Genomic DNA, 57,671 nt, shown 5'->3' with positions numbered 1-57,671 from the left:
TCCGCGAGAACGGGGTCCGGTCCCAGCGCCCGCGTCACGGCCACGGAGGGATGGCCGCTGTCGGCGACCTCCCGCGGAACGTCGGTGTGCACGTGGTAGCCCGACGCGAGGAACGCCGGCACCACGACGGCGGGCCCGGTGATGTCGCGGAGCACCTCGGCGGGTGACGGCCCGAGTACGTCCACGAAGGACACCCGGGTCGGTCCGACCTGCTCGGCGACGGCGTCGGCGAGCGCGGCGATCATTTCCACGCCCCGGGGACTCCGCGTTCCGTGTGCCACCAGTACCAGTGCTGTCTCGTTCACTGCTGTCCCTCCTCACGTGAATCGGCGCAGTCGACGGGATCGAGCGCGAGGCGATATCCCCGCTTGACCACCGTCTGGACTGCCTTCGGTGCGCCCAGGGACGCGCGCAGTCTGGCCACCGCCGTCTCCACGGCGTGGGTGTCGCCGCCGCCTCCGGGCAGTGCCGCGAGCAGTTCGTCCCGGGGGACGACCCGGCCGGGCCGGGCGCCGAGCGTGCGCATCAGCGACATCGCGGCGGGCGGCAGCTGGCGCACCTCGCCGTCGACGACGACGCATCCGCCGCGGATGCTCAACTCGTGTCCGGCGGTGTGGATCTTGTTCGCCCGCCGCGGCAACTCGTCGGCGATGTGCCGGGCGAGCGCACCCAGTCGCGAGCGTGCCGGCATCGTCGTCGGGACCTCGAGTTCGCGGAGCGGTCCGGCGGTGACCGGTCCGACGCAGGCGGCGAGAACCCGGTGCCGGAACGAGTGCAGCACCATCTCGATCATTCCGGTCTCCTTGGCGCGGGTCAGCAGCGAGGCCACCGCCGGTGCGCTGGTGAAGCTGACCGCGTCGAGACCGCCGGAGGCGATCAGTTCGATCATCCGGTCCATCGGGGCCTGGTCCTCGAGCGGCGTCCACCGGTAGACGGGGACGGCGATCACGTCGGCGCCCGCGCAGCGCAGCACCTCGCAGAAGTCCGCGACCGGCTCCCATTCCGTGGTGGCGCCGTGCAACTGGACCGCGATGCGCTTGCCTTCGACGCCCTCGCCGAGCAGGTGATCGAGCACTTCGGCCGACGACTCCGACGCGGGCGACCACTCCTCCCGCAGGTCCGCCGCCCGGATCGCGCCCTTCGCCTTGGGTCCGCGGGCCAACAGGCGGCTCGCGGCCAGGGCCCGGCCCAGCTCCTCCGCTTCACCCCAGCCGTCCGCCGCCTCCATCCAGCCGCGGAAACCGATCCCGGTGGTCGCGACGACGATCTCCGGCGGGTTGTCGATGATCTGGCGCGTGACGCGCTCGAGTTCCGTGTCGTCGGCCAACGGGATGATGCGGATGGCCGGAGCGTGCACCACGGTGGCACCGCGCCGCGTCAGCAGCGTGGCGAACTCTTCCGCACGCCGGGACGCCGTGATCCCGATCGTGAACCCGCACAGGGGCGCCGCGTCGTTCACGCGTGCGTGCTGTGGACCTGGACGACGCCGGCCCACACCCGCACGTCGTACACGGGCAGCCGCACCGACTCGTCGTCGAGGCAGCGGCCGTCGACCAGCGAGAACACCTGCTTGAGCAGGGGCGACGCCACGGTGGGCTCCCCGGCCCGGTCACCCACGAGGCCGCGGGACATCACGGCCGCGCGCCCGAACGGGTCGATGTTGCCGACGGCGTGCAGGGATCCGTCCTCGAGAAGGAACAGTGCCACCTGCTCTCCGCCCCGCAGCAGCACCGCCACCCCGAGACCGGGGATCAGCTGGCTGAGCGGACACGCGGACGTCCATTCGAGACGGCCTGACTTGACGCTTTCGAACCTGGTTCCACTGGCACTGTGGACGTTCATGTCGACGACGGTCATCACAGTCCTCCTTCGGGCTGGTGTGTATCCGTGCTTGGATACATAGTTCGTGGTGGGTGTTTCCGCAGCGTTAAGCGGGGATTACTCCGATGTAGAAGCTGCGAATTTCGGCATTCCCATCAGCACCGGGACCTTCCGGACACCCGTGTCGTCGAACGCGACGGTCGGATCGGCCTCGTCGGGCGCGTTGACGAACGAGACGAACCGCGACAGCTTCTCCGGGTCCTCGAGCACACCCGCCCACTCGTCCTTGTATCCCTGAACGTGCTTGGCCATGGCCGCCTCGAGATCGGCGGCGATGCCCAGGCTGTCCTCGCACACCACGGCCTTGAGGTGGTCGAGTCCGCCTTCGAGGGACTCGACCCACGGCGCGGTGCGCTGGAGCCGGTCCGCGGTGCGGATGTAGAACATCAGGTACCTGTCGATGTACCGGATGAGGGTCTCGTCGTCGAGCCCGCCGGCGAGCAGCTGGGCGTGCTTCGGCGACTGGCCGCCGTTGCCGCCGACGTACAGGTTCCAGCCGTTCTCGGTGGCGATGACGCCGACATCCTTGCCGCGCGCCTCGGCGCATTCGCGGGCACAGCCCGACACACCGAACTTGATCTTGTGCGGGGACCGCAGGCCGCGGTACCGGTTCTCCAGGTCGACCGCCATACCCACGGAGTCCTGCACGCCGTACCGGCACCAGGTGGATCCGACGCAGCTCTTCACGGTGCGCAGCGACTTGCCGTACGCCTGGCCCGACTCCATGCCGGCGTCGACGAGGCGCTTCCAGATCGCGGGCAGCTGCTCGACGCGGGCGCCGAACAGGTCGATGCGCTGACCGCCGGTGACCTTCGTGTAGAGGCCGAAGTCGCGGGCCACCTCGCCGATGACGATGAGCTGTTCGGGCGTGCATTCGCCGCCGGGCATCCGCGGCACCACCGAGTAGGTGCCGTTCTTCTGGATGTTGGCCAGGAAGTGGTCGTTCGTGTCCTGCAGTCCCGCCTGGTTGCGGTGCAGAATGTGGTCCGAGTCGGTGGACGCCAGGATGGACGCGACGACGGGCTTGCAGATGTCGCAGCCCGAGCCCGTTCCGTACTTCGAGATCAGTGCGGAGAACGTGCGAGTGTCGGTGGCCTGCACGATCTCGAACAGCTCGGCACGGGACTGCTCGAAGTGCTCGCACAGCGCCTTCGACATCACCACTCCGGACGACGCGAGCAGCTGCTTGATGGTCGGCAGGCAGCCACCGCACGTGGTGCCGGCGTTGGTGCAGCTCTTGACCTGCGCGATGTCGCAGGCGCCGTCGGCGATGGCCCCGCAGATCGCGCCCTTGGTGACACCGTTGCAGGAGCACACCTCGGCGTCGTCGGGCAGGGATCCGGCGCCGGGCTTCTCCCCCGCGGGCGAGATGAGCGAGGCCGGATCGCCGGGCAGTTCGCGGCCGACGAGGGGACGCAGCGACGCGTACGCGGAGGCGTCACCGACGAGGATGCCGCCGAGCAGCGTCTTCGCGTCGTCGGACACGACGAGCTTGGCGTAGGTGCCCTTGGCGGCGTCGCTGAGGACCACCTCCAGCGCGCCGGGGGTCTGAGCGTGGGCGTCGCCGAAGCTGGCGACGTCCACACCCATCAGCTTGAGCTTGGTGGACAGATCGGCTCCGGGGAACTCCGCCGCCCCGCCGAGCAACCGGTCCGCGACGATCTCCGCGGTGGTGTACCCGGGAGCGACGAGGCCGTAGCACCTGCCCTCCACCGCGGCGCACTCGCCGACCGCGTAGATGTTCTCGTCCGACGTGCGGCACCCGAGGTCGGTGATGATCCCACCGCGCTCCCCGACCTCGAGTCCCGCGTCGCGGGCCAGCTGGTCCTGCGGCCGCACACCCGCGGAGAACACCAGCAGCGCGGCCTCGATCACCGAGCCGTCGGACAGTTCGACGCTGATCCCGTCCGGGCCCTCGGTGATGCCTGCGGTGCCGACACCCGTGTGGACGGTGAGACCCAGGTCGGTGACGAGGTTGGCGAGCAGCGCGCCGCCGCCCTCGTCGACCTGCAGCGGCATCAGCCGGGGAGCGAACTCGACCACGTGCGGGGTCATGCCCATCAACTTGAGGGCGTTCGCAGCCTCGAGTCCGAGCAGACCACCGCCGACCACGACACCGACGGCGCCGGGCCCGGCCGCGTCGGCACGCTTCCGGATGCCGTCCAGGTCGGCGAGCGTGCGGTAGACGAAGCACTCCGGCCGGTCGTGGCCGGGGATCGGCGGCACGAACGGATACGAACCGGTGGCCATCACGAGAGCGTCGTACCCGACGACCTCACCCGAATCGGTGGTGACCTTGCGGGCCTCCCGATCGATGGTCGCGGCGCGGCGGCCGATTCGGAGGTCGACGAGCGCGTCGTCCGGGTAGTCGTTGCCCGCGAGCGCAAGCTCCTTGGGGTCCCACGCCCCCACGTAGGAGGACAGTCCCACCCGGTCGTACGCGGGGAGGGGCTCCTCGCAGAGCACCGTCACCGACCAGTCGTCCGACTCGTCGCGTGCACGCAACGCCTCGACGAATCGATGTCCGACCATTCCGTGTCCGATGACCACTGCTGACTTGCGGCTCATGCCGTCGCTCCTTCTAGCTGAATTACTCGAGTTCATGCGGTACTGCGGGAGGTCACGCCGAGACCGACACCTTTTCGTCGTCGCCGTCGGTGACGGTGAGCGCACGAGTGACGGACGGGCGGCGCAGGAAGACGAACCAGGTGACGAGGATGCAGGCGAGGTAGAAGGCGAGGAACACCCAGAACGCCATGGTCGCCGACTTCGCGGTGCCGCCGTAGGACGCGCGGAGCACCAGGTTGATTCCGACGCCGCCGAGGCCGCCGATGGCGCCGGCGAAGCCGATGAGGGCCCCGGACATCGCCCGCGACCACGCCGCCTTGGCGTCGCGGCTCAGCCCTTCGAGCCCCTGGGCCTTGGCCTCGAAGATCGACGGGATCATCTTGTAGACCGAGCCGTTGCCGATGCCGGCCAGCAGGATCAGGGTGATGAAGCCGAACACGAACGCCACCAGCACTCCGGCCGTGGCCGCGCCGGGCGTGCCGTCGTCGACGGTGCCCGCGGTCACCAGCACCGCGGCGGCGAGCGCCATGGCGACGAAGGTGTACAGCGTGATCTTGCCGCCGCCGATGCGGTCGGCGAGCTTGCCGCCCATCGGGCGGGCGATGGAGCCGAGCAGCGGTCCGATGAAGGCGATCTGCGCGGCGTGCAGGGCGGCCGCCGCGGGGGTGGCGCCACCGGCGAGGAAGTTGATCTGCAGCACCTGGCCGAACGCGAAGCTGAATCCGATGAACGATCCGAACGTGCCGATGTAGAGGAAGCTGACGACCCACGAGTCGGAGAACTTCAGCGCCTTGGCCATCGCCCGGAGATCGGACTTCTGGTTGCCGAGGTTGTCCATGAACAGGGAGGCTCCGACCGCGGCGACGGCGATGAAGACCAGGTAGACGGCGCACACGATCCAGGGATCCGTGTTGCCCACGGTGGCGATCACGAGCAGACCGACGACCTGGATCACCGGGACACCGATGTTGCCGCCGCCCGCGTTGAGACCGAGTGCCCAGCCCTTGAGCCGCTGCGGGTAGAACGCGTTGATGTTGGTCATCGACGACGCGAAGTTTCCACCGCCGACGCCGGCGAGTGCCGCGACGAGGATGAACGTCGTGTACGAGGCCCCCGGGTTCATCATCAGGTAGAGGGTGAACAGCGTCGGGACGAACAGGACGAGGGCGCTGAAGACGGTCCAGTTGCGGCCACCGAAGCGGGCCGTCGCGACCGTGTACGGGATCCGCAGGATCGAGCCGACGAGAGTGGGGACGGCGACGAGGAAGAACTTGCCCGCCGCGTCGATCCCGTAGATGTCGGTCGGCATGAACAGCACCATGACGGACCAGATCGACCAGACGGAGAAGCCGACGTGCTCAGCGACTACCGACCAGATCAGGTTCCGCTTGGCGATGTCCTTGCCGCCCGCCTCCCAGGCGTCGACGTCTTCCGCGTCCCAGTGCTCGATGTAGTGCTTCTTCACCCGGGCCTCCTCGTTGTGTGGGAGACCCAAAGGTAGAAAACCGGTGTTGCGGCGGTGCTGCCGTCGGTGACCGGGGCGTCAACTGATCCTCACTTTTCAACTGGGGCGATGTGAGGTTTCCTGCATGTTTCCTAGACGTGTCGAAGAGCGTCCACGGGCTCCTTTTCGACGTGCCAGCTGTCCTCGAGCATGCGCGGCTTGCACGCCTGGAACGCCGCTATGAGGAGGATCACCACGCCGAACGTCAGGAATCCGAACGACACCGTCCATCCGCCGGAGGCGTCGTGGAACACCCCGAACAGCAGCGGTCCGAGGCACGCGACGGCGTAGCCCACGCCCTGGGTGAAACCGGACAGCGTCGCCGAGCCGAGGTGGCTGCGCGTGCGCAGATTGATGAGCGTCAGCGACATGGGGAACGTGCTCGGCCCGAGCCCGAGCAGCACGATCCACAGGATCGGTGCGCTCATCGGGGCGAACAGCAGTCCACTGAAGGCCACCAGGTAGCAGACCGCGCATCCGATCACGATCGGGAACGGGTTGCGCATGCGGGCGCACAGCGTGGGGGCGCCGAACGCGGCGACGAGACCCATGAACGAGAACAGTCCCACCATGGCACCTCCGAACGCTTCGCTCGCCCCGGCGTCGGAGAGGATGTCGGGAATCCAGGTGAACATCGAGTACGTGATCATCGACGTCATTCCGAACATGCCGGCCATCCCCCAGCCGACGGGCGAACGCCAGGCCTTCCCGTGCGGGCGGTCGGCCTGCACGCCCGCCGGCGGTTCCGCCGCGACGACCACGGTGCGACGCCGTTCGCGGGTGAGCAGGAGGATCCACGGGAGCGCCGCGGCGAAGCCGAGCAGCGCCCAGACTCCGATGGAGAACCGCCAGCCGAACGCCTCGGCGAGCGGAACGGCCACGAAGGCGGGCGCGATGGTGCCGATCTGCACCCCGACGATATACACGGAACTCATCACGGCCAACCGGTCGGAGAAGTAGCGCTTGACCAGCGGCGGAATCACCACGTTTCCGATTCCCATGCCGGCCAGCGCGAGCGCCGACAGCGCCAGCAACGACCAGGTGTCGCTCATCAGCGCTCTCGTGAGCATGCCGACTCCGGCCATCACCATCGCCACGAGCGCGGTCCGTTCCAGGCCCCACCGCGTGGCGATGAGCGGCGTTCCCAGGCCGAACAGCGCGAACATCGCCGTCGGCACCATCCCGAACACTCCGACCACGGTGGGCGAGAATCCGATGTCCTCCCGAATCTGCGAGGCCAGCGGGGTGAACGAGGTGACCGCGAGCCTCAGGACGAGAGCCGACATGGCGATCGCGCAGAAGACGAGGAGGCGGCCGCGTAGAAGAGTCACGAGAGAAATCATAGGATGACAGGATGACCTTTGGAAAACCCGTACGCCGCTCGAGTCTCATCTCACAGGTGACCGAGCAGCTACGCGACGAGATCTGCAGTGGCCGGTGGGCGGTAGGTGCGAAGATCCCCACCGAGACGGCGCTGTCCGAACTCACCGGAACGGGACGCAACACCGTCCGTGAGGCAGTGCAGGCCCTCGTCCACACCGGGCTGCTGGAACGGCGGCAGGGATCGGGCACGTACGTCGTCGCCACCTCCGACGTCGGCGGCACGCTCGGCAAATACTTCGCAGGCGCGCACGAGCGCGACGTCACGGAACTGCGGCAGGCGCTCGACGTCACCGCCGCCGCGCTCGCCGCCCGGCGACGCACTCCGGACGACATCACACGACTGCAGAGCCTGCTCGACGAGCGGTTCCGATGCTGGGCCGAGTCCGACACCGAGGCCGCCGTCGCGGCCGACGTCACCCTGCACCGCGCGATCGTCGAGGCGAGCCACAACGCCGTGTACCTCGAGTTCTACGACTCGCTGCTGCCGTCGATCGCCCAGACCGTCGACCGGCACGTGCACGCGACGGGGGCGGGATTCCACGACGAGCACCGGCACCTGATCCAGGCGATCGTCGACGGCGACGAGACCGCGGCGACCACCGCCGCCCGCGACCTGTTCGCCGAGCTGCTCACCACCTAGAGCAGGAGTCGCACCACGTCGGCGGTGCGGGCGAGTCCGGGGAACGCCTCCGCGGTCGACCGCGGGTGCAGCACGTGGACGGCGAGCCGGAACAGCACCGCCCGCAGCAGCATCTGCGGCCACTCGGGCAGGTCTTCCCACCGCCCGATGAGGGCCTCGTCGGCCCCGCCCCAGGAGATGGCGTCCACCACCGCCACGGCCGCCGCCCAGGACGCGGGACGCCAGTACGGCGTGATGTCGGTGATCCCCGGCGCGAGCGCACCGGCGAACAGGACGGTGCCGAACAGGTCGCCGTGGACGAGCTGATCCGGGCACGTGACGGGCTTGCGCAATGTCGCCAGCCCCGCGATCAGCTCGAGACTCTTGCGACCGTCCGGCGACGGGGTCTCGAGCTGTTCGGCGCCCTTCGCGCTGCGCAACGGGATCTTCTCCCAAGCCGCCCGGTCCGCCGCGACGAACACGTCGACCTCCGCCCACGGCGCGACCGGGGGCTGCACCAGGAACCGGGGACGGTCGAGTTGCGAGGTGGCGGCGTGCAGTCGCCCCGACATCGACACGACCTCGTCGTGACGCGGTTCGGGGGTGCCCTCGATGAACGTGTCGGCGCGCCACCCGGACACCACGTACCTGCCGTCGGTGGACCGCACGGGACGGGCGAGCCGCACGCCTTCCACCTCGAGCGTCTCGCGGACCTTGGCGGACCATGCGGCGCGCGCGTGGTCCGCGACGGCTGACAGGACTACGTCTCCACAAAGCCATCCGCCGTCCCAGTCCGCACCGAGTGGGATGGGCTCGACTTCCCGGAGGCCGAACGTGGAGCACACGTGCTGAGGGGGTTGGCCGGTGCTCACGTACTCAACGCTACCGCCGGGTGGGCCGGTGACAGCGCAAGGCGCGCTGGCCCGGAGACGTCAATCACGCCGCGATCGGGCCGGCAGACAGGCACGGGTCAGTAGACGGGCAGGCTCGTGTCCACCTGTTTCGCCCACGCGATCACGCCGCCCTGCAGATGGGTTGCGTCGGAGAACCCGGCCTTCTTCAGCGCGGCCAGCGCCTCCGCCGACCGGACGCCGGTCTTGCAGTGCAGCACGATCGGCTTGTTCTGGGGAAGCTCCGACAGCGCCTCCCCCGACAGGATGCGGTCCTTGGGGATCAGCACCGCACCGGGCAGGTGGACGATGTCCCATTCGACGGGCTCGCGCACGTCGACGAGTTCGATCTCCTTGCCGGAGTCGAGGAGGTCGCGCAGCTCCGTGGCCGTGATCGTCGAACCGGCCGCCGCGGCCTGCCCCTCGTCGGACACCACGCCGCAGAACGCGTCGTAGTCGATCAGTTCGGTGACCGGCGTCCGCGCCGGATCCCGGCGCAACGCGATGGTGCGGTACGTCATGTCGAGCGCGTCGTAGACCATCAGCCGTCCGAGCAGCGATTCGCCGATGCCGGTGATCAGCTTGACCGCCTCGGTGGCCATGATCGAGCCGATCGACGCGCAGAGCACACCGAGCACGCCGCCCTCGGCGCAGGACGGCACCATGCCCGGCGGCGGCGCCTCCGGGTACAGATCCCGGTAGTTGAGTCCGCGACCGTTCGGCGCGTCCTCCCAGAACACGGACGCCTGACCTTCGAAGCGGTAGATCGAGCCCCACACGTACGGCTTGTGCGCGAGGACGGCGGCGTCGTTGACGAGGTACCGGGTGGCGAAGTTGTCGGTGCCGTCGAGGATCAGGTCGTACTGCTCGAACAGTTCGACGGCGTTGTCGGGCTCGAGCCGGAACTCGTGCAGCCGGACGTCGACGTTGTCGTTGATCTCGCGGATCGAGTCGCGCGCGCTCTCGCCCTTGGGACGGCCCACGTCGGAGCGTCCGTGGATCACCTGGCGTTGCAGGTTCGACATGTCGACCTCGTCGAACTCGACGATGCCGAGGGTCCCGACCCCCGCGGCCGCGAGGTACAGCAGGGCCGGTGAGCCGAGGCCCCCCGCGCCGATGACGAGGACCTTCGCGTTCTTCAGGCGCTTCTGGCCGGCCATGCCGACGTCGGGGATGATCAGGTGCCTGCTGTACCGCGCCACCTCGTCGCGGGAAAGTTCGGCGTCCGGTTCCACCAGCGGCGGCAGCGCCTCGGTGGTCTTCACAGAACGGTCAAGCGACACGGCCCACTCCTGACGATTGCGCGACGGCTTCCGATGTGTCGGACAGCATTGACTTCAACGCCCCGACAGGGTCCATTCTTCCCCTCCTGCCCGCAGTCGCGCGGGACCGGTCCAGACTCATGCCCGCGGGAAGGGCCAGGGATTGAAGTGGCAGGTCAGCCCGTTCATCGGCACGATGCCCTCGGGGTCGAGCTGGGCGATGTCGTTGTTGGCCGTCCCGAACGTCTGCTGCATCATCACCGGCGCGAGGCCGCCTTCGGTCTCGCACGGCTGATGGTCCTGGTAGCCGATGGCGTGCCCGACCTCGTGGTTGATCTGGTACTGCCGGTACGACCCGATGTCGCCCTGGAACGCGATGGCGCCGCGCACCCAGCGCGGCTCGTTGAGGACGACGCGGTCGATGCCCGGGTTGTAACAGGACACCTCCAACTGGATGTCGTAGCCACACGCCTCGCGAATGGTCATCTGCGACGTCAGCGACACCCGGAAGTCGGGATCCCCCTGGTCGACGCGGCGGAAGGCGAACCGCGGGTCCTTCGTCCAGCTCTTCGGATTCGACAGCGTCTGGTCGACCATCCGGCCGAACGACTCGTCGCCGCCGAATCCGGACGTGTCGACGCCGTCCTCGATCTCGACGCTGTACGTGAATTCGCGTTCGGTGCCCTGCCCGACCTTGGCCCCGTTGCCGGGAACCACGTGCCAGGTGCCGGCTCCCACCGCCGTGAACGGACCACCCTCGGGCAACGCGCCCGAGGGAAGTTCGGCGGCGAAGTTTCCGTCGGCCTCCGGCGGGACCCCGATGACGCCGGAACCGTCGGTGTCGCGGGACAGAGTGCCGAATCCGGGGGAATCGGTCTCCGCCGTCGTCTCGCCGCCGCCGGTGTCCCGGACCGCGTCGACCACGACGAGCACGGTGACCACCAGGAGGATCGGGATCGCGTACGCCCGCCAGCCGTAGGTGGAGACGAACCGGCCGATGCGGCTCTGCTTCCGGGCCTGCCGCTCGGGGCGCGGGTTGCGGGGACGGCCCACGTCGCGGCTCGTCGGGTCCCATTGCGCGCGGAGCGGTTGATGCGACTGCGACTGCGGTGCCGACTGCGAGGCGCGGGGACCGACGTCACGCTGGTCGATGCTTCGCGATCGTCGCTCTCCGTCCTCGGAACTCTGGGGAGCCCGGCCGCGAACACGCGGTCCTCCTCGGTCAGTCACGCAGCCCAGAATCTCACAGTCCGGCACCGCCTCGTCCCAGTGCATCGTCCGCAGGTCATTCGGCGTGTCACGTGGATGCGGCCCGCAACGTCGCGGCTACCCGGGTCACCAGGTGCCCCGAACCCCTGCTGTACCCCAGTTACCGGACAGACAATATCCTTGACCGGGCGAGTCCTGCGAGTCCACCATGAACGGTTCACTACGCGCGGGTATCGTTCACACAGTTACACAGAATGTGACGCGGAATACTTGTGCAGATTGGAAGCGCTATGACTGAACTCGCGGATCGGACGAACTCCGATCGCGATGCCAACACCGGAAAGGGCACCGGGGCCCGTCGCAGCACGCGACTCCCCCGCGACGCCCGGCGACTGCAGCTACTCGCCGCAGCCAGCGAGGTCTTCGTCACACGCGGATACCACGCTGCCGGTATGGACGAGATCGCCGAGTGCGCCGGTGTGAGCAAGCCCGTCCTCTACCAGCACTTCCCCGGCAAGCTCGAGCTGTACGTGGCCGTGCTGCAGAGCTATGTCGACAGCCTGATCTCGGGTGTCCGGCAGGCGCTGCGCTCGACCACCGACAACAAGCAGCGTGTCCGCGCCGCGGTGCAGGCGTTCTTCGACTTCGTCGACAACGACTCGCAGGGCTTCCGGCTCGTGTTCGAGTCCGACCTCATGGGTGAGCCGCAGGTGCAGAGCCGCGTCGAGCAGGCCACCGAGGCGTGCGTCGACGCCGTGTTCGACCTCGTCAGCCACGACTCCGGTCTCGACCCCTACCGGGCCCGGATCCTCGCCGTCGGCCTCGTCGGCGCCAGCCAGTTCACCGCGCGGTACTGGCTCGAGGCTGCGCGCCCGATCCCGAAGGAAGAAGCGGTCGACACGACGGTCACGCTCGCATGGGGCGGTCTGTCCCGCGTGCCGCTGCATCCCGAACAGCGCTGACACCGACGAGAAAGGGCCCGACAGTCGATTCGACTGCGGGCCCTTTCTCGTGTGTTCACGTGGTCGGAGCGAATCCGACTGCGTTCACTTCGCCGGTGCGAATCCGACCTTGCGGATATCGGACGGGCCGATCTCCACGTAGGCGATCTTGCTGGACTGAATGAGGTACTTACGCCCCTTGTCGTCCTCCAGGGACAAGATCCCGTCGCCACCGGTGAGGGCGCCCGAGACCAATGTCTCGACCTCGTCCGGGGTCTGCTCGCTGCTGACGATGAGCTCACGCGGGCTGTCGATTACACCGATCTTGACCTCCACGGTCAACCTCCGAACTCTCCGAGAAACATCAGCTGTCCTGGCCAGGCTAATGCAGTGGCCGCCGCCGGTGCGCGTCTGTGGGCTGTGCCCTGAGCGAACACCGGCAAATCGGTGCCGCCTAGACCAGGCCCAGCACGGCCATGCGCTCGGCGTGCATCTCCTGCATGCGGTCGAACAGTGCGACGACGCCGTTGAGGTCGCCGGACGCGGAGATGACGAGTTCGGTCAGCGCCTCCCGCTGCGCCAGGACGAACTGCGCCTGGGTGATGGCCTCGCCGAGCAGTCGTCTGCCCCACAGCATGAGGCGGTCCTTGTCGCGGTTGCTGGCCTTGATCGCCTGCTGCACCTCGTGGACGACGAACTCGGAGTGGCCGGTCTGTGAGAGCACCTCCTCGACGGTCCGCGACACCTCGGCGGGCAGCGAGTGCCCGATCTCGCGGTAGAAGTCCGCGGCGATCCCGTCACCGACGTACGCCTTCACCAGCGCCTCGAGCCACGTCGAGGGGGCGGTGGACGCGTGGTAGTTGTCGAGGGCGCGGACGAACGGATCCATTGCCTCGAAGATGTCGAAGCCGCGCGCGGTCAGCGCCTTCTCGAGCATCTCGAAGTGGCCCATCTCGGCGGCCGCCATGCTCGCGAGCGCCACTTTGCCCTGCAGGGTCCGCGCCATCTGCGCGTCCTCGGACAGCCGGTAGAACGCGGAGATCTCGCCGTATGCGAGGACCGCGAAGAGTTCACCGACGCCGGGGTGATCAGCGGGAATCGTGGAATCAGTGGATGCAGGGGTGTTGGGCTCCATGGCGCCACAGCCTAGTGCGTCGCGCAGTGATGTTTGCCATGCGTAACCAGTTGTGGAGCGTTCTCCGGCTACAATGATCGTGGGCAACCGCTCGTCACCACGTTCGTCTCCGCAGAGAACGCGGTTCGAGTGATGATCGATCACGATCCGATCGGCGGTTCCCACCGATAATGTGCGCGCACCTGATCGACGGTCCCAGCCGCGCCTCGCCGAAATCTTCGATTTCTGCGCTGAGGCAGAGGCAGGATCGACTCGGAAGAGGACATCGACGAGCGTCGACTGGGAAATCGGGCCGACCAGCGGCCTGGCCCTTACCTCGTGCGTGCGTGCAGCTACGAGGAAGGCCAGACCCCTGAGCAAGATCACCGTCGACCATGAAGACGACGCCACCGAGACCACGCTGTCGGCGCAACTCGACTCCACACACGTCGCCCCCACTTTCGCCGAACTCGGAGTGCGTGACGAAATCGTCCGCGCTCTCGACGAGATCGGCATCGAGCGCACGTTCGCCATCCAGGAGCTGACGCTCCCCCTCGCCCTCGCCGGCGACGACCTGATCGGTCAGGCCCGCACGGGCATGGGCAAGACGTTCGGTTTCGGCGTCCCGCTGCTTCACCGCATCTCCTCCGGCACCACCGGGACGGCCGCGCTCGACGGCACTCCCCGCGCGCTGGTCATCGTCCCCACCCGCGAGCTGTGCATCCAGGTCACCAAGGACCTCGAGGGCGCCGCGAAGTACCTGAAGGGCGAGAAGAACAAGCCCCTCGAGGTCCTCGCCATCTACGGCGGCCGCCCGTACGAGACCCAGATCGCGACGCTCCAGAAGGGCGCCGACGTCGTCGTGGGCACCCCCGGCCGTCTGCTCGACCTCGCCAACCAGGGCCATCTGATCCTCGGCAAGGTGGAGGTGCTCGTTCTCGACGAGGCCGACGAAATGCTCGACCTCGGCTTCCTGCCCGACATCGAGCGCATCCTGAACATGGTGCCGGACAAGCGCCAGACGATGCTGTTCTCGGCGACCATGCCGGGCCCGATCATCACGCTCGCCCGCACGTTCCTCACCCAGCCGACGCACATTCGCGCCGAGCAGGCCGACGACTCGGCGGTCCACGACCGCACGAGCCAGCACATCTACCGGGCTCACGCGCTCGACAAGGCGGAGATGGTGGCCCGCGTGCTGCAGGCCGACGGCCGCGGCGCGACGATGATCTTCACCCGCACCAAGCGGACCGCGCAGAAGGTGTCCGACGAACTCGCCGAGCGCGGTTTCGCCGTCGGTTCCGTGCACGGCGACCTCAACCAGGTTGCCCGCGAGAAGGCACTCAAGGCGTTCCGCTCGGGCAAGATCGACGTGCTCGTCGCGACGGACGTCGCGGCCCGCGGTATCGACATCGACGACGTCACGCACGTCATCAACTACCAGTGCCCGGAGGACGAGAAGACGTACGTCCACCGGATCGGCCGCACCGGCCGCGCGGGGCGTACCGGCATCGCCGTGACGCTCGTGGACTGGGACGACATCCCCCGCTGGCAGCTCATCGACAAGGCTCTCGGCCTCGGTGTCCCGGATCCGGTCGAGACGTACTCGAGCTCCCCGCACCTGTACGAGGAACTGTCGATCCCGGCCGAGGCGACCGGCACGATCAAGCGCGCCCGGGTCGAGAAGGCTGCGCCCGCACAGAGCGGGAACACCGACACCGAGCGGGGCGAGAACACCGAGAACGGCGAGAAGGCCGAGCGCACGGAGCGTCCGGCACGCACCCGCACCCGTCGCCGCACCCGTGGTGGCCGTCCCGCGGACTCGGTGGGCCCCAAGTCGCCGGAGCCGACCGCACCCGAATCGGCAGCTCCGAGCACGGACGCCGACGGCGAGAATTCCAAGCCCCGTCGCCGCCGTCGCCGCCGGACCACGAAGGTCGGCGCCGCCGCGACGAACGCGGAGTAACCAACCACCGTGCTCGCACCTGAGCGGCGCTCACGCGCCGATCTCATCGCCGCCGCCGGAATCGCCGTCGCGGTCGTGGTCGCCCTCACCGTCGTGTGGTTCCGCAGCGATGCCCGGGGCACCACCTCGGTCACCGCCGCCGAGCCGCCGCCAGCGCTCGTCACGGCCCTGACGGTCCCGGAAACACTGAGCCCGATCTGGGACTCCGCCACTTCCGCCACCACCGCGCCCCTCGTCGTCGGTGGTGCCGTCGTCACCGCCGAGGGCGGCGACGTCGTGGGCCGGGACCGGATGTCGGGCGCCGAGCTGTGGCGGTACGAGCGTGATCTCGACCTGTGCGGTGTGACGGCGTCGTGGGAGAAGGTCGTGGCCGTGTACCGCGACGACCGCGGATGCTCCCAGGTCACCGAACTCGACGGAGGCACCGGTGAGCGTCTCGCGCAGCGGAACAGCGACGCCGATCCCGCGGTGACACTGACTGCCGACGGAACCTATGTCGCTTCCCGCGGCGACCGCCGTCTCGAACTGTGGCGCTCCGACCTCGTGCGCACCGTCGAGTACGGGCGGGTGGACGCGCCGGTGAACCCCAAGAAGCAACCCCGCAGCGGATGCACGCTGATCGACGCCGGTTCGAGCAGCAGCAGGCTGTCCGTGCTCGAGCGCTGTCCCGGCGAGGTGGCCGATCGGCTGACTGTCATGAATCCCTCACCGAAGGACAACCAGGAACCCGAGGAGTACGGGTCCAGCGTCCTGGCGGGTGTCGACGCCGGCGTCGAGGGTGCGCGCATCCTCGGGGTGTCGGGCGAGACCACGGCCGTCTACCTGCCCGCGGGCAGGACGACCGGACCGCGGATCGGCCTGTTCGACGGCACCGGCAACGCCGTATCCGAATACGCGCTCGCCCTGAAGATCGGACCGGATCCCGTCACGTCGGCGAGCAGTTCGGTGGTCACCTGGTGGACCGGTTCGGATGTCGTCGCGCTCGGCGCGTCCGATCTCGTTCCCCGCTGGACCTTCCCGGGCGCTCTCGGCCCCGGCACCGTGATGGCCGGACACCTGCTGGTCCCGGTGGAATCCGGGATTGCCGTGCTCGATCTGTCGAACGGCGCGTTGCTTCGCACGATCCCGGTCGCGCGGGACACCACGACCGGGCCGATCACGACGACGGTGGCCGGCGACGTCGTGCTCGAACAGCGCGGCGACGGTATCGTGGCCCTGCGCTGAGGTCGCCGATCAGCCGGGTTCGGCGAACACCACGAGGTAGCCGTCGAGATCGCGGAGCCAGATCTCGCGATGTCCCGCATTGGGATTGACGTGCACGTCCGTGACCACGTCGGCTCCCGCCTCCCGCGCCCGCGCGACGGTGCCGTCGAAATCGGTCGTCTCGAACCAGATCGCCACCCCGTTTCCGCGCGCGAGTGACGGATCGCCGAGGGGGCCGTGGTGGTGGCCTTCGTCGAGTCGGTGCAGTTGCAGGATCATGTGCCCGTCGACGAGGAGTTGCTCGTAGTCCTGCCCACCGTGACCGCTGCGTGCGTTCAGGACCTTCCGGTACCACTCGCCTGCCCGTTCGACGTCGTCGACGGCGAGGAGCGGCTGAGCCCGCATCGTCAGCGTGTTGTTCCGAGGTGTGTCCGAGACCGTCATGCGCCGAACGTTAGCGCCGGACGCTCCCCCGCTCTTGGACGAATGGGCACACCGCGCGCCCGTCAGCGGAAGGTGGCGCGGTACGCGGAGGGTGAGACGCCGACGGTGCGCGCGAGGTGTTGCCGCAAGGAGGTCGCGGTGCCGAATCCCGCGGCCCCGGCCACGTCGTCGACCGGCAGGTCGGTGTTCTCCAGCAGTTCACGGGCGCGGGTGATCCGCTGCTCGAGAATCCACTGCGTCGGCGACATCCCCGTCTCGGCGCGGAATCGCCGGGTGAACGTGCGCACGCTCATCGACTCCCCCGCAGCCAGTTCCCGCAGCGACAGCGGCTGATCGAGGCGGGCCAGCGCCCGCACCCGCGCGCCCGACGTCGACGCACCGTCGGCCTCCGGGACGGGCGCGGTGACGAACTGTGCCTGACCGCCGCTGCGATGAGGTGGCACGACCGTTCCGCGCGCCACCTCGTTGGCCACCGACGCACCGTGGTCGACACGAATCATGTACAGGCACAAATCGATTCCGGATGCGACACCGGCGGCGGTGAGCACGGTGCCGTCGTGGGTGTAGAGCACGCCGGGGTCGAGGTGCACGTCCGGGTAGAGCCTCCGGAACGCGTCCGCCGACTTCCAGTGCGTCGTGGCTCGCCGGTTCTCCAGCAGGCCGGCGGCGGCGAGAACGAACGATCCCGTGCAGATCGAGGCCACCCGGGTGCCCGGCCGGATGTGTGCGAACGCGTCCGCGAGGTGGCGGGACAATCCGCCGTCCTCCGGCGGGTCGTAGTCCTGATCGGACGCCGGGACCACGACCGTGTCGGCGGTGCCGAGCAGCGCCGGGCCGTGCTCGACCGACAGCGTCACGTCGGTGTCGGTCCGGACGGTGCCGGGCTCGAGGGCGCACGTGAGGACCTCGTACAGCGGTTCGCCGTCCCGCGAGCGCGCTTCGCCGAACAGTCGGTGGACGATTCCGAACTCGATCGGGAGCAGGCCGTCGCGTACGAACACGACCACGCGATGACGACGCCCGGGCCGCTCACCCCTCGATTCGGACATGGCCCGATTATTTCACATAGTGTCCCACCGGCCACTGGTGCGGCGACGCACGCGGATCCATGATCGGAAGGGTCGACGGCGACCGAGCGAGAGGTGGACAATGAAGATCCTGTGGGTGTCGGCACATCCCGAGCCGAAGTCCCTGAACGCGGCACTGCGCAGCGATGCTCTCGCGGCACTGCGCGACGCCGGCCACGAGATCAGCACCTCCGACCTGTACGGGATGCGATGGAATCCGGTGGTGACCGCGGAGGACTTCGCGCACGATCCGAGCGGCCGCCTCCTGGTGGGGGCGCGGTCCGGGCAGGCACTGGCCGAGGGCACCCTGGCTTCCGACATCCTGGCCGAACAACGCAAACTCGGGTGGGCCGACGCGGTGATCGTGCAGTTCCCGCTGTGGTGGTACGGCATGCCCGCGATTCTCAAGGGCTGGTTCGACCGGGTCTTCGTCGAGGGCTACGGATACGGGGTACGTCGCGAGGACGGTTCCACCCGGCGGTACGGCGAGGGGACCCTCGCCGGCAAGCGGGCGATGACCGTCGTCAGTTTCGGCGGCAGCGCCGACAGCGCGGGCCCGCGCGGAATCAACGGCCAGATGGACGAGGTCCTGTTCCCGATTCACCACGGAATCTTCTGGTACACGGGGATGTCCGTGCTGCCGCCGGTCCTGATCGACAGCGCGGACCGGTTGCCCGCCGACCACTACCCCGGCGTCGCGGCCCGCCTGATCGATCGCGTGTCCGGCCTGTTCACCGACGCGCCGCTGCCCTTCCGCTCACAGAACGGCGGCGACTACGACGACCGGTTCGTGCTGCGCGAGGACCGGGCGCCCGGCGTCACGGGATTGCGCGCCCACTACGCCGACGCGGATTCCGGGACGTTCGGATCGGAGGCCGAAGTCCGCGCCCACTGCGCGGTGTAACGTGTTCTAATTCACGGCATGGCAACCTATGTGATCACCGGCGCGGCCTCCGGCATCGGGGCGGCGAGCCGCCGCACCCTCGAGGCCGACGGCCACACCGTCATCGGCGTCGACCTCGCCCACACCGACGTGACAGCCGACCTGTCGACCCCCGGCGGCCGGGCCGCGGCGGCGGCCGAAGTGACCGAAAGGAGCGGCGGCGTCGTGGACGGCCTCGTCTGCTGCGCCGGACTCGGATCGCTGTCCCACGTCCCGGGCGGCAAGCTGATCGCCGTCAACTATTTCGGGGCCGTGGAACTCGTGACGGCCCTGAAGCCCGCCCTCGCACGCGCGGACGGCGCTTCGGTGGTGGTGATCTCGTCGAGCAGCACCACCACCCAGCCCGGAGTTCCCGAAAATCTGGTGACGGCGTGCCTGCGCGGTGACGAGGCGGAGGCGGTGCGCATCGGCGACGAGGTGACCGCCATCCCCGCGTATCCCGCGTCCAAACTCGCGCTGGCCTGGTGGATTCGACGGGAAGCGGTGCGGCCCGAATGGATCGGCAGCGGAATTCGGCTCAACGCGATCGCCCCGGGCATGATCGACACGCCGATGACCAGCGGGGACGACCTCGACCCCGAGCTGGCCAAGGCCCTGGACTTCTATCCGGTGCCGCTCGGCAGGCGCGGACGCCCGGACGAGATCGCGGCGCTCGTCGAATTCCTGCTCGGACCGGGGTCGACACTGTTCTGCGGAAGCGTCGTCTTCGCCGACGGCGGCACGGATGCCCAGCTACGCCAACAGGATTGGCCCGCCGCGTGGAATCCCACGCCGGAGGAACTTACTCGCCACTTCCAGGCGAAAACGTAGCCAACTCGGATCCCGCCCAGTGCTTGGCGAGGTTCTCGGCCAGGTCCCGGTACGCCTGGGCACCCTTGTTCTTGCGCCCCGCCAGGACCGTGGCACCCGACGCCGTCGCCTCCGCGAACCGCACCGTCCGCGGGATCGGCGGCGCGAGGACCGGCAGGTTGTAGCGGTCGGACACGTCGGACAGCACGTCCCGGCTGTGGGTGGTGCGCGCGTCGTACAGCGTCGGCAGCGCACCGAGCAGCACCAGGTCGGGGTTGGTGATCTGCTGCACCTCGGTGACCGTCCGCAGCAACTGCCCCACACCGCGGTGCGCGAGCGTCTCGCACTGCAGCGGAACCAGTACCGATTGCGCCGCCGTGAGCCCGTTGAGCGTGAGCACACCGAGCGACGGCGGACAGTCGATGATGACCGTGTCGTAGTCGTCCAGCAGCGGCGCCAGCGCGCGCTTGAGGGCGAACTCACGACCGGGACGCATGAGCAGCAACGCTTCCGCGCCCGCGAGGTCGATCGTCGCGGGCAGGAGCGCGACACCGTCCTCGGTGTCGATCACCGCTTCGCGCGCGCCCAGGTCACCCGTCAGCACCTCGTGGACGGAGGCCTCCAGCCGGTCCGGGTTGTGCCCCAGAGAGAAGGTCAGGCACCCCTGCGGGTCGAGATCCACCACCAGAACCTTCTGGCCCAGCCCGACGAGCGCTGCGCCGAGAGAGGCGACCGTGGTGGTCTTCGCGACCCCACCCTTCTGATTTGCCACTGCAAGAACCGTTGTCACGGCTCGATCCTTACCTACTTCGTCGCCGGAGGCGAGCCATACACGCAGATTGACTGACATGATGGATGGATGCCACCCAGTGATTCGCCGCGCGGCCGTCGGATCGTCCTCCTCCGGCACGGCGAAACGGAATGGGCCCGTTGGGGTAAACACACCGGCCGGACCGACGTCCACCTCACCGAACTGGGTGAATCCCAGGCACGGCAGCTGGGCCCGGCGATGGACGCCCTCGCGCTACGCGACCCCCTCGTCATCGTCAGCCCGCGGCAACGCGCCCAGGAGACGGCGGAACTGGCGGGTTTGAAGATCCAGCGCACCTGGGACGCGCTCGCCGAATGGGACTACGGGATCTACGAGGGCATGACGACGCCCGAGATCCGGCAGCAGGTGCCGGACTGGACAGTGTGGACGCACCCGTGCCCGCGCGGCGAACAGGCCGAGCAGGTGCACACCCGCTGCGACCTCGTCCTGTCCGTCGCGCATTCCCAACTGGTCGACCGTGACGTGATTCTCGTCGGGCACGGCCACTTCTCCCGCGCGCTCATCGCGCGCTGGGCGGAGCTTCCCGTCAGCGAGGGGCGCCGGTTCGCGATGTCGCCGGGCGCGTACTCCGTCCTCGGCTTCGAGCACGGGGCGCAACAGGTGGTCAGCCACAACGTGACGACGGAAGGTGCCCGATGATCAGACGCGCAGTACCCGAGGACGTCTCCGCGATCACCGCGATGATCTACGAACTGGCCGAATACCAGAAGGCCCGGGACGAGTGCACCGTCACCGCCGACCAGATCGACGACGCGCTGTTCGGTCCGCGGCCGTCCACGTTCGCCCACGTCGCGACGGACGACGACGATCGGGTCGTCGGGATCGCGGTGTGGTTCCGGAACTTCTCCACGTGGGACGGAACGCACGGCATCTATCTCGAGGACCTGTTCGTCAGCCCGTCCGAACGGGGTTCCGGTCACGGCAAGGCCCTGCTCGCCACGCTCGCGAAGGAGTGCGTCGACAACGGCTACACGCGGCTGTCGTGGTCGGTGGTCAATTGGAACAAGCCGTCGATCGCGTTCTACGAGTCCCTCGACGCGCGACCGCAGGACGAGTGGACGACGTACCGGCTCACCGGGGATCCGCTCGGCCGCCTCGCGTCCGAGGTGAGTTAGCGCTCCGACGGGTTGTCGGCATCGGCTTCCTGGCCGTACTCGGCGGCCATCCATTTCGATGTCGGGCTGCTGAACAGGCACCCGAGGGCTCCCACCACGACGACGCCGAGCAGCACACCGAAGAACGGCTGGTGGGAATCGGTGAGCAGCGACCATGCCACCGGAAGCAGCAGCAGTTGGGCGACGATCGCGATCGCCCGCCCCCAGCGCCTGCCGAAGATCAGGGCGAGCCCGGCGGCGAGCACGGCGCCACCGAGAATGGCGAACCAGGCGGCGGTGCCGTATCCGCTGCTGACGCTCTGGTCGTGCCCGAGCAGCCCCCGGACCACCAGCACCACGGCGACACCGACCGCCACCGCGCCCTCGAGCGACACCAGGGCGCCTGCCGCGCGGACCGTGGTGGGCGTGGACTTGCTGAGAGACGGCTTCGGCACGTCGGCCAGCCTAGAACACCCCGCAGCCGGCGGCCTCGGACGGTGACACGTGCCGCCCCGGCTAGGCTTGGGCCCCGTGCGCGCGCTGCTGATCGTCAACCCCAATGCCACATCGACGACCCCCGCCGGGCGGGACCTGCTCGCGCACGCGCTGTCGAGCCGGGTGCGGTTGACGGTCGCGCACACGACGCACCGCGGCCACGCCGCCGAACTGGCGCAGCAGGCCTGCGTCGACGGGATGGGCCTGATCATCGTCCACGGCGGCGACGGCACCGTGAACGAGGTGGTCAACGGGCTGCTCGGCACCCCGGACCCGAAGTCGACGAGTGCGGTGACGGTGGGGCCGATACCCCCGATCGCCGTCGTCCCCGGCGGGTCGGCGAACGTGTTCGCCCGCTCGCTCGGCATCGCTCCCGACCCGGTGGACGCCACCAACCAGCTCATCGACCTCCTCTCCCACCGGCAGCGGCGCAGGATCGGGCTCGCCCACTGTGACCACCGCTGGTTCACGTTCAACGCGGGCGTCGGCTGGGACGCCCAGGTGTGTGAGGCGGTCGACATGCACCGTAAGAACGGGCGGCCCGCCACACCGGCGCAGTACGTCCGCGCGGCGGTGCGCGTGTTCTTCCGGTCGAAGTACGCGGAGCCGACCCTCACCGTCGAGGTTCCCGATCGCGATCCGGTCGAGGGCGTTCATTACGCCTTCGTGTCGAACGCGAGTCCCTGGACGTATCTGAACAAGCGGGAAGTCCACACCAATCCCGACACCACCTACGACACCGGCCTCGGTGTGTTCGCGATGCGATCCACCGCGATCCTCACCACTCTGCGGGTGGCCCGCCAGCTGCTGACCCCCGGCACCCGCCCGAAGGCGAAGAAACTCGTCCGGGTCGACGACGTGCCGTGCGTGCGGATCTCCGCGTCGGAGCCGATCGGATTGCAGATGGACGGCGACTACATCGGACTTCGCAACGTGGTGGAGTTCGTGTCGGTACCCGACGCGCTGGATGTCGTCGCGCCGCCGCGACCCTGAGCAATTCTCGAGAATCCCCGTTTTCACCTAGCGGGAAGCGCCGGCGCGAGGTAAAAAGGACGGCGCGCCTCGAAGGGCAGCCTAACTACGTGAGCTCCCCCACGGTGCGGCGGTTTTCTATTGACATCCCGCCAGTTCGTGAAAGCATTCACAAGCAACAGTGCGGAAACATTCTCTACGCACACATGAACTCATGAAGACGAAACGGTGCACGACGCACCCAGTTAAGGAGCAGAAGGATGGACTGGCGCCACAAGGCAATCTGTCGCGACGAAGACCCCGAGTTGTTCTTCCCTGTGGGCAACAGCGGTCCGGCTCTCGCGCAGATTGCTGATGCCAAGGTTGTCTGCAACCGCTGCCCGGTGACCGCCGAATGCCTCTCGTGGGCACTCGAGTCGGGCCAGGACGCCGGTGTGTGGGGCGGCATGAGCGAAGACGAGCGTCGCGCACTCAAGCGCCGGAACGCTCGGACGCGTGCACGCACCACCGTCTGATACTTCAGAAGGAGACGGGCCCGGCACCACATGGTGCCGGGCCTTTTGCTTGCCCGCCGGTCAGTACCTCGGTCCACGACGGCCCAGCGGTACGCGTAACACGGCATCCGTTCCACCCTCCGCCCCCGGGTGCAGACCCAGCGAACCGTTCAGTTCGGCGGCCACCAGGGTCCGGACGATCTGCAGACCGAGCCGGTCGGACCGCTCGAGGCTGAAACCGGGCGGCAGTCCCCTGCCGTTGTCGTGGATCACGACGTCCAGCCAGCGCGCCGACCGTTCCGCCCTCATGGTGACGGTGCCCGCGGCGCCCGGTTCGAAGGCGTGCTCGATCGCGTTCTGCACGAGTTCGGTCAGCACCATCACCAGCGGTGTGGCCCGCTCCGCGGAGAACACCCCGAAGCTGCCCTCCCGGCGGACCTTGATCGGCGTGCTCACCGTCGCCACATCGGACAGGATCGGCACGAGCCGGTCGACGACCTCGTCGAGGTTCACCTCCTCGTCGACCGACATCGACAGCGTGTCGTGCACGAGGGCGATCGAGGTGACGCGGCGCACCGATTCGCTGAGCGCCTGACGGGCCTCCTCGTTGTTGGTGCGGCGGGCCTGCAGCCGCAGCAACGCGGCCACGGTCTGCAGATTGTTCTTCACCCGGTGATGGATCTCGCGGATCGTCGCATCCTTGCTGAGCAGGGCACGATCTCGCCTCTTCACCTCCGTGACGTCCCGCACGACGACGGCGGCGCCGACCCGCTTGCCGCCGGGTTTGAGTACCAGGGCCCGCAGCAGGACGGTCGCGCCCCGGGCCTCGATCTCCATCCGGCGGCCCGGCTTGTCGGCGATCGTGTCGCGGATGTATCCGGCGACCTCCTGCGACTCGAACGGATCCGTCACGAGTGATCGTGTGGTCGCGGCGAGGTTCTGGCCGATCAGGTCCGAGCTCAGACCCATCCGGTGGTACGCCGACAGCGCGTTCGGACTCGCGTAGACCACGCTGCCGTCTGTGTCCAGGCGGATGAAGCCGTCGCCGGCGCGGGGGCTCGAGTTGGTGTCCGAGCGGGCCTCACGGATCGGGAACGTGCCGTCGCTGATCATCTGGCACAGGTCCTCCGCGCAGTCGAGATACGCGACCTCGAGCGGACTCTGCGCCCGCTGGTGCGACAGGTTGGTGTCCCGGCTCAGGACGGCGATCACCTCGCCGTTCCACCGCACCGGGACCGCGTCGCCGCGCGGTGGCAGACCCGCGTGCCCGCCGCCGTCCTCGGGGCGCACGACGTTGCCCTCCAGCAGCGCCTGCAGCACCTGCGGGTGTTCCGACTCCGACACGACGGTCCCGACGACGTCCTCCGGGAACGCGGTCGACGCGGTGGTGGGCCTGCAGTGCGCGACGCAGATCACGGTGCCGGTCGGGTTGGTGGCCGCGGAGTCCGCTCCGACCCACAGCAGAACGTCCGCGAAGGAGAGGTCGGCGAGCAACTGCCATTCGCCGACGACGCGCTGGAGGTGGTCGACGGCCTCGCCGGGCAGGTCGGTGTGTTCGGCGAGCAGATCGCTCAGGGTCGACATCGCAGGGTGTGTCAGTCAGCTCAGGAGATGACCGCGATCAGGTCGCCCTGCTGGATCACGTCGCCGACCTTGACGTCCACGGAGGTGACCGTGCCGGGTTCTTCGGCGATGACGGGGATCTCCATCTTCATCGACTCGAGGATGACGAGGGTGTCGCCTTCCTTCACCTCGTCACCCGCGCTCACCACAACCTGATACACCGTCGAAACCATTTCGGCGCGCACGTCTTCTGCCATTGTGATCCTTCACTCCCGGGTGTCGAGAAAGCCCTGTTGCAAGGACACCCAACCACACGTGGAAGACTGTGGTGAAAAGAAGGGAGATCTACTCATGGGTAAGCGTGGTCGCAAGAAGCGCAGCCGCAAGGGCAACGCCGCAAACCACGGCAAGCGTCCCAACGCCTGACGCGCCGTAGAACGCACCAGGGGCCGGAAAGCAGCGATGCTTTCCGGCCCCTGATTGCTGTTCTGACGGGTTACGACTCGGGTTCGGTATTCGTGATGAGGATCGTCCGCCGCAACTCGATGGAGAGCCTCTGACGCAGGCTCTCCGGTGCGTGCTCACCGCCGCACTTGCGGTTCACGAGGCTCTTGACCTTCTCCTCGATGCCGTACGCCTCGAGGCACGACCCGCACTCGTCGAGGTGGCGCTGCAGCCGCGCCCGCGAGGCCTCGTCGCATTCGCTGTCCAGCATCAGCCAGACGTCCGCGATGACGGCGGAGCAGTCGAGCTGCTCGAATTCGTCCTGCTCGCTCACCGAGAAACCTCCTGCTCCGCACTCACTACACTGTCGCCGGCCACCTCGTCGGTGCCGCCGCGGTTGAATCCCCGTTCGCGCGCAACGTCGGCGAGCAGTCCCCGGAGCTGTTTGCGCCCGCGGTGCAACCTCGACATCACGGTCCCGATCGGGGTGCCCATGATCTCGGCGATCTCCTTGTACGGAAAGCCCTCGACATCGGCGTAGTAGACGGCCATCCGGAACTCCTCCGGCAGGGCCTGAAGGGCTTCCTTGATGTCGTCGTCGGGGAGCGCGTCCAGTGCCTCGACCTCGGCGGACCGCAGCCCGGTCGACGAATGCTCCGCCGTCGCCGCCAGCTGCCAGTCCGTGATCTCGTCGGTCGGGTACTGCGCGGGCTGCCGCTGCTTCTTGCGGTACGAGTTGATGTACGTGTTCGTGAGAATCCGGTACAGCCACGCCTTGAGGTTGGTGCCCTCGCGGAACGACCGGAACGCCGTGTAGGCCTTCACGTACGTTTCCTGCACGAGGTCCTCGGCGTCCGCCGGGTTCCGGGTCATCCTCAGGGCAGCGCCGTACAGCTGATCCAGAAGTGGGAGCGCATCCCTTTCGAAACGCGCGATCAACTCGTCCTGTGGTTCGGCCTTCTCTGCCGTCGGACGGTCATGTTCCTGCACGCTGATCCCTTCGGTCGCCGTGGGCGTCAACGTTACCGCCAACTGCAGACGCGACGTGGGCTCGATAACCGAGGACATCACGATACGGACCACTCCCTTCGATGCACGGGTCTTCTGCAGGTACCAACACGACTCCCGCCCGCGGTGTTCCCGCACCGCGTGGCAGAGTGTTCGTCCATGGCCGGAACTGCCACTCCCGCGACGAAGTTGCTCGTCACACAGCGCATCGACCACACCGTGCACAGCTACGCGCACGACGAGCGGGCGGAGTCGTACGGTTCGGAGGCCGTCGACGCGCTGGGCGAGACGGTCGGCGTCACCGCCCACCAGGTGTTCAAGACGCTCGTGATCAAACTCGACACGGGCAAGCTGGCCGTGGCGGTCCTGCCGGTGCCGGAGAAACTGTCCCTGAAGGCGGCGGCCGCGGCGCTGGGCGCAGGCAAGGCCGTGATGGCGGACCGCACCGAAGCCGAGCGATCCACCGGTTACGTGTTCGGCGGCATCTCCCCGCTCGGACAGCGGAAGGCACTTCCGACGGTCGTCGACGCGTCGGCGCTCGACTGGGACCGGGTGCTGTGCAGCGCGGGCAGGCGCGGACTCGAGATCGAACTCGCGCCCGCCGATCTGGTGCGGCTCAGCGGAGCCGTCACCGCGGCGGTCACAGCAGGCTGATCTGCTCCCCCACCTGCGCGCCGTCGCGACCGGCCGCGTCGGGGTCGAGGAGTTCCGGGCCGTTGTTCTTCACGCTGTTCACCAGCGTGGACACCCGCCGGACCGTGATGTCGGCGATGGCGTCGGGCGACACCTCGAGCAGGTCCGTGGACGCGGGGTGCTCGGGATCGAGCCACGCGGCCCAGCGGTCGCGGGGCATCACGAGCGGCATCCGGTCGTGCACGTTCTCGAGCTGGGCGGCGGAGTCGACCGTGATGATGCTGCAGCTCAGGACGGGCGGCGACTCCTCGACCGCGGGATCGTGCCAGACCGACCACAGTCCGGCCATGTACAGGCGCGAGCCGTCCTCCGGCGACATGTAGTACGGAATCTTCTTCGCCTTGCCCGCCTTCTTCCCGGCGGCCGCCGGCTCGGTCTCGGTCTGCCACTCGTACCAGCCGTCCATCGGCACGAGGCAGCGCTTGTACTTGAACGAGGTCCGGAAGGCGGGCTTGTTGTCGACCGAATCCGCCCGGGCGTTGAACAGCACCGGCCCCTTGCCGAGCTCCTTCGTCCACGACGGCACGAGACCCCACCGCATCCGCCGGATCCGACGGGCGTCGTGCCGGTCGACCACCGTGAGGACCTGCGTGGTGGGCGCCACGTTGAAGTCGGGCGGACTCTCGTCCTCGCCTGCCTCGTTGATCGCGTCGAGGTCGGCCGCGAGTGTCGCCGGATTCGCAGTGGTCGCATACCTGCCGCACATGTCCACCAGAGTGGCACGAACCACCGACACCCGCGACACGCCGCCCACCCCGCCCGGCGGCCCACCCGATAGGCGAAGATGGAGACCGTGAGCCTGAGCCTGTGGAACGCCCCCCGTGCCGAAGCGCCCGTCGTCGCGACGGTCGCCCTCCCCGGATCGAAGTCGATCACCAATCGCGCGCTGATCCTCGCCGCACTCGCGGACGGTCCGTCCACCCTCACCGGGGCACTGCGCAGCCGGGACACCGACCTCATGATCGACGCACTCCGGACGCTGGGGATCGGCATCGAGACGGCCGGCGCCGACACGACGTTGCGGGTCACTCCCGGACGCCTCCGGGGCGGTGCGGTCGACTGCGGCCTGGCGGGCACCGTCATGCGGTTCCTTCCGCCGGTCGCCGCGCTCGCCGCCGGAACGGTTCACTTCGACGGCGACGAGCAGGCGCGCACCCGCCCCCTCGACACGATCCTGAACGCGCTGCGCGGTCTCGGCGCCGACATCGACGGCGACTCCCTGCCGTTCACCGTCCGCGGCGGGGGCTCCCTGCGCGGTGGCCGGGTCACGATCGACGCGTCCGGTTCTTCGCAGTTCGTGTCAGGGCTGCTGCTGTCTGCCGCCGCGTTCGACGAGGGCGTCACGGTTCATCACGACGGCAAGACGGTCCCGTCGATGCCGCACATCGACATGACGGTCGAGATGCTGCGCGAGTCGGGTGTCGAGGTCTCCACCCCGGCGACGGGCGGGGAGGCCGACACGTGGCGGGTGAGCCCCGGTCCGGTGCGGGCCGTCGACCGGGTGATCGAGCCCGACCTGTCGAATGCCACCGCCTTCCTCGCCGCCGCCGCCGTCACCGGCGGTGAGGTGACCGTTCCGCTGTGGCCTGCCGAGACGACGCAGCCCGGCGACGCGATCCGCGAGATTTTGCTGGCGATGGGCGCCGACGTCCGGCGGGACGGGGCGAACCTCACCGTCCGCGGCCCCCGGCAGCTGACCGGCATCGACATCGACCTGCACGACGTCGGCGAACTCACCCCGACCGTCGCGGCGCTCGCGGCACTCGCGGACGGCCCGTCCCACCTGCGGGGCATCGCGCATCTGCGCGGACACGAGACCGACCGGCTGGCCGCGCTCGCGCACGAGTTCAACTCGCTGGGCGGAAACGTCACCGAGACCGAGGACGGCCTCACGATCGTGCCCGCCGACCTGCACGGCGGGACGTGGCGGTCCTACGCCGACCACCGGATGGCGACGGCCGGAGCCATCGTCGGGCTGCGGGTCGACGGCATCGAGATCGAGGACATCGGCACCACGGCGAAGACGCTGCCCGGTTTCGAGAACCTGTGGGCCACAATGCTGTCCGCGGCTGCGGGCACCGGTCGGAAGGCGAGCTTCTGAGTCGCAGGCAGTACGACGAGTCCGACGTCCGGGTGCGCCCGGGCCGAGGCACGCGCCCGCGCACGAAAACCCGGCCGGAGCACCTCGCCGCCGAGTCGGCGATGGTCGTCGCCGTCGACCGCGGCCGGTGGGGTTGCGTTCTGGGCGGCGACCCCGAGCGTCCCCTCGTCACCATGCGCGCCCGCGAACTGGGCCGCACCCCCATCGTGGTGGGCGACGAGGTGAGCGTCGTCGGCGATCTGTCCGGTAAACCGGACACCCTGGCGCGGATCGTGCGAGTGGCCGAGCGCGCCACGGTGCTGCGGCGCACCGCCGACGACACCGACCCGTACGAGCGGATCGTGGTGGCCAACGCGCAGCAGTTGCTGATCGTCGTGGCGCTCGCCGACCCGCCGCCGCGGACGGGATTCGTCGAACGCGCGCTCGTCGCCGCGTACGCGGGCGGGCTGAGCCCCATCGTGTGCCTGACGAAGAGCGACCTGGAGCCGCCCGAGGAGTTCGCGAGCGCGTTCGCCGACCTCGACGTCCCCGTGGTCGTGGCAGGCCGCGACGATCCGGTCGACGAGGTCCTGGCGATGCTGTCCGGCAGGCTCACCGCGCTGATCGGACATTCGGGGGTCGGGAAGTCGACTCTCGTCAACCGCCTCGTGCCCGACGCCGACCGGGCCGTCGGCGTGGTGTCCGGCGTAGGCAAGGGCAGGCACACGTCCACGCAATCGGTCGCGCTGCCGCTCCCGTCGGGCGGCTGGGTGATCGACACCCCGGGCATCCGGTCGTTCGGACTGGCCCACATCTCCCCGGAGAACGTGGTGGCCGCGTTCTCCGATCTGGCCGCGGCCATCGAGGACTGCCCGCGAGGGTGTACCCACCTCGGCCCGCCCGCGGACCCCGAATGCGCGCTCGACCACCTCGAGGGCAAGGCCGCCAAACGCGTCGACGCGGTCCGTCACCTCCTCACGGCCATCGCGTCCAACGAGGCCTGGTGAGGGACGAACCGCGCCGTGGCGGAACTGTCTAGCGGAGTTGTCTAGCGGGAAAGCAGCGCGCGCAGACCGCGACGCTTGCGGGTGCGCTTGATCGCGGAACCCAGCCCCTGACGCCGACCGGTCACGGGATCGATTGTCGCCGTGGTGTTTCCACCGAACCTGCGCTCCGACGCCGTCTCCGGCGCGTCGTCCGCGGTGGCCTTGAGGTACTTGTTCGGCAACGACAGCTTGGCGATGGTGCGCCACGACTTCGCGTACTGCACCAGGAACGGGCCGGTCGTGTACGGCAGGTCGTACTTCTCGCACAACTCCCGCACCCGCACCGCGATCTCCGCGTACCGATTGCTCGGCAGGTCGGGGAACAGGTGGTGCTCGATCTGATAGCTCAGGTTGCCGGACATGAAGTCCATCAGCCTGCTGCCCTCGATGTTGGCGCTACCGAGCATCTGACGCAGGTACCACTGGGCGGGCGTCTCCTTGTCGATGTCGGCCTTGGTGAACTTCTCCGCCCCGTCGGGGAAGTGCCCGCAGAAGATGATGGCGTTGGTCCACACGTTGCGGATGGTGTTCGCTGCGAGATTGGCAGTGAACGTGCTCTTCCACGCGGGTCCGGTCAGGGCCGGGTAGACAACATAGTCCTTGAGCAGCTGCTTGCCGAGCTTCTCGCCGACCTCGCGAAGTTTGCGCTGCGTCTCCTCCTTCGGCACCCGGCCCTTGCTCACCTTGCCGAGCTCGAGGTGCTGCACCGCGACACCCCACTGGAAGAACAGGGCGAGCAGGGTGTTGTAGACGAGGTTGCCCGCGTTGAACGGCTTCCACCGCTGGTCGCGGGTGACGCGCAGAAGGCCGTATCCCACGTCGTCGTCCATGCCGAGGACATTGGTGTACTTGTGGTGCAGGTAGTTGTGGGTCTGCTTCCAATGCGCGGACGGGTCGTTGTTGTCCCATTCCCACGTCGTGGAGTGGATCTCGGGATCGTTCATCCAGTCCCACTGCCCGTGCATCACATTGTGGCCGAGCTCCATGTTCTCGATGATCTTCGCGACCCCGAGCATGCCGGCTCCGAGGACCCAGGCCGGACGCTTGCGACTTCCGAACAGCACGGCTCGGCCGCCGAATTCGAGCACACGCTGCAGTCTGATGGTGTTCCGCACGTACCGCGCGTCACGCTCGCCGCGGGACTCTTCGATATCGCGGCGGATCGCATCCAACTCGCGCCCGAGCGCCTCGACATCGGCTTCGGTGAGATGTGCGTATTCCTTGACATCTGCAATCGCCATGGGGGACCTCCTCCTGGCTGGTCGACAGTTCACACCGGATAGGCGCTGACATGACCTACCGTACCGTAAGTTACGGCACCGTAGGTTACCTGAGTGTAGGTGTGAGTGAAATCACCGTCGACGACGCGAGATCTTGGCCTCCGCGTGAGCGCGCAGCGCCGACAACAGACCGCGGCGCTGCCCCGTCACGGGATCGGTGCGCAGCGTCTCGACCATCGCAGCACCCGCGTCGCGGGCATCGCGGAACTTGCGCTCCGACGACGTCTCGGGGGCATCGTCCGCCGTCGCCCACAGGAGACGGTCGGGCAGAGCCAGCTTGTGGATCGTGCGCAGGGCCAGTAGATACTGCTTGGCGAGCGAGCCCGTGGTGTAGGGCAGGTCGTACTTCTCGCACAGCGCCCGCACCTTCACGGCGATCTCCGGGTACCGGTTGCTCGGCAGATCGGGGAACAGATGGTGCTCGATCTGATAGCTGAGATTCCCGCTAATGAAACCCATGATCTTGCCGGAGTCGAAGTTGGCACTGCCGAGCATCTGCCGGAGGTACCACTCGTGCCGGGTCTCGTTCTCGTATTCGTCCACGGTGAACTTCTCGGCGCCGTCCGGGAAGTGCCCGCAGAAGATCACCACGTACGCCCACAGGTTCCGCACCAGGTTGGCGGTGGTGTTCGCCGTCAGCGTCGACTTCCACGCCGGCCCCGCGAGCACCGGGAACAGGAGGAAGTCCTTGCCGACCTGACGGAAGATCTTGCGGGCGAAATCCTTGTTGGCCTGCGAGTTGAGCTGGCCCTTCTCGGCGCCCTCCAGTTCGGCCGCGAACGTGAGGTCGTGGAGCGCGATGCCCCACTCGAACGTGGCGGCCAGGATGATGTTGGCGAACGGCTGCAGCAGGTTGATCGGCCGCCACTCCTCGTCGCGGGTCATCCGGAGGATGCCGAAACCGACGTCGGAATCCATTCCCACGATGTTGGTGAACGTGTGATGGGAGTAGTTGTGCGCCCGCTTCCAGTGCTCGGACGGCCCCGTCTGGTCCCACTCCCACGACATCGAGTGGATCTCCGGATCGTTCATCCAGTCCCACTGGCCGTGCATCACGTTGTGGCCGAGTTCCATGTTCTCGATGATCTTCGAGAGGGAGAGCATCGCGGTGCCCGCTAGCCAGGCCGGACGGTATCGGCTGCCGAACAGGGCGAGGCGGCCACCGAGCTCGAGCAGTCGTTGCGCCCGGATGGCCCGGCGGATGTATCGGGCGTCGCGGACGCCGCGCGAATCCTCCACGTCGAGCCGGATCGCATCCAACTCACGCCCGAGCGATTCGATGTCCGCTTCGGTCAGATGCGCGAACTCTTTGATGTCGGTGATCGCCACCGTGCTCCTCCGTCTGGTGAGAGTCCGAGAATAGCGGAGTCAGGTGAACAACACGCTCACGCTCACGCGTCGAGCGTGCAGTCCCCTGCCGCCGCCGAGATACAAGTCTGGACTCGGTCACCTTCGGCATGCTGCTTGCCGGACCTCAGGTCGATGGCGTGCCCGGCGAGGATCGGCACGACACAGGTCTGGCAGATCCCCATCCGGCAGCCGAACGGCATGAGCGCCCCGACCTGCTCACCGGCCTCGAGGAGAGTGGTGGCACCGTCGATCGTGACGGTCTTGTCGGCCTTGGCGAACGTCACCGTTCCGCCCTCGCCGGACGTGTCCGCGCGGGAGACGGCGAAACGCTCGAGGTGCAGCTTGTCCTCGATGTTCTCGTCGCGCCACAGCGTCTCGATCTCGTCGAGCATCGGCAGCGGCCCGCAAGCCCACGTCTGCCGCTCGCGCCAATCCGGGCACACCTCGTCGAGCGAGGACAACGCGAACTTGCCCTCACTGCGGGTGAGCTGGATCTTGCACCGGAAGTCGTCGTGCTCCTCGTGGAGCTTAGTGAGTTCGTCGGCGAACATCACGTCGGCGTCGGTGGGCGCCGAGTGGACATGGAAGACGTCGGGGAGCTGGCCGCGCCGGTTCATCGTACGCAGCATCGCCATGACCGGAGTGATGCCGCTGCCCGCGGTGAGGAACAGGATGCGCTGCGGCGGCGGGTCGGGCAACGCGAAGTTGCCCGTGGGCGTCGCGAGCCGGACGATCGTCCCGGACGGCACACCGTTGACGAGGTGACTCGACAGGAATCCCTCGGGCATCGCCTTGACGGCGATGGAGATGCGCTTGTCGTCCCAGTTCGGCGGCGAGGTGAGGGAGTACGAACGCCAGTGCCAGCGTCCGTCGACGTGCAGGCCGATGCCGATGTACTGGCCGGGCTCGTAGTCGAAGTCGAATCCCCAGCCCGGCTTGATGACGATCGTGGCGGAGTCCGCCGTCTCCGCGCGCACGTCCACGATCTGTCCGCGCAGCTCGCGGGCGGACCACAGCGGGTTGGCCAGGTGCAGGTAGTCGTCGGGCAGCAACGGCGTCGTCAGACGTGCCACCGCACCGCGCAACCAATTGAGCTTGGACCGCTTGGCGGGCACGACCGCTGCTGCGGGCGCCTCGATCCAATCCTTCAGACCCATCCGACCTCCACCTTTTCCGTCACGACCTACGCTACCGTAGGTTTTCAAGTTACGGTACCGTAGGTTACCCCAAGGTAAGAGGACGTACCGGTCAGAGCAGTTCGAGCAGGAACGGAAGCTCCTGGGTGGCGTACCACGCCAGAACGTGATCCTCGGCGTCGCCGAGGACGAACTCGGCGTCCGGATCCCCGAGATCCGCCTCGTCGATCGCCGACACGGCCCGTTCGATATCGGGCTCGGCCTCCGCGAGGTCCACGTGCACCGACGCGACCCGGCCGATCGTCACCGGACCGGGCAACCGGACGACGGCGTCGTCGAGGTCTGGACGAGGTGTCACGTCGTCGATGTCCGCGGCGACCACGGCACGGCGGAAGCGGACCCCGTCGCTCCCGCTCTCCCCCACCCGGCCCGCGATCAGACGCAGCGACGCCCGGGCGGCCTCGGCCATCGCGACCTCCGCCAGTTCGTCGTCGTCGCCCGACGAGTACGCCTCGCGGAGCGTGGCGGTGACGGCGAAGGCGGTACGGCTCATCGGATCGAACTCCTGGTCGGCGACGAGCCGCTGGAGGATCTCGATCGTCGCGGGAACGTACACCCTCGTCATGCGTCACCCGTCATTCGCACCGCGGACTTCTCACCGGCTGGCATCCAACAACTCCTCGAGAGATTCGTACAGCAGCGCCGCCACCACGTCCACGTCGGCCATGGCGTCACGGTCTGCATTCAAACCGTAGTAGACGTTGCCGTCGTAGGACGTGAGGCCGATGCTCAAAGTCTGGTTTTTCAGCAGGGGCGACACCGGGTACATCTCGAGCATCCGCGCTCCCCCGACGTACAGCGGCATCTGCGGACCCGGAGCATTGGTGATCATCAGATTGAACATGCGCTGCGAGAAGCTGCTCGCGACACGGGCACTCATCGCATGCAGCGTGGCGGGCGCGAACCCCGACAACCGCACCAGGGTCTCCGCGGTGACCCGCTGACTCTGCTTCGCGTGCGCCTCCATGGCGTGCGCCACGTGCGACAGCCGCACCACCGCGTTCGGTTCCCCGACCGGCAGATCGATGAGGAAGGACGACACCATGCTCCGCGGGTCCACCCACTCGCCGCGGCGGGACGCCTCGTCGTCGGCCTCGGGATCCGTCGCGTACACGGACATCGGGACCATGGCCCGGACCGTGGTCGACTCGGCCACCGGTTCACCGCGGGACAGCAGCCAATACCGCATCGCACCCGACACGACGGCGAGGATGACGTCGTTGACCTCGCACCCGTACTGCGCGCGGATCTTCCGGTAGTCGCCCAGTTCGGTCTTGACCACCGCGAAGCGCCGGTTGCGGGAGATCGTCGCATTGAGTGGACTCGACGGCGCCACCTGCGTCGCGGTGCGGACCACGGCGGCGAGCTTGCCGACGGTGCGCACGGTCTCGCCGAGCGCAGACGCCATGTCACCCAACGTCATCCGCAGCGCGGCCAGACCCTCGCCCGGCCTCGACACCATCTCCGCCAGCGCCCCCGCGATGAGAGTGGACTCACTGGGGGCGGGGCTCGGCATCCACAGCTCCTCGGCCATCGGCCGCCGGGTCTTCGCCGGGTCCAGGATCACCTGACCGATCTCGAGCGCCGTCTCGCCGTCGACCAGCGAGGAATGCGACTTCGTGAAGATCGCGAAGCGGTTGTTCGACAACCCCTCCACCAGATACATCTCCCACAGGGGACGCGTGTTGTCGAGGGGCCGGGACGTAAGCCGAGCGACCAGGTCGTGCAACTGGGCGTCCGACCCGGGCTTCGGCAGCGCCGACCGCCGGACGTGGTACTCGATGTCGAAGTCCTGATCGTCCACCCACACCGGCCGCGACAGTCCCAGCGCCACCTCCCGCACCTTCTGCCGGTAGCGCGGCACCAGGCTCAACCGCTCCTCGACGAGGCTCAGTAATTCCTCGTAGGACAACCCGTTTCGCGGCTTCCGGAAGATCGCCAGCGATCCCACGTGCATCGGCGTACTGCTCGCCTCGAGGAAGTAGAACGACGCATCCTGCGTAGTCAGTCTCGTCACCATGTCGGCGCCTGTCCCCCTTGCATCCCGTCTCGATCCACCTCGAGAAGTATCGCTATCTCGTCCGCCGTGGCCGCGCCGTCGACGTGGTGGATGCCCACCATCCCGACAGCCACCGCGCCCCGGACGTTGACCGGCAGGTCGTCGACGAAGATACAGTCGCCCGGGTCCAGACCGAGCGCGCCGGCCGTCAGCCGGTAGATCCGCGGATCAGGTTTGGCGACACCGACATCCCCGGACAGCACGACCTGATCGACCAGCCGGCCGTCGCCGAGTTCCCGCAACCACTGCGCGCCGGGACCGCCGGGATCGTTACTGAGGATCGCGGTCCGCACACCACGGGTCCGGGCACCGGCGAGGACGGACGACAGGCCGTCCATGTCCGAACCGGGACCCGCGAGAACACCGCCGAAGTCCAATATCAATCCCCGCACGTCCCCACCCTAGGGTCCGCCCGACGGTTCGGCGACACGAGTCCGCTCCGCGGTACGGCGACACGAGTCCGCTCCGCGGTACGGCGACACGACGACGGGATCCGTGCGATCATGACCGCTACGACGGCCGTCTCATGCCGAAACCGGGGGGGTAAGAAATGAGTGAGTCCTACACGTTCCTGTCACGGGTGCCGCGCTTCGAGCCGGCGGCCGGCGACGACGCCGCGCCGATCCTGCCGGGCAGTGCGGCCGCGTCGTCGGCTGCGCGGCACCCGCACGGGCACGGCAGGCACCGGTCGTCGCCGCACTCGGGGGCGTCGCCGCGCACCGCCGCGACGCACCCGGGAACTCTGCCGATTCCGTCGCCGGACGTTCAGCGGTTCACGGAGCAGGCGTTCCGACTGGTTCTCGAAGTGCTGGATCGGCGGCGCAACGTCCGGCAGCTGCGGCCACTGGTGACGCCGTCGCTCGTCGACGTGGTGCGCACGTTCGCGCTCGCGGAGTCGCCCGCCCGGCGACTCGGTGTCGCGGCGCTCGTCCGCGTGCATCTACGCGCGGTGGAGCCCTGCGTCTTCGAGGCCTTCGGCACGTACGGCCGGGGGCCACGGATCTTCGTGATCGCAGCCCGTGTCGAACAACAGTCCGACACGGGCTGGACCGTCACCTCGCTGGTGATCGGCTGATCGTCCCCACTGCGGTCAGCGCTTGCGCTTGGTGCGCGGGGCCTTCTTGCCCTTCGACTGCGACCGCGCGGCCTCGCGCCGCTGGCGACGGGTTCCGGCGTCGGCGGAATCGTCCGATTCTGCCGCTCCGCGGCGGCTGAGCTGGGCGTTGCCGTCTTCGGCGGGCCCGGAATACGTGAGCCCGCGGGGCTCGCCGTCGTCGAGTCCCTTCGCGCGGAGGGCCGACGGTGCCGCCGTGCCCTGCGCCTGCTGCGCTGCCTCCTGGGTGGGCAGCGGTCGCGGCGCCGCCGGAGCGGGTGCGGCCGACGCCGTCGCCGCCGCGGAAGCCGCGGTGACGCTGACGCCCGGGGCCTGCGCCGCCTGCGGGGCGGCCGCCTCGACCTGGAGGTTGAACAGGAATCCGACCGACTCCTCCTTCAGGCCCTCGAGCATTCCACCGAACATGTCGAAACCTTCGCGCTGGTACTCGACGAGCGGATCACGCTGGGCCATCGCCCGCAGGCCGATGCCCTCCTTCAGGTAGTCCATCTCGTAGAGGTGCTCGCGCCACTTCCGGTCGAGGACGCTCAGCAGGACCCGGCGCTCGAGTTCGCGCATCGATCCCTCACCGGCGACGCCGTCGATCTCGGCCTCACGCCGTGTGTAGGCGTCGTGCGCGTCCTTCAGCAGGGTCTCGCGCAACTCGTCGGCGGTGATGTCCTTCGTCTCGTCGTCGCCGTCGCCGACCAGTTCCTTGTAGTCGACACCGATCGGGTACAGCGTCTTGAGCGCCGTCCACAGTTGTTCGAGATCCCAGTCCTCGACATAGCCCTCCGCGGTGGCGCCGTCGACGTAGGCGGTGACCACGTCGGTGATCATCTTCTCGACCTGGCCCTCCATGTCCTTGCCTTCGAGGATCTGACGGCGCTCGTTGTAGATGACCGTGCGCTGCTGGTTCATCACCTCGTCGTACTTGAGGACGTTCTTGCGGATCTCGAAGTTCTGCTGCTCGACCTGAGTCTGAGCGCTCTTGATGGCCTTCGAGACCATCTTCGCCTCGATCGGGACGTCGTCGGGCAGATTGAGCCGGGTCATGATCGACTCGAGCGCCGCACCGTTGAACCGTCGCATCAACTCGTCGCCGAGCGACAGGTAGAACCGCGACTCACCCGGATCGCCCTGACGACCCGACCGGCCGCGCAACTGGTTGTCGATGCGCCGGGACTCGTGCCGCTCGGTGCCGAGGACGTACAACCCGCCGGCCTCACGGACCTTGTCGGCGTCGGCCTTCACCTCGGCCTTGACCTGGTCGAGGACCTCGTCCCACGCCGCCTCGTAGTCGTCGGGGGTGTGGACGGGGTCGAGGCCCTGCTTGCGCAGCGCGATGTCCGCGATGATGTCGGGGTTGCCGCCGAGCACGACGTCGGTACCACGACCGGCCATGTTGGTGGCCACGGTGACCGCGCCCGACCGGCCGGCCTCGGCGATGATCTGGGCTTCCTGCTCGTGGAACTTCGCGTTCAGGACGTTGTGCGCCACGCCGCGCTTGGTGAACTGCTTCGACAGGTACTCGGACCGCTCGACGCTGGTTGTGCCGATGAGGACCGGCTGGCCCTTCTCGTGCCGCTCCACCACGTCGTCGACGACGGCGTCGAACTTGGCTTCCTCGGTCTTGTAGATCAGGTCGCCGTTGTCGACGCGGACCATCGGCCGGTTGGTGGGGATCGGGATGACGCCGAGGTTGTAGATCTGGTGCAGCTCGGCGGCCTCGGTCTCGGCCGTACCCGTCATGCCCGACAGCTTGTCGTAGAGGCGGAAGTAGTTCTGCAGCGTGATCGTGGCGAGGGTCTGGTTCTCGGCCTTGATCTCGACCTTCTCCTTGGCCTCGATCGCCTGGTGCATGCCCTCGTTGTACCGGCGGCCGACGAGGACGCGGCCGGTGAACTCGTCGACGATGATCACTTCGCCGTCGCGGACGATGTAGTCCTTGTCCTTCGTGTACAGCTCCTTGGCCTTGATGGCGTTGTTCAGGTAGCTCACGAGCGGCGAGTTGGCGGCCTCGTACAGGTTGTCGATGCCGAGCTGGTCCTCGACGAGCTCGACGCCGGCCTCGTGGACGCCGATGGTGCGCTTGCGGATGTCGACCTCGTAGTGCACGTCACGCTTGAGCAGCGGCGCGATGCGGGCGAACTCCGCGTACCACTTGCTCGACGCGTCGGCGGGGCCGGAGATGATGAGCGGGGTCCGGGCCTCGTCGATGAGGATGGAGTCGACCTCGTCGACGACGGCGAAGTTGTGGCCGCGCTGGACGAGATCGTCCAGCGAGTGCGTCATGTTGTCGCGCAGGTAGTCGAACCCGAACTCGTTGTTGGTGCCGTATGTGATGTCCGCCGCATAGGCCGCGCGACGCTCGGCGGGCGACATGCCGGACAGGATCACGCTGGTGTCGAGTCCGAGGAACCGGTGGACGCGGCCCATCCACTCGGAGTCGCGCTTGGCGAGGTAGTCGTTGACCGTGACGACGTGCACGCCGTCTCCGGCGATCGCGTTGAGGTATGCAGGCAACACGCAGGTCAGGGTCTTGCCTTCACCCGTCTTCATCTCGGCGATGTTGCCGAAGTGGAGGGCGGCACCGCCCATGATCTGCACGTGGAAGTGCCGCTGGTCGATGACCCGCCAGGACGCCTCGCGGGCGACCGCGAACGCCTCGGGCAGCAGCTCGTCGAGCGTCTCGCCGTCACGGTAGCGGGCGCGGAACTCCTCGGTCTTCGCGCGGAGTTGCTCGTCGGTCAGGTCTTCGACCTCGGGCGACAGCGAGGAAACGTGGTCGGCGATGTGCTTGAGCCGCTTGACCATGCGACCTTCACCAACACGGAGCAGCTTCGATAGCGACAGCGACGGCACAGTCTTGTTCGTCCTCAATCTTCGGCAGTGGATGGGTGACACACAAAATCCGGCCGGAGGTCCGAGAACCCCGGCCGGATTCCATGGTAGGCGCTTCCGCGATCGGACGAGTAGACCGACCGCTCGGATCGTCAGGCGGAACGGGAGTAGATCACGCCAGTCGGATCAATCCGTAGTCGAACGCGTGTCGCCGGTAGACGACGGTCGCCTTGTCCGACTCCTTGTCGTGGAACAGGAAGAAATCGTGTCCTACCAGCTCCATCTCGTACAAAGCGTCATCGACGGTCATCGGCGTGGCCGTGTGTTCCTTGGTTCGCACGACGTGACCCGGTGTGTGCTCGTCCGACACCTGACCGTCCAGGGAGATGTCGGGACTGATGCCGAGACTCTCGTCCTCGGCGAGTGCGGCGGTGGCCTCCGCCACCGACACCGGGGTCTTTTCCCCGTAATGGACTTTCTTCCGGTCCTTGGTGCGGCGGAGCCTGCTCTCGAGCTTGGCGGTCACCGACTCGAATGCTGCATAGAAACTGTCGGCGCATGCCTCGGCTCGGGCTACCGGCCCCTTGCCTCGGGCAGTGATCTCGACGCGCTGGCAGTTCTTCCTCTGGCGTCGATTGGGTTCGTGTTGAAGTTCGACATCGAACAGGAATATGGAGGGATCGAAGCGCTCGAGGCGCGACAGCTTCTCGGAGACGTACACGCGGAAGTGGTCGGGTACCTCGACGTTGCGTCCCTTGACGACGATCTCGGCGGTGGGGGTATCCGTCTTCTCTTGTGCTTCCGTAGTGCGGTCGTCGACGAAAACCGAGGCTTGCGAAGGGGTCGTCACTCGTACCTCCCGATTACGGCCCCGCCCCTTGATGGGCGGCGGCGAGTTTGAGCAATGCCGGAAGGGGGTCCGCCCGGCACCAGGTTCGAAGTTCCACCTCCTACCTGTGATTTCGGGTGTGTCCGCGACGCTAGTACGTAACGCGCGCGAGTGCCACTGTTCGGCAGAATTTCATCCAACACCCGCCACCACGACCACCGCGCTGATCCGGATACCCACTCTCGACAACACCCGAACCGACTCGGTCGCCGTCGCGCCGGTGGTCGACACGTCGTCCAGCAGCACCACCGAAACCCGTTGCAACGATGACGATTCCGACTCGAGATGTCGCGCGAATGCTGCGCCGCTGCGCGTCAACCGAACGCCACCCTCGAGGTTTACTCGACGTTGATCTGCGTTCAGTCCGACCGAATCACGCACGGCGCGCCGCATCACGAGCGCGGGACACACGCGCCTGTCCCCCACCGCGGCGACGGCGATCCGGGTCACGGGGTCGCCGCCGCGTGCGCGGGCCGCCCGGGGACGCGTCGGCGCGGGCACGAGGACCACCGGAGCGACGTCCGGCGGATCGAGTTCACCCCACTGGTGCAGACGGCTCAGAGCGCCCGCGACGGCGGCGCCGATCGGCGCGGCGAGATCACGCCGTCCGCGCTCCTTCGCGGCGATGACGACCCGGCGGCGGGCACCCGAGTACGGCCCGAGCGCCCACACCCCGACCCCGGGATCGACGCGCGGCCGGAGCAGCACGGGATCGTCGGCCAACTCGGCGGCGCAGCGGGCACACCATGGGGTGCCCGGCACGCCGCACCCACCGCACTCGGCGGGCAGGACCAGGTCGAGCAAGGTGCGGAGACCGGGCAGGGCGCGCATGCGGGCAGTATCCACGTTCGCACCGACAGCCGGTCCGCACCGGCGGCCTCAGCCCGGCAGGACCGGGATCGCCTTCACACCCGTCAACCCGGGAACCTCCCGCCAGTACCGGTCGCCGGCCGGATCGTTGTTGTTCAACTGGAACACCGCCCGGGAGTCGGCGACGAACTCCGTGGTCGTCGACGCGTCCACGGCCACCACCGGCGCGGTCAGGTTGCGACTCGGCAGCGCGTCCATCCGCGAACCGTCGACAGCCACCTGCACCACCGGGATGTCCGACGCCGCACGCGCGACGACGATCGTGTCGCTCGTGCTCCAGTCCAGGGACAGCGCCGGGCTGCCCAGTCCGATCGCGACCGCACGAGGATTCGTCAACGCGAACTGACCACCCGGCGTCTGGGTCACGATGGCGAGATAGACCTTGCCGTCGACGATCAGTGCCGCACGCACCCCGTCGCGGGACAGGCGCAACTCGGTGATCGTGGCGCCCAGTGCGGTGACGGCGCCGGCGTCGACGTTGACCACCGACGTCCGGCCGGTGCCGGGCTCGCGCAACACCCGAATGACCGTGTTGCCGTTGACCGCTGCCCAGATCGCCGAGTTGTCGGGCGCCCACGTGGGGCGGGTGATGGCGCCACCCTCGAGCACCGATGCGGCACCGTCCTCGTACGCCCCGACCATCAGCGAACTCGCGGGTTCCGGCGCGGGACGCCCGGTGTCCGCGACCGCGGCGACCAGTTTCCCGTCCTGCGACAGCGCGAGCGACCGCATGTTGCGGGCCGAACCGAAGTACCCGGGCACCGGGGTGACACCGGTCTCGGTGACGCTCACCATCGACCCCTCGCGCAGCGCGTGCAGGCCGACGGTGGCGCTGGACGTCGCGAACGGGTTCATGGACGCGACGTCGGCGGTGGTCCACCCGTTCGGGAACCGCTCGTCGAACGGCTCGCCGTCGGCGAGCAGCACGTAGGGGCCCGAGATCTCCGCGTTGGCCAGCGTCCAGATCACCTGCGCCGCGAACAGCTGCTTCTGCTGCGCGTCCATCGGCGGCACGCCGGCGAAGTCGATCCGGATCCCGCCGAGCCCCACCCCGACCTGCGCGGTGCGGCCATCGGCCTTCGTGATCGGGCCGCGCACCGAGATCCCGTCACCGAGTTCGTTGCGGACGGCCGGGGCGAGCGCGGCCTTGGGCCCGTCGATCAGCAGGCCGATCAGCTGCGACGCCATCTGGTCCTGGGCGCCCGACACCCAGCGCGGGTCCGGCACGACCGTCGTCCCGGCCGGGTCGAGGAAGTACAGCGACTTGCGCTGGTACGTGTTCAGGAACTGTGCCCGATCGAGGATCACGCCTGCGGGGAGTTCGGAGATCCGCCATTCGCCGCCCTGCAGCTCGAGACTGATCTTCGTTTCGAAACTGCCCTCCTCCGCCACGTACAACCCACCGGGCTCGAGCTGACCCACCTTGTTGGCGCGGATCGTGTACGTCGCCTGGTCGGCCGACCGGGTCTCCGGGAGCACGTCGACCTTGTCGACGATGGTGGCGCTGGCCGCGTCGTCCCACCTGCCGGACACACCGGGGGTGAGGAACTGGCGGGCAGCGAGGTGCCGGTCGGTCGGATCGGTGCTGGCCTTGAAGAAGTCGCGCAGCAGCAGGTCGGGTTCGCGTCCCGGCGCCGGGGCCGCGACACTCGAGCCCGGCGAGTCACGGTTGATCGTGCCGATCGCCTGCGGGGTGGACGAATCCGGGAGGCTCGCGCACCCGCTGACGGTCACGAGCACCGCGAGGGCGATCGCACCGCACACCGACCGCGACTGCAGGGCGGATCGCCGGCCGGGCGTCACAGGTCCGACTCCGGCACGTGCGCACCGTCCCGGTCACCGACGTGCGCACGCTCACGTTGCTGGGGAATCGTGCGGGACTCGTCGGCCGCCGCCTCCGGGGTCTCGTTGCGCACCGGCAACGTGTCGTCGCCCGGAACCGGCTGTCCTTGAACGTATTTCGCGGTTCCCGGTTTCAGCGGCAGCGGGCTCGACACGACCTTGCGTCCCCGGACGCGGGGCAGCGTCAACCGGAAGCAGGCGCCCTGACCGGGTTCACCCCACGCCTCGAGCCTGCCGTCGTGGAGATTCGCGTCCTCCACACTGATCGCGAGTCCGAGGCCGGTACCGCCCGACCGCCGCACGCGCGACGGATCGGACCGCCAGAACCTGTTGAACACCAACTTCTCCTCGCCCGGCCGCAGGCCCACGCCCTGGTCGCGCACGATGAACGCCACAGCGCTGTCGTCGGCGCGCACGCGCAGCAGCACCGGTTTGCCTTCTCCGTGATCGATCGCGTTCGCCAGCAGGTTCCGCAGGATGCGCTCGACCCGACGCGGATCCACCTCGGCCATCACCGCCTGATCGGGCAGGTCCACGATCAGTTCGGTCCCGCTCTCGCGCGCGAGATGGCGGACGGTCGAGATCGCCGCGCGCGCACACATCCGGACGTCGAGTTGCTCGGCGGCCAGTTCCGCGACGCCGGCGTCGTGCCTGCTGATCTCGAGGAGATCGGCCAGCAGCCCCTCGAACCGGTCGAGTTCCGCGACCAGCAACTCCGAGGACCGCCGCAGCACGGGGTCGAGATCGTCGCTGCCGTCGTGAATGAGGTCGGCCGCCATGCGCACCGTCGTCAGCGGCGTCCGCAGTTCGTGGCTCACGTCGGAGGTGAATCTCTTCTGGAGGTTGCCGAACTCCTCGAGCTGGGTGATCTGCTTGGACAGACTCTCCGCCATCTCGTTGAACGACATCGCCAGCCGGGCCATGTCGTCCTCGCCGCGCACGGGCATGCGTTCCTTCAACCGGCCGTCCGCGAAACGCACCGCGATCCGTGACGCCGACCGGATGGGCAGAACCACCTGCCGGGCGACGAGGAGCGCGATGGCCGCGAGCAGCACGGCGAGCACGGCGCCACCCACCAGCAGCGTGCCGCGGACCAACGACAGGCTGCGGTCCTCACTGGCCAGCGGGAACACCAGGTACAGCTCGAGTGTGGAGATCGCCGACGCGGTCGGGCTCCCGACGATCAGCGCCGGCCCCGAATAGCCTTCCGGATCGTTCACGGTGGCGAACTGGTACGCCACCTGACCGGCCTGGACGAACGCCCGCAGCGATTCCGGGATCTGGTCCGCCGGACCACTCGACGTCGGCGCGCGGGGGCCGTCGCCGGGCACGATCAGCACCGGGTCGAACGTGCCCGCCGAACCCGACGCCTGCCCGGCGTCGGGTTCACGATTCGTCAGGGCAGCCCTGGCGCCGTCGAGCTGCGTGGTGGGCGAACTGCTGTCGTCCGCGCCTGCCAGCTGGCCCTCGACCGTGCTCCGGGCACGGTCCATCTCCTCGGTGGCCGCGTTGATCTTCGTCTCGAGCAGACGGTCGGTGATCTGACTCGTCAGCACGACGCCGAGCACGACGATGACGATGAGCGACAACGTCAACGTCGAGACGACGACCCTCAGCTGCAGCGAACGACGCCACGTGTGCGCGAGGGTATTGCTCAGTGAGTGACCCCACCGAAGGATCGGCGAAACGCGTCGGTTGACACGACGCCGCCATCGGGAAACACCTGTCACGGCGGTCCGGCCTTGTAGCCGACCCCCCTGACCGTCAAAACCACTTCGGGATTCTCGGGATCAGTCTCGACCTTGGCGCGCAGGCGCTGCACGTGCACGTTGACCAGTCGGGTGTCGGCCGCATGTCGGTAACCCCACACCTGCTCGAGCAGCACCTCACGGGTGAACACCTGTCGCGGCTTGCGCGCCAGAGCCACCAGCAGGTCGAACTCGAGGGGGGTGAGTGAGATCAGTTCTTCGCCCCGGCTCACCTTGTGGGCGGGGACGTCGATGACGATGTCGGCGATGCTGAGCAGCTCGGCCGGCTCGTCCTCGGTCCGGCGAAGCCGAGCCCGGACCCGAGCCACCAGTTCCTTGGGCTTGAACGGCTTCATGATGTAGTCGTCCGCGCCGGATTCCAATCCGAGGACCACGTCGACGGTGTCCGTCTTCGCGGTCAGCATCACGATGGGAACACCGGAATCGGCCCGCAGGACACGGCACACGTCGATGCCGTTCATGCCGGGCAGCATCAGGTCGAGCAGCACCAGGTCGGGGCGTGTCTCCCGGACCGCGGTGAGCGCCTGGGTCCCGTCCCCCACCACATACGGATCGAATCCTTCGCCGCGGAGCACGATCGTGAGCATCTCCGCGAGCGCAGTGTCGTCGTCGACAACCAGAATCCTTGGCTTCATGTCCCTATCGTTGCATCTTCGGAGGCCGTAACAGCCCGTTCGCCGTTACGGCGTGCCGTGTTCTTTCTCGTCACGGCGTGCCGTGTCGTCACTCAAGAGTGCCAGGTTTTCGGCGAGCGTGGCCGGATCGGTGTCCGGGGTGAGCACCCACCACGGCGAAATCCAGTCCTTCACGGCCAGCTCGCGGTACACCTCACCGGTGCGTTCCTGCAGCCCACGGTCGCGTTCGTAGGCGTCGAGCGACCGGCTGGCATCCGCCGATTCGCGGCCACGGGCGCGTTGCGCGGCGAGCGCCACGGGAACGTCCAGGTACAGCTGCAGGTCGGGTCGGGGCAGCCCCAGCCGCTCGAATTCGAGGTCCTCCACCCAGCCCACGAACTCCCCGTCCGCCGCCTGGTGCAACCGGGCCGCGCCGTACGCGGCGTTGGACGCCACATAGCGGTCGAGGATCACCAGATCGTGGCCGGCGAGCAGTGCGGACAGCTCGCCGACGGCACCGGACCGGTCCAGCGCGAACATGACGGCCATCGCGTGCACGGAGTCGGCGAGGTCCCCGTGCGCGCCCTTGAGCGCCTCGGACGCCAGATCGGCGTGCACGGACCTGCCGTACCGCGGAAAGTCGAGGGTGCCGACCGTCAGACCCCGTTCGGCGAGGCGGGCCACGACCGCGCCGACGAGTGTCCGCTTGCCCGCGCCGTCCAGGCCTTCCAGCGCAATCAGTGTTCCCACGGGGAGAAAGGCTATCCCCCGGCCCGCACGCGACGGACCGGGGGACGCCGCAGCCTCTAGTACCGGTAGTGCTCGGGCTTGAACGGGCCCTCGACGTCGACGCCGATGTACTCCGCCTGCTCCTTGGTGAGCTTGGTGAGGGTGCCACCGAGGGCCTCGACGTGGATCTTCGCGACCTTCTCGTCGAGGTGCTTCGGGAGGCGGTACACCTCGTTGTCGTACTCTTCCGGCTTCGTCCACAGCTCGATCTGGGCGATCACCTGGTTGGAGAAGCTGTTGCTCATCACGAACGAGGGGTGGCCGGTCGCGTTGCCGAGGTTCAGCAGGCGGCCCTCGGACAGCACGATGATCGAGTGGCCGTCCTTGAACCGGAACTCGTCCACCTGCGGCTTGATGTTGATGCGGGTGATCTCACCGGAACGCTCGAGGCCGGCCATGTCGATCTCGTTGTCGAAGTGACCGATGTTGCCCAGGATGGCCTGGTGCTTCATCTGCTTCATGTGATCGAACGTGATGATGTCCTTGTTGCCCGTGGACGTGATGATGATGTCGGCCCAGCCGATGGCCTGCTCGACCGTCTTCACCTCGAAGCCGTCCATCAGTGCCTGGAGGGCGTTGATGGGGTCGACCTCGGTGACCGCGACGCGGGCACCCTGCCCGCGCAGCGCCTCGGCGCAGCCCTTGCCGACGTCGCCGTAACCGCAGACGAGTGCGGCCTTGCCGCCGATCAGCACGTCGGTGCCGCGGTTGATGCCGTCGAGCAACGAGTGGCGGGTGCCGTACTTGTTGTCGAACTTGCTCTTCGTGACCGAGTCGTTGACGTTGATGGCCGGGAAGACGAGTTCACCGGCAGCAGCGACCTGGTACAGACGCAGGACACCGGTCGTGGTCTCCTCGGTGACGCCCTGGACCGACTCCGCGACCTTCGTCCACTTGGTCTTGTCCGCCTCGAGGGACTGACGCAGCAGGGCGAGGAACACCTTGTACTCGTCGGAATCCTGGTCGTCGTCGGTGGGCGGCACGACGCCCGCCTTCTCGAACTGCGCACCCTTGAGGACGAGCATCGTGGCGTCGCCGCCGTCGTCGAGGATCATGTTCGCCGGCTTGTCGGCGTCCGGCCAGGTGAGCATCTGCTCGGCGGCCCACCAGTACTCCTCGAGCGTCTCGCCCTTCCACGCGAAGACCGGGGTGCCCTGCGGCTCCTCCGGTGTGCCGTGGGGGCCGACGACGATCGCGGCGGCGGCGTGATCCTGCGTCGAGAAGATGTTGCACGAGGCCCAGCGGACCTCGGCGCCCAGCGCGGTGAGCGTCTCGATGAGCACGGCCGTCTGGATGGTCATGTGCAGCGAACCGGAGATGCGAGCACCCTTGAGCGGCAGCACCTCTGCGTACTCGCGACGGAGGGCCATCAGTCCCGGCATCTCGTGCTCGGCGAGCCGGATCTCCTTGCGGCCGAACTCGGCGAGCGAAAGGTCCGCCACCTTGAAATCGATCCCGTTACGGCTCTCGGCCACGGGCGTGGTTGAAACTGAGGTCGTCATCTGCCTCTCCTGGTTGACTGCTGTTTCGGTCAAGGCTATCGGTACTGCGGCCCGGGGGTCACACTCACGTGAGGCTGCGCGGCCGGGCGATCATTCCCGATCGGCTCCGCCGACCGCCTCGTCCACGAAAGGCCCCAGAAGAGCACCCAGATCCTCGGCGACGTTGGCCTCGGATTCGGGTGGCATCGAGATGTAGCTCATAGCGAGACGCACGATGGCGCGGCTGAGGATTCCCGCGTCCGACGGGTTCGCCCGCACCCAGCCCCGCTGGAACACCTCGGCGAGCCGCGTCGACGCCCGCTCGATGATCGGGGCGCTCTCGGTCGTGATCAGTCGCAGCAGGTCGGGCTTGGTCTCGCCGCGCAGAAGTGACTGCACCAGAGGGTCGGACAGGCTGGCCGCGAAGAACGCGGTGAAACCGGCGAGCAGCGCGGCGCGGCCCTGCCCGACGTTCGTCACCAGCGCCTCGTCGACCGCGTCGACCAGTTCGTCGGCGAGCCGGAGCGCATACGCCTCCGCCAGCCCCTGCCGGGACTTGAATTCGTTGTAGAGCGTCTGCCTGCTCACCCCGGCGCCGGCCGCGACATCCGACATCGTGATGTCGGACCAGTCCTTCTCGAACAGGAGATCCCGCATCGCGTCCAGCACCGACTGACGCAGCAGCAGCCGCGCAGCCTCCTGATAGGGCACCCGGACACGCGACGAAGTCATGGCGACGACCTTAGTGCCCCGCTTTCGCCGCACCGTAATCCGGTCGACTCCGCTCGTCCGGGGGGTCATCCCAACGAATTACGGCGGCGCACCACCGCGAGGCACCGAAACCCCCTGCGCCCCAGCAGGACACCCTCGGGCGTGTCAGACCTCGCCGCGGCTCCGCCGCTCCATCATCGAGTGACGGCGACTGTAGGCGAAATAGATGATCACACCGAGCACCATCCACACGATGAACCGGATCCACGTCTCGACGGACAGGTTGACCATCAGCCACAGGCAGGCGAGAACCGCGAGGATGGGCACCACCGGCACGAACGGGACCCGGAATCCGCGGGGCAGGTCCGGGCGGGTGCGGCGCAGCACGATCACACCGATCGACACGAGGACGAACGCGAACAGCGTTCCGATGTTCACCATTTCCTCGAGGGTGCCGATCGGGAAGACGCCCGCCAGCACGGCCACCACGACACCGACGAGCACGGTGATCCGAACGGGGGTGCCGTGCTTGCCGGTCGGCGCCAGCCGCCTCGGCATCAGCCCGTCCCGGGACATGGCGAACAGCACGCGGGTCTGCCCGAGCATGAGGACCATCACCACGGTGGTCAGGCCGGCCAGTGCACCGAACGAGATCAGGTTCTTCGCCCACGTGATCCCGTGAATGCCGAAGGCGGTGGCCAGATTGGAACTGTCCCCGGCCAATTCGTGGTAGTCGACCATGCCGGTGAGCACCAGCGTCACCGCCACGTACAGGATCGTCACGATCAGCAGGGAGCCCAGGATTCCGCGGGGCAGCGCCTTCTGCGGATTCTTCGTCTCCTCGGCGGTGGTGGCGACGATGTCGAACCCGATGAACGCGAAGAATACGAGGCTCGCCGCCGCGAGCAGCCCGTACCAGCCGAACGTGCTGCCGCCCGCACCCGTGGCGTACGAGAACAGGGACTGATGGATACCCTCGCCCGTGCTGCCCGCCTCGGACGGCGGAATGTACGGCGAGTAGTTGTCGGGGTCGATGTAGAACGCACCGACGACCACGACGACCAGGACGACGGCCACCTTGATCGAGGTGATCACGAGTGAGACGCGCGACGACAGCTTGGTGCCCGTCGCCAGCACGACGGTGATGATCGCGACGATGAGTACCGCGCCCCAGTCGAATGTGACCGAGCCGATCTGCGCGATCGGCGAATGGTTGCCGATCACCTCGCCGAGATAGAGCGACCAGCCCTTCGCCACGACCGACGCGGCGAGCGCGAATTCGAGGATGAGGTCCCAGCCGATGATCCACGCGATCAGTTCACCGAACGTCGCATAGGAGAACGTGTACGCGCTGCCCGCGACCGGAACGGTCGAGGCGAACTCCGCGTAGCAGAGCGCGGCGAGGCCGCACGCGATGGCGGCGATGACGAACGCCGCCGACACCGAGGGACCCGCGACGTTGCCTGCGGTGCGCGCGGTGAGCGTGAAGATGCCGGCACCGATGACGACGGCGACACCGAAGACGGTCAGGTCCCACGCCGTCAGATCCTTGCGGAGTTTGGTCTCCGGTTCGTCGGTGTCGCGGATCGACTGCTCGATCGACTTGGTGCGGAACAATCCGGTCGGCCTGCCGCCGATATCCGGTCCTCCGCTGCCTTTGTCCTGGATGGCCACATCAGCCTCCTCAATCGAAAGTTGCCGTTCAGCCTATGCCTTCGGTTGCCCGGAACAGGTCGGGTTCGATGTAGATGCGGCGAGCCGCCGGGACTGCGCCCCGCACCCGCGCCTCGGCCTCGTCGATGGCCTCGGCGATCGCGAAGATATCCGAACCGGGGGCCATCGCCACTTTCGCCGCCACGAGGATTTCCTCGGGCCCGAGGTACTGCGTCTTGCAGTGGATGACGCGCTCGATCTTCTCGCCGTCGGCGAGGGCGGCGAGAATCTTCGCCGCCTCGTCGGCGGTGGCGCCCTCACCGATCAGCAGGCTCTGCATCTCGACGATGAGGATGATCGCGATGACGCCGAGCAAGGCGCCGATGCAGAGGGTGCCGACGCCGTCCCACACCGGATCGCCGGTGAGCATCGTCAGACCGACACCGCCGAGCGCGAGCACGAGACCGACCAGTGCGCCGGTGTCCTCGAGAAGCACGACGGGTAGCTCCGGGCTGCGCGACGTGCGGATGAATCCCCACCAGCTCGCCTGGCCCTTGAGCGGACGCGACTCCCGCATGGCGGTGAGGAAGCTGAACCCCTCGAGCGCGATGGCGATCACCAGGATGACCACCGCCACGAGTGGCGACGACAGTTCCTCGGGATGCTGGATCTTGTGGACGCCCTCGTAGATCGCGAACAGCGAACCGAGGCTGAACAACACGAGCGCGACGACGAACGAATAGAAGTAGCGGCTGCGCCCGTAACCGAACTGGTGTAGATCGTCGGCGGCGCGTTCGGCCTTCTTCTGGCCGAGCAGGAGCAGGCCCTGATTGGAGGTATCGGCCACCGAGTGCACGGATTCCGCCAGCATGGACGACGAGCCGGTGATCAGGAAGCCGGCGAACTTGGCTACCGCGATGCCGGCATTGGCGCCGAGCGCGGCGAGAATCGCCTTCTTTCCCCCATGAGCCGACAACTGACTCTCCTCTCGGTCGCACACGACCCTCACGACGGGCTCGCGGAGGCCTTCCCGGATCGCAGGGCGCTCACAGGCTACGCGATCAGGGAGCCGACCCTCGCACTGAACAACTGGGCGCACTCGGTGCCCGCCGTCACCACCACTTCGGGGTCCTCGGCCGCGATCCAGACGGCGTTTCCCTGGGAGAGTTCGAGGCCGTCGGATCCACACCGCAGCGCCACCGAACCCGAGGTGCACAGCAGAATGTGCGGCCCCTCCGAGTCGAGCCGGTGCTCCGTCGGGCCGTCCGGTGACAGGTCGATCCGCGCGAGGACGAATTCCGGCGCCGGCGTCGAATACACGAATTCGCCCCCGCCCGGACTCTCCCGAGCCTCCAGGATCGGAATGTCGACGGTGTCGAAGTCGAGGACACGCAGCAGTTCCGGTACGTCCACGTGCTTCGGCGTCAGTCCCCCGCGCAGCACGTTGTCGGAGTTCGCCATGATCTCGACCGCCATCCCGTGCAGGTAGGCGTGGAGGTTGCCGGCGTCGAGGTACAGACCCTGCCCCGGTTCGAGGGTGACCCGGTTCAGCAGGAGCGCGGCGAGCACACCCGCATCCCCCGGGTACACCTCGCTCAGTTCGAGGGCAGTGCGGACCTCCGCCGCGAATTCACCGTCCTTGGTGTTCGACAGATAGTCGACGCATCCGTCGAGCACCCTCGGCATCAGCGCACCGAGCACGGGCTGCGGCAACGTGATCCACGTGGTGAACAGCGCTCGGAGACCGTCCGAGTCGGGTTGGCCGGCAATCAGGCCGACGTAGGGCTGCAGTTCCGGAACGGCGATCGCCTCGAGCAGCTTGACCGTGCGCTGAGGATCCCGGAAACCGGCGAGCGCGTGGAACCTGCTGAGGGCCACGACGAGTTCGGGTTTGTGGCTGGCGTCCTTGTAGTTGCGCACGGAGGACTCGAGGGGGATTCCCACCTCGTTCTCCCGGGCGAAGCCCTCCCACGCCTGCTCGGCGCTCGGGTGCGCCTGCAGCGACAACGGTTCCTCCGACGCGAGCAACTTCAGGAGGAACGGGAGGCGCTCGCCGAACGTCTCGACACTGCGCTTCCCGAGCTGGCGTTCGGGCTCCGCGTGCACCAGGTCCAGAAGAGACCGGGGCCCCTCGTCGGTGATGACGCGGGCGGGATCACCGGGGTGCGCGCCCAGCCACAGTTCCGCCTCCGGATGAGCCGTGGGAACCGGAAGTCCGCGCAGCTGTGCGATGGCGGTGCGCGATCCCCACGCGTAGGACCGGAGCGCACCTTCGAGTCGGTGCACTAGATACCGCCGATCAACTGTAGATACGCGGCAGTCATGTCGAGCCTGCCGACCAGGACCGCCGCCTGTTCCAATTCGGGGCGCTGCGAGGGAACCGGCCCCTCGTCGGACGACGCGACGACGAGGTCGACGTCGCCCAGGACCGCGATCCTGCGTTCGACGAGCATCCGGTCGGCATCGGCCGACAACACGAACGTGCGCACCGGGCTCGCCGGCGGCGGACCGTCCAGTTCGGGATCGTGGAAGATCGAGTCGTGCGCGGAGAGCGCCTGGTCGACGCGGAACGTGCCCGCTGCACTCAGCACGTCCGGAAGCTCCGACGCCGTCGCCACGCGGCCGGCGTGCAACAGCGCCTCGGCGCCGTGCCGGGCCAACTCCACCGTGCTCTCCGTATCACCGGTCAGCACGATGCGGCGTCCCTGCATGCGGGAGGCCAGAGACTTCGCCGGGTTGTGGAACACCTCACTGTTCGGCCGGTCCCGCAGCGCCTCACCGTCGACCGCGTCGGCGAGTTGCTCGAGGTCGGGGACCTCGTCGCCCCAGCGTTCCGAACCGACCACCCGCAGGACGGCCAGCAGAACCGCGAAGTACCGGAGCAGACCGTGCCGGGTCAGTGCCCGGACCCGCGGCGCGAACATGACGACGCGTCCGGCCGCTGCCGCCTGCAAGGGTCCCTCGTCCGGTGCCGCGACCACCACTTCGGCGCCGCGCCGGACCGCCGCGTCGACGGCCTGCACGAGACGGGGGTCGCCTGCGTCGTCGCCGGCCACCACGACCACGTCGAGCGGGCCCACCCAGACGGGGGTCCGGGTGGCGCGCACCAGCGGAAATCCGATCCGTTCGGCGAGGACTGCCGTCAGGATCCCGGCACCGCGGCCGGCCCGACCCGCGCCGGTGACCACCACCACGCTGCGCGGACGCAGCCCCTGCAGTCGTTCGAGAGCCCCTTCCTCGACCGCGGACCGGGTGGCCCGGATCTGGGCACCACCCATTGCGGCGGAACGGAGTACGCCCTCGGTGTCCGCGGAAACCAGTGCGTCCCCGTCGTCCAGATCGAGCAGGGGCGTCGGCGCTGTCATGACACCGCACCCCCTTTCTTCGTCAGTGCAAGCCACATTCGCAGCACGAGCAGAACCTTGTTATTCCAACTATGGCAGTCAGGCTCGGACGATGCCCAATATCTCGGTAACGAGTGCATCTACGTCTGCCGTCGTGGGCGCTTCGACGTTGAGTCGCAGCAGCGGTTCGGTGTTGGAGGCGCGCAGGTTGAACCACGCGTCGCCCTGCAACTCGACCGTGACACCGTCGAGCCGGTCGACACCCGCGGTGCGATCGGCGAACGCCGCCACCACCGCGTCGGTCCGCTCGGTGGCGTCCGACACCGTCGAATTGATCTCTCCGGACGCCGCGTACCGCTCGTACTTGGCCATCAGTTCGGACAGCGGCCGGTCCTGCTCCCCCAGTGCCGCGAGGACGTGCAGCCCGGCGAGCATGCCGGAGTCGGCGCCCCAGAAATCGCGGAAGTAGTAGTGAGCGGAGTGCTCGCCACCGAAGATCGCCCCCGTCTCGGCCATCTGCTGCTTGATGAACGAATGCCCGACCCGGGTGCGCACCGGGTGTCCACCCAGTTCGGTGACCAGTTCCGGCACGGCGCGGGAGGTGATGAGGTTGTGGATGACGGTGGCGCCCGGCTCCTTGGCGAGCTCACGCTCGGCCACCAGGGCCGTCACTGCGGACGGCGACACCGGGTTGCCGAGCTCGTCGACCACGAAGCAGCGGTCGGCGTCACCGTCGAAGGCCAGACCGATGTCGGCGCCGGTCTCCCGGACGTGCCGCTGCAGATCCACCAGGTTGGCCGGGTCGAGCGGATTCGCCTCGTGGTTCGGGAACGTGCCGTCGAGTTCGAAGTACAGCGGCTGCAGCTTCACCGGCATCGGCTCGAACACTGCGGGGACGGTGTGCCCGCCCATGCCGTTGCCCGCGTCCACGGCCACCGTCAGCGGCCGGAGGTCGGACAGGTTCACCAGCCCGCGGACGAAACTCGCGTACTGCTCGAGCACGTCCTCCTCGGACACCTCGCCCGCGGCGCCGTCGTACGCGGGCACCCCGTCGACGACCTCCGCGGCGATCGCGGCGAGGCCCGTCTCCTGCCCCACCGGCTTCGCGCCCGCGCGGCACAGCTTGATGCCGTTGTACTTCGCCGGGTTGTGGCTCGCGGTGAACATCGCACCCGGGCAGTCGAACAGTCCCGAAGCGAAATACAGCTGATCGGTGGACGCGAGTCCGATGAGCACGACGTCCAGACCCTGGGCGGTGACGCCGTCAGCGAACGCGCGGGCGAGTTCCGGGGACGACGCACGCATGTCGTAACCGATGACGACCTTCGTGGCGCTCTCCGCACGGACGAGTCGTGCGAATGCGCCACCCACGTCCTGCACGAACGCGGCATCGATGTGTTCACCGACGACACCCCGCACGTCGTAAGCCTTGATCACGGCATGTACGGACTCGGCTGATCGCGCCACTTCTGTTTTCTCCTTTACGAGCACCAGTGCTGGCGCAAGCCTAATGCCTGCCCGTCGCGGGCACGGCACGCCGCGGACCGCAGGCCCGGGGCGAGCTGGGACGTCAGTTGGCAGGGTCGGGAAGAACCCGCAGGTGACCACGCCGCCCGGTACGAGCCGGGCCGGGCAGGGTGCCGGTTTCGGCGCGCTCCTCGGTGGACACGGCCCGCTCGGACCGTCCACGATCGCCGAGGCCCGCCTCCCGCACGGCCTCCGCCAGCGCGGTCAGATCGTCCTCGTCCGGGGTGCTCGACGAAAATCCCCCTTCGTACCGAACCAGTTCCCAGCCCTTGGGTGCGGTGATCCTCGACGCGTGCGTTTCGCACAGATCCCACGAGTGCGGTTCGTCGACAGTTGCGAGCGGGCCGACGACGGCGGTCGAGTCCGAGTAGACGTACGTGAGCGTCGCGACAGCGGGGTTCTTGCACCCGGGGCGGCAGCATCGACGCAGAGATCTCACAGCTAAGAAGCCTAGCCGCACGAAGGCCCGACACCTACTCGGACACACCGACAGTGTCCGGCTGTCGTAATGTCCATTCCATGTCCAGAGCACGACGCAGGCGTCCCGTCACCACCCGATCCGTCGACCGACGGGGACGTGGGATCCGCGGGTCCGTGTTCCCCCCGGACGCGCCGGCGCGTCGCAGCCGCGCGGAGAAATTCGATCTGGTGGTTCTGGAGGCGTTCGCGCCGATCGACTCACGCTGGCGTGAACGCCTCACGAAGTTGGACATCGCTGTCGACGAAGTCCCGAAGATTCATGCGCTCGACCCGGATTCGGTCAACTGGCCCGCCGAGGTCGTGGCGGACGGGCCCGTGCCGCTGTCCCGGTTGATCCCGGCAGGCATCGACCGGCACGGATCCACGACACGGGCGCGAGTCGTCCTGTTCCGGCGACCGCTGGAACAGCGCGCCAAGGATCCTGACGATCTCACCGACCTGGTGCACGACGTGCTCGTACAGCAGGTGAGTACGTACCTCGGAGTCGAACCCGAGGTCATCGACCCGGATCTGCCGGGCGATGAGGACTGACTAGACGATCCCCCGCTTCAGGCGCCGGCGCTCACGCTCAGACAGGCCACCCCAGATACCGAACCGCTCGTCATTGGCCAGTGCGTAGTCGAGGCATTCGTCCCGCACCTCGCAGCCGAGGCAGATGCGCTTCGCTTCTCGGGTGGAGCCCCCCTTTTCGGGGAAGAAGGCCTCAGGGTCGGTCTGCGCGCAGAGTGCACGTTCCTGCCACTGATCCTCGATGGTGTCGAACAATTCGTCGAAACCGGTCACCAGACTCAACACCGGGCGGGGGCCCGCCGTCTCGACTTCCTGCGCGACGAGTTCCGGCACAGGAATTTCTTTCACACTGCTGTCTTGCACATTGCTTTCTTGCACACTGATTTGTTGCGCACCGTCTTCTTGCACACAGACTTCTTGAACACAGACGCCGTCCGCTGCGCCTGCTTCGGAATTGGTCTGCGGTTCGTCGCTTACTGTGCTCCAGCGAGTCTCCGACTCGAGCTGCTCATTGGGCATCGTTCCGCCTCCTCACCTGTGATAGCGCAGAAAATTTTGATCGATCATGCACCCCGAACCGAACACCCCTGCCACCCCGTTCGAACAACCGTTCGAATTGATCCCCGCTGCACGTGATTCCACGTCCGCAACGTTGGAATGACATATTTGTGATTAGACACGCCCAGCGTGTCGCGGTCAAGCTAACGGCAAAAAGTCGATTACTATTTCGCGCTCTCGAATCGCCCTGGGGAAGCAGCCCACCGGGCGCCGACGGCCACCGCCTAGGCTTGCACCGTGAACGTGACTGTATTGGTTGGCGGGGTCGGTGGGGCCCGGTTCCTGCAAGGGGTGCGGCGGCTTCTCGG

General features: G+C 68.1%; 56 protein-coding genes and 1 pseudogene (1 of these 57 running past the window's edge). 15 read left to right on the top strand and 42 right to left on the bottom strand.

Annotation, left to right across the window (positions count from 1 at the left end; translation table 11 throughout):
- From P3H15_RS31095 to P3H15_RS31070, 6 genes are all read right to left on the bottom strand, one after another.
- Window positions 1–305: the beginning of a sirohydrochlorin chelatase gene (locus P3H15_RS31095; protein ID WP_276140726.1), read on the bottom strand. It extends 400 nt beyond the left edge of the window; only the first 305 of its 705 coding nucleotides appear in the window; it begins with the start codon at window positions 303–305; its stop codon lies beyond the left edge, outside the window.
- Complete coding sequence (locus P3H15_RS31090; protein WP_072937661.1) at window positions 302–1,459, bottom strand: uroporphyrinogen-III synthase; 1,158 nt, start codon at window positions 1,457–1,459, stop codon at window positions 302–304. The genes P3H15_RS31095 and P3H15_RS31090 overlap by 4 nt, the downstream gene beginning before the upstream one ends.
- The gene (gene nirD / locus P3H15_RS31085) at window positions 1,456–1,857 is read right to left on the bottom strand and encodes a nitrite reductase small subunit NirD (RefSeq protein WP_043825757.1); all 402 of its coding nucleotides are present in this window, start codon (window positions 1,855–1,857) and stop codon (window positions 1,456–1,458) included. Before nirD ends, P3H15_RS31090 begins: the two co-directional genes overlap by 4 nt.
- 81 nt (window positions 1,858–1,938) lie before the next feature.
- Window positions 1,939–4,449: a nitrite reductase large subunit NirB gene (gene nirB / locus P3H15_RS31080; RefSeq protein WP_276140725.1), complete on the bottom strand. Its 2,511-nt coding sequence runs from the start codon at window positions 4,447–4,449 to the stop codon at window positions 1,939–1,941.
- A 52-nt stretch (window positions 4,450–4,501) separates the two neighbouring features.
- A complete protein-coding gene (locus P3H15_RS31075; RefSeq protein WP_276140724.1) occupies window positions 4,502–5,914 on the bottom strand; it encodes an MFS transporter in 1,413 nt (470 codons plus the stop codon).
- Between the two features lie 131 nt (window positions 5,915–6,045).
- Window positions 6,046–7,296 (bottom strand): MFS transporter, encoded by a 1,251-nt coding sequence (locus P3H15_RS31070; protein WP_276140723.1) that lies wholly within the window; start codon window positions 7,294–7,296, stop codon window positions 6,046–6,048.
- Between the two features lie 11 nt (window positions 7,297–7,307).
- Between P3H15_RS31070 and P3H15_RS31065 the strand changes: the two genes are divergently transcribed.
- The gene (locus tag P3H15_RS31065) at window positions 7,308–7,976 is read left to right on the top strand and encodes a FadR/GntR family transcriptional regulator (protein WP_072937657.1); all 669 of its coding nucleotides are present in this window, start codon (window positions 7,308–7,310) and stop codon (window positions 7,974–7,976) included.
- Here P3H15_RS31065 and P3H15_RS31060 read toward each other — a convergent pair.
- The 3 genes from P3H15_RS31060 to P3H15_RS31050 form a co-directional block, all read right to left on the bottom strand.
- A complete protein-coding gene (locus tag P3H15_RS31060; RefSeq protein WP_276140722.1) occupies window positions 7,973–8,827 on the bottom strand; it encodes a TIGR02569 family protein in 855 nt (284 codons plus the stop codon). The two genes, P3H15_RS31065 and P3H15_RS31060, sit on opposite strands and share 4 nt — an antisense overlap.
- 98 nt (window positions 8,828–8,925) lie before the next feature.
- Complete coding sequence (moeZ, locus tag P3H15_RS31055; protein WP_072937655.1) at window positions 8,926–10,110, bottom strand: adenylyltransferase/sulfurtransferase MoeZ; 1,185 nt, start codon at window positions 10,108–10,110, stop codon at window positions 8,926–8,928.
- 135 nt (window positions 10,111–10,245) lie between these two features.
- Entirely contained in the window at window positions 10,246–11,382 is a 1,137-nt protein-coding gene (locus tag P3H15_RS31050; RefSeq protein WP_276140721.1) for a DUF3152 domain-containing protein, read from the bottom strand.
- A gap of 224 nt (window positions 11,383–11,606) precedes the next feature.
- Here P3H15_RS31050 and P3H15_RS31045 point away from each other — a divergent pair, with 224 nt between their 5' ends.
- A complete protein-coding gene (locus P3H15_RS31045) occupies window positions 11,607–12,278 on the top strand; it encodes a TetR/AcrR family transcriptional regulator (RefSeq protein WP_015890120.1) in 672 nt (223 codons plus the stop codon).
- Window positions 12,279–12,362: 84 nt separating this feature from the next.
- Here P3H15_RS31045 and P3H15_RS31040 read toward each other — a convergent pair whose 3' ends face one another.
- Together P3H15_RS31040 and P3H15_RS31035 are read right to left on the bottom strand one after the other, a co-directional pair.
- Window positions 12,363–12,593, bottom strand: a complete 231-nt coding sequence (locus tag P3H15_RS31040; protein ID WP_276140738.1) for a DUF3107 domain-containing protein — start codon at window positions 12,591–12,593, stop codon at window positions 12,363–12,365.
- Window positions 12,594–12,711: 118 nt separating this feature from the next.
- Window positions 12,712–13,392: a ferritin-like fold-containing protein gene (locus tag P3H15_RS31035; protein WP_276140720.1), complete on the bottom strand. Its 681-nt coding sequence runs from the start codon at window positions 13,390–13,392 to the stop codon at window positions 12,712–12,714.
- Window positions 13,393–13,714: 322 nt separating this feature from the next.
- On the opposite strand from P3H15_RS31035, the gene P3H15_RS31030 reads away from it, so the two are divergent.
- The gene (locus P3H15_RS31030; protein ID WP_276140719.1) at window positions 13,715–15,337 is read left to right on the top strand and encodes a DEAD/DEAH box helicase; all 1,623 of its coding nucleotides are present in this window, start codon (window positions 13,715–13,717) and stop codon (window positions 15,335–15,337) included.
- 9 nt (window positions 15,338–15,346) lie between these two features.
- Window positions 15,347–16,561 (top strand): hypothetical protein, encoded by a 1,215-nt coding sequence (locus P3H15_RS31025; protein ID WP_276140718.1) that lies wholly within the window; start codon window positions 15,347–15,349, stop codon window positions 16,559–16,561.
- 9 nt (window positions 16,562–16,570) lie between these two features.
- Here the strand turns inward: P3H15_RS31025 and P3H15_RS31020 are convergent, their stop codons facing one another.
- Window positions 16,571–16,984, bottom strand: a complete 414-nt coding sequence (locus tag P3H15_RS31020; protein WP_276140717.1) for a VOC family protein — start codon at window positions 16,982–16,984, stop codon at window positions 16,571–16,573.
- 62 nt (window positions 16,985–17,046) lie between these two features.
- A complete protein-coding gene (locus P3H15_RS31015; RefSeq protein WP_276140715.1) occupies window positions 17,047–18,033 on the bottom strand; it encodes a GlxA family transcriptional regulator in 987 nt (328 codons plus the stop codon).
- 100 nt (window positions 18,034–18,133) lie between these two features.
- On the opposite strand from P3H15_RS31015, the pseudogene P3H15_RS31010 reads away from it, so the two are divergent.
- Together P3H15_RS31010 and P3H15_RS31005 are read left to right on the top strand one after the other, a co-directional pair.
- A pseudogene (locus P3H15_RS31010) lies at window positions 18,134–18,965 on the top strand (NAD(P)H-dependent oxidoreductase).
- A gap of 8 nt (window positions 18,966–18,973) precedes the next feature.
- Window positions 18,974–19,804: an SDR family oxidoreductase gene (locus P3H15_RS31005; RefSeq protein ID WP_276140714.1), complete on the top strand. Its 831-nt coding sequence runs from the start codon at window positions 18,974–18,976 to the stop codon at window positions 19,802–19,804.
- On the opposite strand, the gene P3H15_RS31000 is transcribed toward P3H15_RS31005, so the two are convergent.
- Window positions 19,776–20,573, bottom strand: a complete 798-nt coding sequence (locus P3H15_RS31000; protein ID WP_276140713.1) for a ParA family protein — start codon at window positions 20,571–20,573, stop codon at window positions 19,776–19,778. The genes P3H15_RS31005 and P3H15_RS31000 overlap by 29 nt on opposite strands.
- Window positions 20,574–20,642: 69 nt before the next feature.
- Between P3H15_RS31000 and P3H15_RS30995 the strand changes: the two genes are divergently transcribed.
- Window positions 20,643–21,254: an acid phosphatase gene (locus P3H15_RS30995; protein WP_276140712.1), complete on the top strand. Its 612-nt coding sequence runs from the start codon at window positions 20,643–20,645 to the stop codon at window positions 21,252–21,254.
- Window positions 21,251–21,730: a GNAT family N-acetyltransferase gene (locus tag P3H15_RS30990; protein WP_276140711.1), complete on the top strand. Its 480-nt coding sequence runs from the start codon at window positions 21,251–21,253 to the stop codon at window positions 21,728–21,730. Before P3H15_RS30995 ends, P3H15_RS30990 begins: the two co-directional genes overlap by 4 nt.
- Here P3H15_RS30990 and P3H15_RS30985 read toward each other — a convergent pair.
- Window positions 21,727–22,164: a hypothetical protein gene (locus P3H15_RS30985; protein WP_095860844.1), complete on the bottom strand. Its 438-nt coding sequence runs from the start codon at window positions 22,162–22,164 to the stop codon at window positions 21,727–21,729. The genes P3H15_RS30990 and P3H15_RS30985 overlap by 4 nt on opposite strands.
- 76 nt (window positions 22,165–22,240) lie before the next feature.
- On the opposite strand from P3H15_RS30985, the gene P3H15_RS30980 reads away from it, so the two are divergent.
- Together P3H15_RS30980 and P3H15_RS30975 are read left to right on the top strand one after the other, a co-directional pair.
- A complete protein-coding gene (locus tag P3H15_RS30980; protein WP_276140710.1) occupies window positions 22,241–23,197 on the top strand; it encodes a diacylglycerol kinase family protein in 957 nt (318 codons plus the stop codon).
- A gap of 239 nt (window positions 23,198–23,436) precedes the next feature.
- The gene (locus P3H15_RS30975; protein WP_005240099.1) at window positions 23,437–23,691 is read left to right on the top strand and encodes a WhiB family transcriptional regulator; all 255 of its coding nucleotides are present in this window, start codon (window positions 23,437–23,439) and stop codon (window positions 23,689–23,691) included.
- A 60-nt stretch (window positions 23,692–23,751) separates the two neighbouring features.
- Here P3H15_RS30975 and P3H15_RS30970 read toward each other — a convergent pair whose 3' ends face one another.
- From P3H15_RS30970 to P3H15_RS30955, 4 genes are all read right to left on the bottom strand, one after another.
- Entirely contained in the window at window positions 23,752–25,254 is a 1,503-nt protein-coding gene (locus P3H15_RS30970) for a sensor histidine kinase (RefSeq protein ID WP_072937643.1), read from the bottom strand.
- A gap of 20 nt (window positions 25,255–25,274) precedes the next feature.
- On the bottom strand, window positions 25,275–25,490 hold the full coding sequence (locus P3H15_RS30965; RefSeq protein ID WP_005240095.1) for a biotin/lipoyl-binding carrier protein: 216 nt from the start codon (window positions 25,488–25,490) through the stop codon (window positions 25,275–25,277).
- 239 nt (window positions 25,491–25,729) lie between these two features.
- Window positions 25,730–26,011, bottom strand: coding sequence for a mycothiol system anti-sigma-R factor (gene rsrA, locus P3H15_RS30960; protein WP_072937642.1), 282 nt, complete (start codon window positions 26,009–26,011; stop codon window positions 25,730–25,732).
- Window positions 26,008–26,745 (bottom strand): sigma-70 family RNA polymerase sigma factor, encoded by a 738-nt coding sequence (locus tag P3H15_RS30955; protein WP_072937788.1) that lies wholly within the window; start codon window positions 26,743–26,745, stop codon window positions 26,008–26,010. Before P3H15_RS30955 ends, rsrA begins: the two co-directional genes overlap by 4 nt.
- Before the next feature lie 99 nt (window positions 26,746–26,844).
- On the opposite strand from P3H15_RS30955, the gene ybaK reads away from it, so the two are divergent.
- Entirely contained in the window at window positions 26,845–27,339 is a 495-nt protein-coding gene (gene ybaK / locus P3H15_RS30950; protein ID WP_160097591.1) for a Cys-tRNA(Pro) deacylase, read from the top strand.
- On the opposite strand, the gene P3H15_RS30945 is transcribed toward ybaK, so the two are convergent.
- Window positions 27,326–28,084, bottom strand: a complete 759-nt coding sequence (locus P3H15_RS30945) for an SOS response-associated peptidase (RefSeq protein WP_276140709.1) — start codon at window positions 28,082–28,084, stop codon at window positions 27,326–27,328. The genes ybaK and P3H15_RS30945 overlap by 14 nt on opposite strands.
- A 78-nt stretch (window positions 28,085–28,162) precedes the next feature.
- Here P3H15_RS30945 and aroA point away from each other — a divergent pair, with 78 nt between their 5' ends.
- Both aroA and rsgA read left to right on the top strand, forming a co-directional pair.
- Window positions 28,163–29,479, top strand: coding sequence for a 3-phosphoshikimate 1-carboxyvinyltransferase (aroA, locus tag P3H15_RS30940; RefSeq protein ID WP_276140708.1), 1,317 nt, complete (start codon window positions 28,163–28,165; stop codon window positions 29,477–29,479).
- Window positions 29,425–30,465 (top strand): ribosome small subunit-dependent GTPase A, encoded by a 1,041-nt coding sequence (gene rsgA / locus P3H15_RS30935; protein WP_276140707.1) that lies wholly within the window; start codon window positions 29,425–29,427, stop codon window positions 30,463–30,465. The genes aroA and rsgA overlap by 55 nt, the downstream gene beginning before the upstream one ends.
- A 41-nt stretch (window positions 30,466–30,506) precedes the next feature.
- Here rsgA and P3H15_RS30930 read toward each other — a convergent pair whose 3' ends face one another.
- The 6 genes from P3H15_RS30930 to P3H15_RS30905 all read right to left on the bottom strand — a co-directional run bounded on the left by P3H15_RS30930 (window position 30,507) and on the right by P3H15_RS30905 (window position 36,781).
- Window positions 30,507–31,745, bottom strand: a complete 1,239-nt coding sequence (locus P3H15_RS30930; protein WP_276140706.1) for a fatty acid desaturase — start codon at window positions 31,743–31,745, stop codon at window positions 30,507–30,509.
- A 111-nt stretch (window positions 31,746–31,856) separates the two neighbouring features.
- Window positions 31,857–33,113 carry an acyl-CoA desaturase gene (locus tag P3H15_RS30925; protein ID WP_276140705.1) on the bottom strand — a complete coding sequence of 419 codons (1,257 nt, stop codon included), beginning with the start codon at window positions 33,111–33,113 and terminating at the stop codon, window positions 31,857–31,859.
- 62 nt (window positions 33,114–33,175) lie between these two features.
- Complete coding sequence (locus P3H15_RS30920) at window positions 33,176–34,291, bottom strand: ferredoxin reductase (protein ID WP_276140704.1); 1,116 nt, start codon at window positions 34,289–34,291, stop codon at window positions 33,176–33,178.
- A gap of 91 nt (window positions 34,292–34,382) precedes the next feature.
- A complete protein-coding gene (locus P3H15_RS30915) occupies window positions 34,383–34,895 on the bottom strand; it encodes a hypothetical protein (RefSeq protein ID WP_015890096.1) in 513 nt (170 codons plus the stop codon).
- Window positions 34,896–34,925: 30 nt separating this feature from the next.
- Window positions 34,926–36,350 (bottom strand): wax ester/triacylglycerol synthase family O-acyltransferase, encoded by a 1,425-nt coding sequence (locus P3H15_RS30910; protein WP_276140703.1) that lies wholly within the window; start codon window positions 36,348–36,350, stop codon window positions 34,926–34,928.
- Window positions 36,344–36,781, bottom strand: a complete 438-nt coding sequence (locus P3H15_RS30905) for an HAD-IA family hydrolase (RefSeq protein ID WP_276140702.1) — start codon at window positions 36,779–36,781, stop codon at window positions 36,344–36,346. Before P3H15_RS30905 ends, P3H15_RS30910 begins: the two co-directional genes overlap by 7 nt.
- A 158-nt stretch (window positions 36,782–36,939) precedes the next feature.
- On the opposite strand from P3H15_RS30905, the gene P3H15_RS30900 reads away from it, so the two are divergent.
- Window positions 36,940–37,464, top strand: a complete 525-nt coding sequence (locus P3H15_RS30900; RefSeq protein WP_276140701.1) for an Rv3235 family protein — start codon at window positions 36,940–36,942, stop codon at window positions 37,462–37,464.
- Window positions 37,465–37,479: 15 nt separating this feature from the next.
- On the opposite strand, the gene secA is transcribed toward P3H15_RS30900, so the two are convergent.
- From secA to P3H15_RS30825, 15 genes are all read right to left on the bottom strand, one after another.
- The gene (gene secA, locus P3H15_RS30895) at window positions 37,480–40,347 is read right to left on the bottom strand and encodes a preprotein translocase subunit SecA (protein ID WP_276140736.1); all 2,868 of its coding nucleotides are present in this window, start codon (window positions 40,345–40,347) and stop codon (window positions 37,480–37,482) included.
- A 151-nt stretch (window positions 40,348–40,498) separates the two neighbouring features.
- Window positions 40,499–41,176: a ribosome-associated translation inhibitor RaiA gene (gene raiA / locus P3H15_RS30890; RefSeq protein WP_276140700.1), complete on the bottom strand. Its 678-nt coding sequence runs from the start codon at window positions 41,174–41,176 to the stop codon at window positions 40,499–40,501.
- 171 nt (window positions 41,177–41,347) lie between these two features.
- On the bottom strand, window positions 41,348–42,046 hold the full coding sequence (locus tag P3H15_RS30885; RefSeq protein WP_276140699.1) for a ComF family protein: 699 nt from the start codon (window positions 42,044–42,046) through the stop codon (window positions 41,348–41,350).
- Between the two features lie 48 nt (window positions 42,047–42,094).
- A complete protein-coding gene (gene lpqB / locus P3H15_RS30880; RefSeq protein ID WP_276140698.1) occupies window positions 42,095–43,888 on the bottom strand; it encodes an MtrAB system accessory lipoprotein LpqB in 1,794 nt (597 codons plus the stop codon).
- Window positions 43,885–45,657 carry an MtrAB system histidine kinase MtrB gene (gene mtrB / locus P3H15_RS30875; protein WP_276140697.1) on the bottom strand — a complete coding sequence of 591 codons (1,773 nt, stop codon included), beginning with the start codon at window positions 45,655–45,657 and terminating at the stop codon, window positions 43,885–43,887. Before mtrB ends, lpqB begins: the two co-directional genes overlap by 4 nt.
- On the bottom strand, window positions 45,654–46,331 hold the full coding sequence (mtrA, locus tag P3H15_RS30870; protein ID WP_005240059.1) for an MtrAB system response regulator MtrA: 678 nt from the start codon (window positions 46,329–46,331) through the stop codon (window positions 45,654–45,656). Before mtrA ends, mtrB begins: the two co-directional genes overlap by 4 nt.
- Before the next feature lie 45 nt (window positions 46,332–46,376).
- Complete coding sequence (locus P3H15_RS30865; RefSeq protein ID WP_276140696.1) at window positions 46,377–47,060, bottom strand: dTMP kinase; 684 nt, start codon at window positions 47,058–47,060, stop codon at window positions 46,377–46,379.
- Window positions 47,061–47,116: 56 nt separating this feature from the next.
- The gene (ahcY, locus tag P3H15_RS30860) at window positions 47,117–48,601 is read right to left on the bottom strand and encodes an adenosylhomocysteinase (RefSeq protein WP_276140695.1); all 1,485 of its coding nucleotides are present in this window, start codon (window positions 48,599–48,601) and stop codon (window positions 47,117–47,119) included.
- Between the two features lie 90 nt (window positions 48,602–48,691).
- On the bottom strand, window positions 48,692–49,312 hold the full coding sequence (locus P3H15_RS30855; protein ID WP_072937625.1) for a TetR/AcrR family transcriptional regulator: 621 nt from the start codon (window positions 49,310–49,312) through the stop codon (window positions 48,692–48,694).
- A 144-nt stretch (window positions 49,313–49,456) separates the two neighbouring features.
- Complete coding sequence (locus tag P3H15_RS30850; RefSeq protein ID WP_276140694.1) at window positions 49,457–50,965, bottom strand: amino acid permease; 1,509 nt, start codon at window positions 50,963–50,965, stop codon at window positions 49,457–49,459.
- A 28-nt stretch (window positions 50,966–50,993) separates the two neighbouring features.
- A complete protein-coding gene (locus tag P3H15_RS30845; protein WP_276140693.1) occupies window positions 50,994–51,920 on the bottom strand; it encodes a cation diffusion facilitator family transporter in 927 nt (308 codons plus the stop codon).
- Between the two features lie 77 nt (window positions 51,921–51,997).
- Window positions 51,998–53,230, bottom strand: a complete 1,233-nt coding sequence (gene manA / locus P3H15_RS30840; RefSeq protein WP_276140692.1) for a mannose-6-phosphate isomerase, class I — start codon at window positions 53,228–53,230, stop codon at window positions 51,998–52,000.
- Complete coding sequence (locus P3H15_RS30835; RefSeq protein WP_276140691.1) at window positions 53,230–54,309, bottom strand: tobH protein; 1,080 nt, start codon at window positions 54,307–54,309, stop codon at window positions 53,230–53,232. The genes manA and P3H15_RS30835 overlap by 1 nt, the downstream gene beginning before the upstream one ends.
- 78 nt (window positions 54,310–54,387) lie before the next feature.
- Window positions 54,388–55,755, bottom strand: coding sequence for a phosphomannomutase/phosphoglucomutase (locus P3H15_RS30830; RefSeq protein WP_276140690.1), 1,368 nt, complete (start codon window positions 55,753–55,755; stop codon window positions 54,388–54,390).
- 103 nt (window positions 55,756–55,858) lie between these two features.
- On the bottom strand, window positions 55,859–56,254 hold the full coding sequence (locus P3H15_RS30825) for a DUF3499 domain-containing protein (protein WP_276140689.1): 396 nt from the start codon (window positions 56,252–56,254) through the stop codon (window positions 55,859–55,861).
- Window positions 56,255–56,334: 80 nt separating this feature from the next.
- Between P3H15_RS30825 and P3H15_RS30820 the strand changes: the two genes are divergently transcribed.
- Window positions 56,335–56,826 carry a metallopeptidase family protein gene (locus tag P3H15_RS30820; RefSeq protein WP_015890079.1) on the top strand — a complete coding sequence of 164 codons (492 nt, stop codon included), beginning with the start codon at window positions 56,335–56,337 and terminating at the stop codon, window positions 56,824–56,826.
- Here the strand turns inward: P3H15_RS30820 and P3H15_RS30815 are convergent, their stop codons facing one another.
- On the bottom strand, window positions 56,827–57,090 hold the full coding sequence (locus P3H15_RS30815; protein WP_206016245.1) for a WhiB family transcriptional regulator: 264 nt from the start codon (window positions 57,088–57,090) through the stop codon (window positions 56,827–56,829).
- Window positions 57,091–57,671: the final 581 nt, after the last annotated feature.

It is taken from the genome of Rhodococcus sp. T2V (genome assembly GCF_029269925.1).
GTDB lineage: Bacteria > Actinomycetota > Actinomycetes > Mycobacteriales > Mycobacteriaceae > Rhodococcus_F > Rhodococcus_F koreensis.
The sequence above is the reverse complement of the archived record's forward strand: the minus strand, read 5'-3'. Positions and strand labels throughout refer to the sequence as shown.

Bases quoted from the DNA above. Each gene is read 5' to 3' on its own strand.
- P3H15_RS31065 (WP_072937657.1), top strand. From the start codon at position 7,308: ATGACCTTTGGAAAACCCGTACGCCGCTCGAGTCTCATCTCACAGGTG.
- ybaK (WP_160097591.1), top strand. From the start codon at position 26,845: ATGGCCGGAACTGCCACTCCCGCGACGAAGTTGCTCGTCACACAGCGC.
- P3H15_RS31045 (WP_015890120.1), top strand. From the start codon at position 11,607: ATGACTGAACTCGCGGATCGGACGAACTCCGATCGCGATGCCAACACC.
- P3H15_RS31070 (WP_276140723.1), bottom strand. From the start codon at position 7,296: ATGATTTCTCTCGTGACTCTTCTACGCGGCCGCCTCCTCGTCTTCTGC.
- ahcY (WP_276140695.1), bottom strand. From the start codon at position 48,601: ATGACGACCTCAGTTTCAACCACGCCCGTGGCCGAGAGCCGTAACGGG.
- P3H15_RS30975 (WP_005240099.1), top strand. From the start codon at position 23,437: ATGGACTGGCGCCACAAGGCAATCTGTCGCGACGAAGACCCCGAGTTG.
- P3H15_RS30990 (WP_276140711.1), top strand. From the start codon at position 21,251: ATGATCAGACGCGCAGTACCCGAGGACGTCTCCGCGATCACCGCGATG.
- P3H15_RS30915 (WP_015890096.1), bottom strand. From the start codon at position 34,895: ATGACGAGGGTGTACGTTCCCGCGACGATCGAGATCCTCCAGCGGCTC.
- P3H15_RS30955 (WP_072937788.1), bottom strand. From the start codon at position 26,745: ATGTCCTCGGTTATCGAGCCCACGTCGCGTCTGCAGTTGGCGGTAACG.
- P3H15_RS30835 (WP_276140691.1), bottom strand. From the start codon at position 54,309: ATGACAGCGCCGACGCCCCTGCTCGATCTGGACGACGGGGACGCACTG.
- aroA (WP_276140708.1), top strand. From the start codon at position 28,163: ATGGAGACCGTGAGCCTGAGCCTGTGGAACGCCCCCCGTGCCGAAGCG.
- P3H15_RS30970 (WP_072937643.1), bottom strand. From the start codon at position 25,254: ATGTCGACCCTGAGCGATCTGCTCGCCGAACACACCGACCTGCCCGGC.
- P3H15_RS31015 (WP_276140715.1), bottom strand. From the start codon at position 18,033: ATGTCCGAATCGAGGGGTGAGCGGCCCGGGCGTCGTCATCGCGTGGTC.
- P3H15_RS30920 (WP_276140704.1), bottom strand. From the start codon at position 34,291: ATGGGTCTGAAGGATTGGATCGAGGCGCCCGCAGCAGCGGTCGTGCCC.
- mtrA (WP_005240059.1), bottom strand. From the start codon at position 46,331: ATGAAGCCAAGGATTCTGGTTGTCGACGACGACACTGCGCTCGCGGAG.
- nirB (WP_276140725.1), bottom strand. From the start codon at position 4,449: ATGAGCCGCAAGTCAGCAGTGGTCATCGGACACGGAATGGTCGGACAT.
- P3H15_RS30855 (WP_072937625.1), bottom strand. From the start codon at position 49,312: ATGACTTCGTCGCGTGTCCGGGTGCCCTATCAGGAGGCTGCGCGGCTG.
- P3H15_RS31005 (WP_276140714.1), top strand. From the start codon at position 18,974: ATGGCAACCTATGTGATCACCGGCGCGGCCTCCGGCATCGGGGCGGCG.
- P3H15_RS30930 (WP_276140706.1), bottom strand. From the start codon at position 31,745: ATGGCGATTGCAGATGTCAAGGAATACGCACATCTCACCGAAGCCGAT.
- P3H15_RS30965 (WP_005240095.1), bottom strand. From the start codon at position 25,490: ATGGCAGAAGACGTGCGCGCCGAAATGGTTTCGACGGTGTATCAGGTT.
- P3H15_RS30900 (WP_276140701.1), top strand. From the start codon at position 36,940: ATGAGTGAGTCCTACACGTTCCTGTCACGGGTGCCGCGCTTCGAGCCG.
- P3H15_RS30910 (WP_276140703.1), bottom strand. From the start codon at position 36,350: ATGGTGACGAGACTGACTACGCAGGATGCGTCGTTCTACTTCCTCGAG.
- nirD (WP_043825757.1), bottom strand. From the start codon at position 1,857: ATGACCGTCGTCGACATGAACGTCCACAGTGCCAGTGGAACCAGGTTC.
- P3H15_RS30885 (WP_276140699.1), bottom strand. From the start codon at position 42,046: ATGCGCGCCCTGCCCGGTCTCCGCACCTTGCTCGACCTGGTCCTGCCC.
- P3H15_RS31035 (WP_276140720.1), bottom strand. From the start codon at position 13,392: ATGGAGCCCAACACCCCTGCATCCACTGATTCCACGATTCCCGCTGAT.
- P3H15_RS30945 (WP_276140709.1), bottom strand. From the start codon at position 28,084: ATGTGCGGCAGGTATGCGACCACTGCGAATCCGGCGACACTCGCGGCC.
- P3H15_RS31020 (WP_276140717.1), bottom strand. From the start codon at position 16,984: ATGACGGTCTCGGACACACCTCGGAACAACACGCTGACGATGCGGGCT.
- P3H15_RS31050 (WP_276140721.1), bottom strand. From the start codon at position 11,382: ATGCACTGGGACGAGGCGGTGCCGGACTGTGAGATTCTGGGCTGCGTG.
- P3H15_RS30820 (WP_015890079.1), top strand. From the start codon at position 56,335: ATGTCCAGAGCACGACGCAGGCGTCCCGTCACCACCCGATCCGTCGAC.
- P3H15_RS30995 (WP_276140712.1), top strand. From the start codon at position 20,643: ATGCCACCCAGTGATTCGCCGCGCGGCCGTCGGATCGTCCTCCTCCGG.